Source organism: Pseudogracilibacillus sp. SO10305 (genome assembly GCF_037072005.1).
GTDB classification, from domain to species: domain Bacteria; phylum Bacillota; class Bacilli; order Bacillales; family Amphibacillaceae; genus Pseudogracilibacillus; species Pseudogracilibacillus intestinigallinarum.
This window is the reverse complement of sequence record NZ_JAXHDE010000002.1, coordinates 115,344-173,014: the sequence shown is the minus strand read 5'-3', so window position 1 is coordinate 173,014 and position 57,671 is coordinate 115,344. Positions and strand designations below refer to the sequence as shown.

Genomic DNA, 57,671 nt, shown 5'->3' with positions numbered 1-57,671 from the left:
ATCAGTCGTTATGACAGAGGAGGGTAAACCGGTCGGTACAGTACAAAATGACGATGCGATTATTTTCTTCAATTTTAGGCCAGACCGTGCGATTCAATTATCACAAGCATTTGCAAACGATGATTTTACTGCATTTGACATCGGTGGGACATTAGAAAATATTGCCTTTGTACAAATGACGGAATTCAGCGATACTATTCAAGGAACAGTAGCATTTGAAACGGTGAACTTAACGAACACTATCGGGGAAGTATTAGCGAAAAATAATCTTCGTCAATTGCGAATTGCCGAAACAGAAAAATATCCACATGTTACATATTTCATGAGCGGTGGACGTGAAGAAACTTTTACAGGTGAAAAACGCATATTAATTGATTCGCCAAAAGTTGCAACATATGATTTACAGCCGGAAATGAGTGCATATGAAGTGACAGATGCACTATTACAAGAAATCGATGAAGGGGAGATTGAAGCGATTATTTTAAACTTTGCAAACCCTGATATGGTCGGACATTCTGGCATGTTAGAACCGACGATTAAATCGATTGAAGTGGTCGATGAATGTTTAGGAAAAATCGTGGATAAAATTACGGAACTCGGTGGCGCAGCAATTATTACAGCGGATCACGGTAATGCAGATGAAGTAACGACGGATGCAGGAGAGCCAATGACGGCACATACAACAAATCCTGTACCTGTAATCGTGACAAAGGATGGCATTACATTACGTGACGGTGGTATTTTAGCAGATCTTGCACCGACGATGTTAGATCTTTTGCAAGTGGAACAACCAGTAGAAATGACAGGAAAATCATTGCTGGAAAAATAATGCTTATGTCCATTAAGCCGTGTATAGAAATTTTAAAAAGCTTCGTGTATGTGACGGTATGTATCCACATGACAGAAGAAAAAGTACACAGAAATTTGGACTTGATCACATAATAAGATACTTTTGAAGGAGAGAAAAGTTATGCCATTTATTACAGATGTTTACGCAAGAGAAGTGTTAGACTCAAGAGGAAATCCAACAGTCGAAGTAGAAGTGTTAACCGAATCAGGTGCATTTGGAGCAGCATTAGTGCCGAGCGGTGCATCAACTGGGGAATATGAAGCAGTTGAATTACGTGATGGTGATAAAGACCGCTACTTAGGTAAAGGTGTTTTAAAGGCAGTTGAAAATGTAAATGAAAAAATTGGTCCGGAATTAATCGGGATTGACGTAACTCGCCAAAATATTATTGATGCAATTATGATTGAATTAGATGATACGCCGAATAAGAGCAATCTAGGTGCGAATGCAATTTTGGGTGTATCAATGGCAGCGGCACATGCAGCAGCTTCCTATTTACAAATTCCTTTATACAATTATTTAGGTGGATTCAACGCAAATGTTTTACCAGTTCCAATGATGAACATTTTAAACGGTGGCGAACACGCAGACAATAACGTAGACATTCAAGAATTTATGGTAATGCCTGTTTCAGCACCTACATTTAAAGAAGCATTACGTGTTGGAGCAGAAATTTTCCACGCATTAAAAGCAGTTTTACAAGATAAAGGATTAAACACCGCTGTAGGGGACGAAGGTGGATTTGCACCAAACTTATCTTCGAATGAGGAAGCATTAGAAACAATTGCACAGGCGATTGAGCGTGCAGGATATAAAGTTGGGGAAGAAGTTCAGCTAGCGATGGATGTTGCATCTTCAGAATTTTACAAAGATGGTAAATACCATTTTGAAGGAGAAGGTGTTGTACGTACATCAGAGGAAATGGTTGATTGGTATGAAGAGTTAGTAGAAAAATACCCAATTATTTCTATTGAAGATGGTTTAGATGAAAACGACTGGGAAGGTCATAAATTATTAACAGACCGTATCGGTGACCGTGTTCAATTAGTAGGAGACGATTTATTCGTTACAAACACGGAAAAATTAGCGAAAGGGATCGAGCAAGGCGTTGGAAACTCTATCTTAATTAAAGTGAACCAAATCGGTACATTAACAGAAACATTCGAAGCAATTGAAATGGCAAAACGTGCAGGATATACAGCAGTTATTTCACACCGTTCAGGTGAAACAGAAGATGCGACGATTGCAGATATTGCGGTTGCAACAAATGCTGGTCAAATTAAAACAGGTGCACCATCTCGTACAGATCGTGTAGCAAAATACAATCAATTATTACGTATTGAAGATGAATTATCAGGTATTGGTGAGTATGCAGGATGGGATGCATTTTATAATGTGAAGTAAAATAACGGGAAAAGACATGGTCTAAATGGCCATGTCTTTTTTACTGTATACGATCGTTTGAAATACAATTGTAATATAGTGACAATCTTTCTGTTATCTCTCTATGTTATAATCGGTTAAGTAAATCAAGAAGAAAGCGATAATATTTAAGCATAACAAAGGAGCGGAATTTCTTGAAGAAACTAACTATTTACTTGCTCGCAGTAGTATTACTAGTGAGTGGACTGTTCACGATACCTTTAGAGGCGAATGCAAGTAAAAAAGAATTAAATGACGTTCAAGATGAGCGTAAAGAGGTAAAAGAAGAATTATCTAAAAAAGAATCTGAGCTTGTAGAAGTGCTAGATGACATAGCAGCATTACATAAAGAAGTAGCAGGTATTGAACAAAAAATAACTGCAAGTGAAGCAGAAATAGCTGAGAAAAACGATAAAATTATCGAGTATGAAGCGGAATTTGTTCAACTAGCTGAAAAAGTTGAAAAAATTAATAAACGAATCGATAAACGCCAAGAAATTTTAAAAGATCGTATCATTGCTTACCAAGAAAACGGTGGCGACATTAGCTATTTAGAAGTTTTATTTAATGCTAAAGACTTCAATGAATTCATTAGTCGTGTCAATTCTGTATCAACGATTACAAACGCAGATAAGCAACTAATAGAAGAACATGAAGCAGATCGTCAAGAAGTGGAAGACATTCAAGAGGAAATTACAGACAAAATAGATAAGCAAGAAGCTTTAGTTGATGAATTAGAAGAGCAAAAAGCAGAAGTTGTTGCACAGAAGGACGAATTAAAAAGCTCTGAAAAATCGTTAAAAGATAAAGAAACTACATTAGAGAAAGAGAAACAAAAATTAGGTAGTGAAGATAGTAAATTAGCAAGCATTGAACAACAATATCGTGATGAAATTGAAGCGGAAAAAGCGAAAGCGGCTAAAGAGCAAAAAGCAGAAGAAACAAAAGTTGCGACAGCTGCTAAAAAAGAGAAGGCACCAGCTTCATCAGATACACCGAAGCAAGCTGCTACAAGTGAAACACCGAAAAAACCATCTAGTAATCAAGGTAAGAAAGAGCCAGAACCGTCTACTGGAAAGTCATTTACAGTAGAGGCGACTGCATATGGCCCTGACTGTTCAGGATGTTCTGGTGTTTCAGCTACTGGAATGGATTTAAAACAAAAACCTACACCAAAAGTAATTGCGGTTGATCCAAGTGTTATTCCACTAGGATCAAAAGTTTGGGTAGAAGGTTATGGAACTGCGATTGCTGCTGATACAGGTGGCGCAATCAAAGGGAAGAAAATCGATGTTCTCTACCCGTCGGAGAAGTCTGCATATAGTTGGGGAAGAAGAACGGTTCGTGTGAAAATTTTAAATTAATTAAGTAAAGAACTTGAGACGTACTTTTATTAAGTCTCAAGTTCTTTTTTTGTACATTTATCTCATATTTAAAACAGATGACGATAAGAGAAACGAATATCAGGCAATTATGATATACTATAGATGTAATTAAATATTGGAGCTTTAGGTGCAATATTGGAAAGTATATTATCCTTTATTGCTTAAAAGGGAAGATCGGTGTAATTCCGACGCTGTCCCGCAACTGTGATACGGAGCAACTCACGAATACCACTGCTTTTTATAAAAATAAAAAGTGGGAAGGTGTGAGAAGCGATGAAGTGAAGCCAGGAGACCTGCCTAATAATGCTCAACAAATTTCCTACGGAGGATAGGAGGTGTGTGGAACGGTTCAAACATAGGGAAATTCCTATGCTTCTTTTGGATTGCTTTTTACAACAACCTGCATCTTCGCAAGGTTGTTTTTTTACGTGAAGGAGGGAAAGGGAATGAAAGGAACTGTCAGCTATTATGTAGAAGCATTACAAACAAATGTGATGAATCGTTTAGTTGAAAATGAAACAACATCTTTACAAGCTACGTATGAACAATTATGGAATGAAATTGAATTAGCTGAGGAAAATTTACAAGCTACGTATAAAGAAAATTTAACGAAAGCATATACAATTGTTCGAAATGCGATGACATTTGTCGAACGCGATGAAGTAATTGTATAATATGAACAGAAATTAAGGAGGTGGTGGGCTTCACCACCTTTTTTTATGTATTTGAATACCCCTGTTACTGCTGGGGGTTCTAAGTAGCCTGATGATTTTGATCGCCTTGTAAATTTATAGTACAAATAATATGGAAAGTAGGTAGTTGCAAGAATGTGAGTTGAAGTTGCAAGAATACGGGTCGGAGTTGCAAGAATGCAGGTCGAAGTTGCAAGAATACGGGTCGAAGTTGCAAGAATATGGGTAGAAGTTGCAAGAATATGGGTAGAAGTTGCAAGAATGTGAGTAGAAGTTGCAAGAATGTGAGTTGAAGTTGCAAGAATGTGAGTAGAAGTTGCAAGAATACGGGTCGAAGTTGCAAGAAAGCAGGTCGAAGTTGCAAGAAAGCAGGTCGAAGTTGCAAGAATACGGGTCGAAGTTGCAAGAAAGCAGGACGAAGTTGCAAGAATACGGGTCGAAGTTGCAAGAATATGGGTCGGAGTTGCAAGAAAGCAGGCCGAAGTTGCAAGAAAACATGCCAAAGTTGCAAGAATCTAACCCGAAGCTACAAGAACCCAACCCCAAACCGTAAGGACCCAACCATAAAGCTCAATCCTCTCCCCAACAAAATGGAAAAAGGAAGTTTTCGCGTAGAAAATATTTTTGGACAAAGTAGGAAAAACAAACATCAAATCCAAGAATATATAGGAATTCAGTTAAAAGATAATGATATAAGCGATCAACTACATTTACGGGATAATGAAATAAAAGAGCAATAAGCGAATCTTAAAGAATCTGTTCGTGGATATGTGGTGCAGAAGGGAGAACGTTCAATGAGACTTTTAGGCTGAGGCCTGTCATAAAGGCTTTCGGTCTCAGGGCAAACCACCATTTCACACTATTAGCTTCGGTAATATATGTCCATCCTAGTCTGTTAGCGAAAAAGGACTTAGACGTATTCCTTAGAAGAAAGTATTCTACAACAAACTATCAGATCATTTTTTAACTAGTACTTTAAAATAATCGCCCTTTTCTGACAATTCACATTTCATGTACGGTATAATGAAGAAAAGGAGGCGGAGATGATGCAATATGATGTCATTGTTATTGGTGCAGGACTAGCAGGACTCGTTACAACGACAGAACTTGCAGCAAAAGGAAAGAAAGTATTACTACTAGATCAAGAAGGCCCCCAATCATTAGGAGGTCAAGCTTGGTGGTCTTTCGGTGGACTTTTTTTAGTCGATTCTCCTGAACAACGTCGTATGGGGATAAAAGATTCACATGAACTAGCGTGGCAAGATTGGCTCGGCACGGCGGGTTATGATCGCTTAGAAACAGAGGACAAATATGGATTTAAATGGGCGAAACGCTATGTGCATTTTGCAAAAGAGGAAAAACGATCATGGCTTCATGAAAAAGGAGTTCGCTTTTTTCCTGTCGTTGGGTGGGCTGAGCGAGGTGGCTATTTAGCTGAAGGACACGGAAACTCTGTACCAAGATTTCATATTACTTGGGGAACAGGCCCAGGACTTGTCCAACCTTTCGTATCTCTTTTACATAAACAGATGGATGAAAATCTCGTTACATATAAACCAAGGCACCAAGTTGATCAGCTCATTGAAAGGGAACATAAAATTACAACAGTACAAGGGTCCGTTTTAGAAAACGATCATGCTGAAAGAGGGAGGGAAACGACACGTAAAACGATTGGTGAATTTTCATATGAAGCAGCAGCTATTGTAATTGCTAGTGGTGGAATTGGAGCGAATTTCGAAGCGATTCGAAAAAATTGGCCGCAATCATTAGGTAATGCCCCTAAAAATATGATATCAGGAGTACCAAAACATGTCGATGGCCGAATGCTTTCTATCACGGAGCAAGCTGGTGGGAAAATTGTAAACCGAGATCGTATGTGGCATTATACGGAAGGGATTAGAAACTGGGCACCAATCTGGGAAAATCATGGCATCCGAATCCTTCCAGGACCATCTTCTTTATGGTTGGATGCAGAAGGGAATCGTTTTAAAGCGCCAAATTTTCCGGGATTTGACACACTTGGAACATTAAAAGCTATTATGGATACAGGGTATGATTATTCATGGTTTATTTTAACGAAAGATATTATTGAAAAGGAATTTGCTTTATCTGGTAGTGAACAAAATCCTGATTTAACTGGAAAGAGCATTGCGAAAGTGTTGCAACGAATATTGCCAGGCCCACCAACACCGGTTCAAAATTTTATTGATTATGGGGAAGACTTCATTGTTGCAGATTCTATAGAAAACTTAGTTATTAGCATGAATAAACTAATTGGACATAAAAAACTATCCATACAAAAGGTGCGCGCACAAGTAGAAGCAAGAGACCGAGCATTAATGAACAATTTTACGAAAGACTTACAAATTGTTGCAATGCACGGTGCACGTCATTATATTGGGGATAAGTTAATCCGAACGGCAAAACCACACCGCTTACTTGACCAAAAACATGGTCCTCTTATAGCGGTAAAGCTAAATATTTTAAGTCGGAAAACATTAGGTGGATTGCAAACAGATATAGAAGGAAAAGTGCTCCAAAAAAATGGAGTTCCTTTTGATAACGTCTATGCGGCGGGAGAAGTAGCAGGTTTTGGTGGTGGTGGATTACATGGATATCGCTCTTTAGAGGGGACATTTTTAGGGGGATGTTTATTTACAGGAAAAACAGTCGCGGAATCGATTGCAAAAAATGATCACTAAACGGATGGAGATGAAATAAAACTTGCTAAACAGTCTGACTCTATGCTAAAGTTAACTTAGATATATTTGGACGTAAAAGAGAGGATGTTCAAGTTGGCAACAGTAATCAACATAATTTTACTAATCGATGCAATTATTATGATTGTTTTTATCGTGTTACAATCTGGAACAAGCGCAGGATTATCAGGCGCGATTTCAGGTGGAGCAGAGCAATTATTCGGAAAACAAAAAGCACGTGGAATTGATTTAGTATTACATAGAGGAACAGTCATTACAGCGGTATTGTTTTTCGTTTTAGCATTTATTAGCGCATATGTTATATAAAAAACTCCCTTATTACATCGATGTGATAAGGGTTTTTATCTTTATTGGCAATGTTGAAAGGAGATTTCATTTAACGTGAAAATTAAAGCACCAGCACCATTTACATTCGAAGCAGGAAATAGAGCAGTATTATTATTACACGGATTTACTGGAAATTCAGCCGATGTTCGTATGTTAGGGCGTTATTTACAAAAGCAGGGGTATACATGTCACGCACCAATTTATCGTGGACATGGTGTTGAACCGGAAAATTTATTAGAAGCAACGCCAGCACAATGGTGGGAAGATATTCAAAATGCATATGAACATTTACGAAGTTTAGGGTATGAAGAAATAGCTGTTGCAGGATTATCGATGGGTGGAGTACTTGGGATTAAATTAGCGACAGAGTACAAAGTAACTGGTCTTATTACGATGTGTTCTCCAATGTTTTTTGATAATGAACATCAATTAACAGATGGTTTTCGAATGTTTGCTAAGCAGTATAAACAATTTGAAAAAAAGAACCGTGAAACGATTGCAGCTGAAGTGAAAGATATGATGGACCAGTCAGAACCAATGTTTACACGTATTAAAGATTTTGTAAAAGAAGTACATGGCATCGTCGACTTAATTTATACGCCAACAATGGTCGTCCAAGCGAGAAAAGACGAAATGATTAACCCAAAAAGTGCAAATTATATTTATGATACAGTGGAAACAGATCAAAAACAGATTAAATGGTACGAAGAATCGGGACATGTCATTACGATGGACAAAGAGAAAGAGCAATTACATGAAGATATTTACACGTTTTTAGAGAGCTTAAATTGGGAACAATAGAAGTAGGATTGTTTCCAATTTAAATGAGGTGAAGAAATGGACGGACAACTAAAAGAAGAAATTTTACAATATTTTAAGGAAAGTGGAACAAAACCATTATCAGTCCAAGAATTAGAAGAAATTTTCAGTATGCAAGATGTAGAAGATTTTAAAACATTAGTGAAAACATTAAACGAATTAGAACTAGAAGGTTCGCTTATTCGTACACGAAAAAATCGTTTCGGTTTACCGGCGAAGATGAATTTAATTGCCGGGAAAATTGAAATGAATCGAAAAGGATTCGCTTTTTTAATTCCTGACGATGAAAATGAAAAAGATGTTTATATTCATGCATCTGATTTAAATTCTGCTATGCATCAAGATAAGGTCATTGTACGTATCGAGAAAAAAAGCAATAAAGAATCTCGTGCAGAAGGAGTCGTGATTCGTATATTAGAACGGGCAGCGACGAAGGTTGTCGGGACATTTGAAGACGGTCATTCCTTTGGTTTTGTCATTCCAGATGATACACGAATTTTAAACGATATTTTCATTTCAAAAAATGATACATTAGGTGCAGTGACAGGGCATAAGGTAATTGTTGAAATTACGAAGTATCCTGAAGGAAGAAAAAGTGCGGAGGGGGAAGTTGTAGAAATACTCGGCCATAAAAATGATCCAGGAATTGATATTTTATCGATTATCCATAAACATGGCTTAAAAATTGATTTCCCTGATAAAGTGTTAGACCAAGTTGCCGCAATTCCAGATAAAGTGTTAGAAAGTGATTTAGAAGGACGTCGCGACTTACGACATAAAGAAATTGTGACGATAGATGGAGCAGATGCGAAAGATTTAGACGATGCAATTAGTGTCGAACAGTTAGATAACGGTAATTTTAAACTAGGAGTTTATATTGCTGATGTGTCTTATTATGTAGAAGAATATACTGCACTTGATAAAGAAGCAAGTGAACGAGGAACGAGTGTTTATCTAGTAGACCGAGTGATTCCGATGATTCCACATCGGTTGTCTAATGGAATTTGCTCTTTAAATAGGGGACAAGATCGTCTCGTTTTAGCATGTGAAATGGAAATAGATGGCAAAGGTACAGTCATTACACATGAAATTTTTGAAGCGGTTATTAACACGACAGAACGAATGACGTATGAAAATGTCAATAAAATTTTAGTCGATGAAGATGAAGCAATCATCGAAGAGTTTGCTCCGCTCGTGCCACATTTTGAAACGATGCAAACGTTGGCGGAAATTTTATTTTATAAACGTAAAAAGCGTGGAGCTATCGATTTTGATTTTAAAGAAGCGAAAGTACTCGTTGATGAAGAAGGTACAGCAGTAGATGTCGTTATTCGAGAACGATCAGTTGGGGAACGTTTAATTGAGGAATTTATGTTATGTGCAAACGAAACTGTTGCAGAACATTTCCATTGGTTAGACGTACCATTTATCCATCGAATTCATGAGCAACCAGATGAAGGGAAATTAGAGCATTTCTTCGAGTTTTTAGGTGGTTTAGGTTATGTTGTAAAAGGAACTGCAAATGAAATTCACCCATTAGAATTACAAAAAGTGTTAGATCGCGTGGAAGGTGAGCCGGAAGAACTCGTTATTTCAAAATTAATGTTACGATCGATGAAACAAGCGAAGTATGATCCACATAGTATCGGACACTTTGGTTTATCGACGGACTTTTATACACATTTTACATCACCGATTAGACGTTACCCAGATTTAATTGTTCATCGATTAATCCGTGCATATCTTATCCAAGGTAAAATGGACCATGACACAATTAAGAAATGGAAAGAAAGTTTACCAGATATTGCTAAACACACTTCAGCAATGGAACGTGTGGCAGTGGAAACAGAACGCGATGTGGACGATTTGAAGAAGGCGGAATATATGTTAGACAAAATTGGCGAACAATTTACAGGTATTATTAGTTCGGTAACAAGTTTTGGATTATTTGTTGAGTTAGAAAATACTGTAGAAGGACTTGTCCATGTTAGTTATATGACTGATGACTACTATCATTATTCTGATCGACATCATGCACTGATCGGAGAAATGACGAAAAAAGTGTATAAAATCGGTCAAGAAGTAGAAATAAAAGTGTCTGATGTAAATATGGATGAACATGCAGTAGACTTTTTATTAGTGTAAAAGTTGATAGGGGGAAATAAAATGGCAAAACAGCATGATAAACCACTTGCACAAAATAGAAAAGCTGGCCATGATTATTTTATCGAAGAAACATATGAAGCGGGAATTGTTTTACAAGGAACAGAAATTAAATCGATTCGTGCAGGGCGTGTGAGTTTAAATGATGCTCATATTCGTATTATGAATGGGGAAGCATTTATTATTAATATGAATGTGGCAACATATGAGCAAGGAAATCGATTTAACCATGATCCAACAAGATCACGTAAATTACTATTGCATCGTAGTGAAATCGATAAATTATTCGGTCTCGTCCAGCAAAAAGGATATGCAATTGTGCCGTTAAAATTGTATATAAAAAATGGTTTTGCAAAACTATTAATTGGACTTGGGCGTGGTAAGAAACAATATGACAAACGTGAAGATATGAAACAGAAACAGATGAAACGTGATATTGATCGAGCAATAAAAGAACGATACCAGTAATTGGTCGTTTGCAGTTCATTGCAAAATTAATGTATTATGCTATAATAAGGAGTACACAATAAGTGTAGTGAGCTTCAACACTTACCGAAGCGATACCCTTTTATCGGGGGCGTTTTGGATTCGACAGGGGTAGGTTGAGCTTAAGCTGCGCGTCGAGGTTACGACTCGTCAACGTTACAAGCCTTTAACTGGCAAAGAAGAAAATTTCGCTTTAGCTGCTTAATTGCACCTAAAGGACTCTAGACGTTATCTCCCGTGTAACGATCCGGAGTCTCAAATTCAGCGGGATAAACGTTCACCCTCCGTCTGCGGGTAGGGCGTTGAAACCAATCAGACTAGCTGTTAGGACGCCTGTTAGTAGGCATAATAACAAGCGAATCTTAAATATACTAACTACACGTGTAGACGCTTAAGTGTCATTACTTTTGGACGCGAGTTCGACTCTCGCCGCCTCCATACTGTAATAAAATGGAGTTATAGAAGACGCCAAAATCCTTTTATCAGAAGGGTTTTGGCGTTATTTTTTTATTTAAGTTATATATTCGCAAGTTCATGGAAAAAAGTGCTTCCACCTGCGGAATTACTTGATATATTCGCAAGTTCATGGAAAAAAGTGCTCCCACTTGCGGAATTACTTGATATATTCGCAAGTTCATGGAAAAAAGTGCTTCCACCTGCGGAATTACTTGATATATTCGCAAGTTCATGGAAAAAGGTGCTTCCACTTGCGGAATTACTTGATATATTCGCAAGTTCATGGAAAAAAGTGCTTCCACTTGCGGAATTACTTGATATAATTGCAAGTTCATGGAAAAAAGTGCTCCCAATTGCGAAAATAAGTCATATATCCGTAAATCATATTTTATTTTGAATGGTATGTTTATCTACACCGTTATAGAAGGAAATTTTCAGTTTGCCTGATTTTATCGTGCTGACAGAAGCAACCGTGGGCACTGATTGGAGCTCAAACGTAGTATTTTCTTATTGTTACGTGGACGACAATTAGTTCTTCATACGACATAGAAAAGCACTTGCTTTGATTGATATCTTTATCTTATCAGAAGACACTTGATTTTTCTTTGTATTTTTTGATTAATTATTTACTACACAAAAGAGAAATCATTCATAAAAGCGGAAGAAACTATCTAATGTAGAAGCTTTTACATATGAATTTACTCGGGAATTTTTACAATCCACTACAGAAGTAATGGAAGGATATTACCCATTTCAATCAAAAACAGGAAAATATATGAAGAAGTTTTAAAAAGAGGCTTGGATTTGAAGGGGAATTTGAAAAAATAGAAAAAGAAAATAAAAGCGGATCATGATATTTATAAAGTATTAAATGAGCAGGTGGATGAAGGAAAACATCAAACCGTAAAAATAACGTATAAAGATTCTTTAGTCTTAAAAACGAAGTAAAATTCCAAATTATAACAGTTATGTAACAGATGGAATAAAAGAAAATTATATATAGCTTTGTTAAATGTTGAATTGTCGATGTTTTTAAAGTGTAATTTTAAAATAATGGATAAAAATGCTTTTTCCTATTGTATTTCCGAGTTAATCTGTTATATAATAGATTCAAATAATTGTTTCTATACTATGACAGGAGGAAAGAGAAATGATTGATTATGTAGCAGTAGGGAAGATTAAGGTAGCAGAGGATTTGTATAATTTTGTAAACAGAGAAGCATTACCAGGTACAGGTCTTGATGTAGAACAGTTTTGGCAAGACTTCGAGCAAATTTTCGTTGATTTCACTCCGAGAAACAGAGAACTATTAGAAAATCGTCAACAATTACAAGATCAAATTGATGCTTGGCATAAAGAAAATAAAGAATTTGATGCAAGTGCATATAAAACATTTTTAGAAGAAATTGGATACTTAGAAAAAGACGTTGACGACTTTAATATTAACGTAGAAAATGTCGATGATGAAATTGCGACAATGGCTGGACCTCAATTAGTAGTTCCGATTAACAATCCACGTTATGCGATTAACGCAGCGAATGCCCGCTGGGGTTCTTTGTATGATGCATTATATGGAACAGATATTATAAGTGAGGAAAATGGTGCGGAGAAAACAGCTGGATATAATCCAGTTCGTGGAGATAAGGTTATTGAAAGAAGTAGAGAATTTTTAAATGAAAATACACCACTGGCATCAGGTTGTCATAAAGCTGCGACGAAGTATGAAGTGGAAAATGGAACTTTAAAAGTAACATTAGAAAACGGTGACACAACAACATTACAAGATCAAACGCAATTCATTGGGTATCAAGGGGATGCTTCGGAGCCATCGTCAATTTTATTACAAAATAATGGATTACATATCGATATTCAAATCGATGGTACACACCCTGTTGGGAAAACAGATAAAGCGAATGTGAAAGATGTTGTATTAGAATCAGCATTAACGAGCATTATGGACTGTGAAGACTCCGTAACAGCTGTTGATGCAGAAGATAAAATCGATGTATACCGAAATTGGTTAGGGTTAATTCGTGGAGATTTAACAGCTACATTCCAACGTGGAGATAAAACGGTTACACGTACATTCAATGAAGACCGTGTGTATACAGGAGCTAATGGCGATGATGTTGTGCTACCTGGACGTGTATTGATGCTCGTTCGTAATGTAGGACACTTAATGGAGAACGATGCTGTACTAAATGAGGATGGTACAGTTTGTTATGAAGGAATTTTAGATGGAATTATTACAAGTTTAATCGCAAAACATGAATTAATTGGAAATGCAAAATATACAAACTCGAAAAAAGGTTCCGTATATATTGTAAAACCGAAAATGCATGGTTCTGAAGAGGTTGCATTTACAAATGATTTATTTGCACGCATTGAAGACGCAATTCAAGTAGAACGTAATACATTAAAAGTTGGAGTAATGGATGAAGAACGTCGCACGAGTTTAAATTTAAAGAACTGTATCCATGCAGTAAAAGAACGTGCAATTTTTATCAATACAGGATTTTTAGATCGTACGGGGGATGAAATCCATACATCTATGGAAATCGGTCCGATGTTACGTAAACAAGATATGAAAAATGCTACTTGGTTAAGCTCGTATGAGAAAAATAACGTACAAGTAGGTTTAGCTGCAGGGTTCCAAAACAATGCACAAATTGGTAAAGGTATGTGGGCAATGCCTGATATGATGAACGATATGTTAGATCAGAAAATTGGGCACGTAAAAGCGGGAGCAAACACTGCTTGGGTTCCTTCTCCAACGGCAGCAACATTGCACGCACTTCACTATCATGAAGTAAATGTAAAAGATGTTCAAGATAATTTGTTACATGCTGGGACATCAGGAAACTATAATGATGAAATTTTACAAATTCCTGTTGAAGCAAATCCAACATGGACACCAGAAGAAATTCAATCTGAATTAGACAATAATATTCAGACGATGTTAGGGTATGTTGTTCGTTGGGTAGAACAAGGTGTTGGCTGTTCAAAGGTACCTGATATTAATGATGTTGGCTTAATGGAAGACCGTGCAACATTACGTATATCAAGTCAAATGGTAGCAAACTGGTTGCACCACGGAATCACAACGAAAGAACAAGTGTTAGAAACGTTACAAAGAATGGCGGCTGTAGTAGATGAACAAAATGCTGGCGATGGATTATACCGCAATATGGCACCGAATTTTGATGAATCTATTGCATTCCAAGCAGCATGTGATTTATGTTTTGAAGGAACGAAACAACCGAATGGATACACGGAGCCGATTTTACAGCGTCGTCGTATCGAATTTAAAGAAAAAATTGGCGTTACACACGCTTAATAGAAAGAGGAATCTGGTTAAATCCAGGTTCCTTTTTTTGGTTTATAGAGTTGAATTCATAACAAAATACTGCTTATATAACAGTCTGTTCTATATCAAGATGAAGGGTTTATGAATAAAACAGACGAATAGAATGGAAAATATGGGGAAAATTAACATTAACTAAGCCCTGTTCAACAACAGATTATATAAATAAATAAAAAATATAATTGACTAAAAATACTTAAATATCAACACATTTGGAGGTTTGTTTATACTATAAATAAAAAAATTCTAAAAACTTTTATAAAAACCCTTGCATTTATTTTAATATGTACTATACTGTATTATAACAGATACAAACAAAGATGATCTGTTATACAAATGGAGGTGCAATAACAATGAAAAAAATTGAAAAAATCGCTTGCCCAGAGTGTGGAACAAGAGTCGTAGAAGCTAGTCTTACACTAGAGTGTGATTATTGCCTATCAAAAGTATCAGAGTAAATGTTTGTAGTGTAGTATAACAAAGTCGTTAGTAACATAGTTTTATAGAAAATCTATGAAACTTTTCATATAACAAAAAAAGATTATAGAAGGTAAATTCAAGGAGGAAAAAGAACATGTACAAAGAGAGAGCAGAGCAATTACAAAAAGATTGGGATACGAATCCACGTTGGAAAGGAATTAAGCGTCCATATAGTGCAGAGGATGTTATTCGATTAAGAGGATCATTAGATATTCAGCATACATTAGCTGAGCGTGGTTCTAAAAAATTATGGGATCTAATTAATACAGAGGATTACGTTAACTCATTAGGAGCTTTAACAGGAAACCAGGCAGTACAACAAGTTAAAGCTGGATTAAAAGCTATTTACTTAAGTGGGTGGCAAGTAGCGGCAGATGCAAACCAAGCTGGTGAAATGTACCCAGACCAAAGTTTATATCCAGTAAACAGTGTACCACAAGTTGTACGTCGTATTAATAACGCATTACAACGTGCAGACCAAGTTGAGTATTCTGAAGGAAATGTAACAAATGATTACTTTGCTCCAATCGTTGCAGATGCGGAAGCAGGATTTGGTGGACATTTAAACGTTTTCGAATTAATGAAATCAATGATTGAAGCTGGAGCTTCTGGGGTACACTTTGAAGACCAATTAGCTTCAGAGAAGAAATGTGGACACTTAGGTGGAAAAGTTTTAATTCCTACACAAACAGCAATCAAGAACTTAATCTCAGCACGTTTTGCTGCTGACGTAATGGGAACACCAACTGTAATCATGGCTCGTACAGATGCGAACGCTGCTGATTTAATTACAAGTGATGTAGACGAGTATGATCACCAATTCTTAACTGGTGAAAGAACAGTTGAAGGGTTTTACCGTACGAAAGCTGGCTTAGATCAAGCGATTGCTCGTGGACTTGCGTACGCACCATATGCTGATTTAATCTGGTGTGAAACAGCTGAACCAGATTTAGATGAGGCACGTCGTTTTGCAGAAGCAATCCATGCAGAATATCCGGATCAATTACTTGCTTATAATTGTTCTCCATCGTTTAACTGGTCAATCCATATGTCTGAAGAGGAAATGGATAACTTCCAGAAAGAAATTGCGAAAATGGGTTATAAATACCAGTTCGTAACATTAGCTGGATTCCACACGTTAAACTACAGCATGTTCGAATTAGCAGAACAGTACAAAGATAAAGGTATGGGAGCATACTCACGTCTAGTACAAAGTCCAGAATTTGCTGCGGAAGAAAAAGGGTACACTGCAACACGTCACCAGCGTGAAGTTGGAACAGGTTACTTTGATGAAGTAGCACAAGTAATTGCGAGCGGTGAATCATCAACAGTTGCTTTAGCTGGATCAACAGAAGCAGAGCAGTTTTAATAAACAGGATACAAAACTATCTTAGGCGGTTGCTTAAGATAGTTTTTTGTTTTTTCTTGTAATATAACAAAAATCATGTAAACTAAACAATTGTGAATATATATCATTTTTTTATAAATTGTTTAGCATTTTTCAAAAAAAGACAAGATTTGAAACATAATTGTAATATTACTACAATATTGTTGTCATTTTAAAATGTTATACTTGTAAACAGTTGAGTGAGAAAATAAAGAGAAAATTTACATATAATACTAATTTTAGGGAAGCGGGGAATTTTAAGTTGAAGAAAACTTTATTAACTTTAAGTACAGTAGCAGTTGTATCATTAGGTGGGGTAATTATAGGAAGTGATGCAGTTGGTGCTGAACCTTCTTTAGATGAGATTAATCAAAAACAAGATAAAGTTGATTCAAAACTTTCTAAAACAGAGAAAAAACTAGCAGAAACATTAAACAAAATGAAGGGTATTAATGAAGAAGTTGCTAGAATTGAAACAGCTATTAAAGCAAACGAAAAAGAACAGAAGAAAGTTAAAGAAGCAATTAATACATTAAACAGTGAAGTAGATACAATCAATGATAGAATTGAAGAACGTAACGAAATTTTAAAAGAGCGTTTAGCATCATATCAAGCGAATGGTGGAAACGTTCAGTTTATGGAAGTGTTATTAGGTTCTAAAGATCCAATTGAGTTTTTAAGCCGTGTAGATGCTGTAACAACAATTACAAATTCAGATATTGAGTTAATTGAAGCAAACGAGAAAGATAAAGAAAAAGTAGAAGAAAAAATTGACGAACAAAACGACTTAAAAGTAGAACTTGAAGGAATCGCTTCTACAATGGAAGAACAGAAAGAAGAAGAGAATAAAAAGGTTGCACAATTAAAAACAGAAAAAGATAAGTATGAAACAGAAAAATCTAAATTAACATCTGAAAGTTCAGAGTTAAAAGAGTTAGAGGCACGTGTATTAGCAGAATTAGCTGCACCAGCAGAAGAAGTAGTTGAAACATCAACAAATGAATCGAATGCTTCTACAGTAAGTACATCGAATTCTAATGGATCAAATAATAGTGAAGCAGCTACAAGCACTTCATCTGATACTCCTAAAAAGGAAAAGAAAGCTAAGGCACCAGCATATACTGGAGCAGGTGGATCAGCAATCTCAGCTGGAAAACAGTTTATCGGTCGTTCATCTTATGTATTTGGAGCGAAAAATCCATCAGCTGGACAATTTGACTGTTCTGGTTTCGTATCTTGGGCATATGAGCAAGAAGGAATTTCTTTACCGAGAAGTACAGCAGGTATGAGAAGTGTTGGTTCAAAAGTAGATTATAGCAACGCAAAACCTGGAGATTTAGTATTCTTTGATACGTACAAAACAGATGGACATGTTGGAATTTACTTAGGTGGAGGACAGTTCATCGGATCACAGTCTGGTAGAGGGGTAGAAATCGTAAGCATGAACAACTCTTACTGGAGTGGCGTATTCAGCGGTCACGTAAGAAGAGTTAAATAATTAAATATTATAATGAAAAGCTAGTATGAAATAGATGGATGACGACTCTATTTCATGCTAGTTTTATTTTGTTTGTATATACATAAAATGGAGTATGAGCATCATTTGTATGTAACTTTTTGTCACTAGTAGGTTGATTGCCTTGGACAAGCCGAAATTACATATTATTTGTAGGAGCCTATTTGTACTTCGTGCAATGTAACAGTTATTACATAATTTGAAATAATTGTATAGTCACATAAGCATAAGTTACTAAAATAGTAATATGTGCTTATTTTTTGTTTGAAATTTGATAATAAACTGTAATGAGAATCACATTCGTATGAAATGTTAGATTGTTATAATATGCTTTGGGGACAAAAAGAGGAAGGGAGTAAGATGCATTGAAGTATATAAAGTTATTTTTAGCGGTAGCAATTTTATTTGCTGGAACTGTATTATATCCAACAAATGACATTGCAGCTGAAAAGATAGAAGATATTCAAAAAGATAGAGAGAATATAAAGAAAGACTTAAAGAAAGCGAATAAAGAAATCAAAAAATTAGTGAAAGAAATAAAGGAACTTAATATAGAGATCAAAGAGTATAAAGAAACATTGAAACAAAATGAAAAGGCAATGAAAGAAACAAAAAAAGAGATAAAGAAAGTAGAAGAGGAAATTGAAAAATTAGAAGAGGAAATCGAAAAACGTTTTGACATTTTAAAAGAACGTGCAAAATCGATCCAATCAAATGGTGGCGACATTCAATATATCGAAATCTTATTTGGTGCAGAAGATTTTAATGATTTTATTAGTCGAGCAAGTGCAGTTAATACGATTGCTGAGTCAGATGCAAGTTTAATTGAAGACTTAGAAAAAGATAAAGCAAAAGTTGAGAAAAAGCTTGCACAACTGGAAGATTTAGAACAAGAGTTAAAACAAATTAAGCAAAATACAGAAATGCAAAAAGAGTTAACGGAGGAAAAGAAGGAAAAAATAAAGAAAAAAGAAGCGAAGTTTAAAGCTAAAACGAAAAAATTAAAATTAGAAGATAAAGAATTGGCATTACTAGAGGCAGAAAAAGAAGCTGAAAATATAGGGACATCTTTTTCTGTTGATACTGCTAATAGTAACTCAACTTTGGGTTGGCCGACTGATGGTGGATACATTTCCAGTCACGTTGGAGAGCGTTGGGGTGCAATGCATAAAGGTATTGATATTGCTCGAACAGATCGAAGTACATCACCTCCAATTTATGCAGCCGAAGCTGGTACAGTAGAATCAGCTGGGATGAATTCTGGTGGTTATGGAAACATGGTAATTGTAGATCATGGTAATGGTTTAAAAACATTGTATGCACATATGTCGAAAATTACTGTGAAATCAGGTCAAAAAGTAAAGCGTGGAGAACAAATTGGTGTCATGGGTACGACAGGTGATTCGACTGGTATTCACTTACATTTTGAAGTACATAATAATGGCAACATTACAAATCCAACTACATTTTTGCGATAATATAGAAAAATGGTGTGAAGAAGGATATTCCTTTTTCACACTTTTTTATGTTCTTTTGACATTTACTTCCTCTACATAGTTATAAAGATGCTTTTAAATTCAGAAAAGTTGTACTATGATATAAGATGGGTATTGATTATACCTACATAAAAAACTTCATATATCATTTTGATGTTGCATATGCAACTTAATAAGGAATCAGGTGAAAATCCTGAACGGTCCGGCCACTGTTATGGGGAGCAATCTTTTGAATCCACTGGATAAATTTCCGGGAAGGAAAAGACAATTGCAATGATCCTAAGTCAGGAGACTTGTCAAGATGAGTATTATTTCGAACCTTCCGGGACTAAGGGGAAATATTCATTCATATATATTATACCTATGTATGTATACATACGTGTATTTATGATAAATATTCATGCTATAACCTTGAACAGGACCGGATTGTTCAAGGTTATTTTGTGTGGGAAATTATAAAGGAAGGACAAGGTATAATGGGAAAACAGTTGTTTAAAAAGTTTTTTGCAATTTTGGCAGCGCTTTTACTTGTAGTATCTTCGTTTCCACAACTAAGTTCAGCGAGTGAAAAAGACGAAGAAAAAACGTTAGTAGATGTTGTAAATCAAGGGATTTATGATCCGAATAATGATTACTTACATTTAGATGTGCGATTTTGGGAAGATGAAAAGCCGGAGGTCGGCTTCTATATTAACCATGCAAACTTATATAATTATAATGTTGTAGATGCTCCTATTTTCGGAACATCAAATGGTGAATGGACAGTAATGGGTTTACTAAGAGGACTAGATGGCGGTTACTATTACAATGATGAATTAACACAGGAATATTTCGATGGATACATAAATCGAGTAGAGGAGTATGTAGAAAGAAAGAGTGGCAACCTGGACCGTAATAAATCCACAGAATGGTCAAGGTCTATTTTAGCACTAAGTGCTCTCGGTTATGATATTACAAATGTAGCTGGTTATGACTATATAGAAAAATTATCTGAATCATATCCATTCTCATACAGACAAGGAATTAATGGTCCAATTTGGGAAATTATCGCTTTAAACACAGGACCTTATGAACTTTATGAAGATACAACAAATGAAAATGTAAACACGATTGGTAAAATGATCGATTACATTTTAGATAGAGAAATAGAACAATCTGATGGAACAATCGGTGGATGGGCATTAATGGGGAAACAACCTGATGCAGATATTACTGGAATGGCATTACAATCATTAGCTCCATACTACAAGGATAAGGCATTATTTGAGCAAACTGATTCTACTTATAAGTTTGAAGAATTTGCTAAAGCGGTAGAACGGGCAATTGTTGTATTAGGTGATATGCAGTTAGATAATGGTGGATTTGCTGCTTTTGGTAATGTCAACGTAGAGAGTACTGTGCAAGTAGTTGTAGCATTAACTGCTTTAGGAATGGATCCTATTTCAACAGTAGATTTACCGTATCTTGGAAAACAAGTAAATTTTGTTACTGATGGCGGTAAACATGACGGTGTTACTACGAATAATATGGTTGATAAATTACTAACATTTTGGGCGCCAGGAACTACACCAGAAAAAGAATCATATAGAGATAATACAGAAGAGACGATATACAATATTTCAGGTGGATTTAGACATGTAACATCCGGAAATGATGGTGGTGGAGGTTCTGGCTACGGTGTTAACGGAATGGCTACAGACCAATCGATTTATGGATTAATCGCTTATGAACGTTTTGTTAAAGGAAAAAATGATTTATATGACATGTCTGACATGGTAAATGGCGAATATAAAGATATGTTGGTGGCAAAAGAGCAAACTGTAACGTTTGAGGAAGAAGGAAATAGTTCAATAGAAAGCGGGAAACGTTATGGATTAGTAGAAATTCCAGAAGGACAAGATGTAAAAGGAAAATCTTTTACTGAGTGGAACAGTAAACAAGATGGTTCAGGTACTATTTATGAAGCTGGGGAATTATTAGTTGTTCCTGAAAAAGATGTGACATTACACGCTCAATATGAAAATGAAGTTTATTCTATCACGTATGAGTTAAATGATGCTTCATTTATATCAGATGAAATTGTAACAGATTATACAATTGATGATGATGTAATTTTACCAAAAGAAGAAGATATTTTAAAAGAGGGTTATACATTTGAAGGATGGTTTACTAATGCATCATTTGAAGGAGAAAAAGTAACTCAAATTACTAAAGGTTCTACGGAAGATAAAACATTTTATGCGAAGTGGACAGAAGCGGTAAATGAAGATGAAATAGCAGGATTAGAAGTACAAGAAATGATCGGAAATTTACCTGCCACTATTGATGTAACATTAGACCATAAAGAAGCTATTGAACAGGCACGTTTAAAATTTGATAGTTTATCTGAAAATGCAAAATTATATGTTTCTAATGTTTCAAAATTAGAATCATTAGAGACAAGAATCGTTCAATTAGAAGAAGAAGTAGTAGTAGATAATTTAAAAGTTGAATTAGAAACAAAAATGAATGAAATATTACAAACAAATTTAAAGACAATTACCAACGACTCTGCTAGATCATTAGGAAGTTTGTTTGGACAAGCGGAAATGGTTTTACGCGAACTAAACATAAAAGAATTTAGAAGTGTAAGAACGATATCAACATTAGATTCATCGAATGCGACAATTGATAATCTAAAGGAAATGATTAATCAATTGGAAGTTGCATTGGGTAAAATTGAATATAGGGATGAAACAGAGACAGAAGAAGTAGTTATTTCTCATGCCATCTTTGAAGAAGCTCGATTAAGTGGATATAAGGAAGAATTATTTACAGTAGAGCAACAAGAAATCATTACCGAAACATTAGAACAATTAAATAGCATTATTGAAGATGAATCTATTACGCAAGATGAAGTTGATATGATTGTAGAAGATGTTCAAGAGAAAATTGAAAGTGTACAAGAAGAACAAGAAGAAATTAATAAAGAGAAGTTGGAAAGAGAGATTGAACGAGCAGAAGAAATAAACCTTGATGACAAAACTCCTTCAAGTGTTATGAACTTTGAGAATGCATTAACTGAAGCAAAAGCAGCATTAGAAAATCAGAATGCAACTCAGGAGGAAGTCGATGAAGCGGCAAATGCTTTATTGAACGCAATTTCTGAATTAAAGCAAAGAGCATTAAAAGATGAATTACAAGAAAAGATTGCAGAAGCAGATAACATTGATTTATCGAATAAAACAGAAGAATCTGTTAATTCATTTGAGGATGCGTTAGAACATGCGAAAACTGTACTCGAAGATGAAGAGATAACTCAAGATGAAGTTGATGCTACATTAAGAGATCTTCAATTAAAAATCGATCAATTAAAAGAAGAACCGACAGAAGAAATGGTACAAAAGGAAGAATTACAAAATGCAGTAAATGATGCATCATCAGTTGATCTATCTAATAAGACTAAGCAAACTGTAGAAAAGTTTAAAGAGGCATTAAACAACGCTAAAACAGTTGTAGAAAATGATCAAGCAACACAAGAAGAAGTAAATGAAGCCCTAGCTTTATTAAAACAGTCAATTAAAGATTTAAAGGATAAAGAAACTTCAAATTCTGAGCAAGGTGGAAAACAACCGAGTAAACCAGAAACAAAGCCTGAGAAATCTGAAACTGAAGAGAATCCAGGGGATGAGGATATAAAAGAAGATGCTTCACCTACCGTCATTGAACCTAGTGAATCGAAGTCTGAGCAGGCACAAGAAGATGAAGTGGAAAAAGACAATAAAGAGCACTTACCTAACACAGCGACAACAATGTATACAATATTATTTATTGGATTTATCTTACTTGTAACAGGAATCGCTCTATTTGTAAGTAGAAGGATTGTTCAGAGCAAATAGTAGTTACATGTTTCCAGAAGTAGATCTACTTCTGGAAACATATTTATATTATGAAAAAATGAGATGAAAAAGGAGCTACTTTAATGAATAAAAGAAAACATATTTTAATGAATTTAATGGTAATTCTTTTTATTGTTTCCATTTTCCAAATTAAAATTGGTCCAGTATACGCTAATGATGTACCAAAAGAGAAAATTACCAATGAAACTATATCTATAGAAACAAACATAGAGGATAACTTAGTAACGAAATTAGATAAGCTTACATTTGATGTCTGGGTTCGAGACGTTAATGATGAAAAAATTGACATAGATTATATTTCCGTGACAAATAATGGGAAGAATATACCGATTAATTGGAATGATGATGAAAAGACAAGTTACACAACAGACCTTGTTATAGGTAAGAATAATATTAATATTGAAGTAAACTATTCTAATACGAAAATAAATAAGAATTATGTCATTATGAAAGAGGAAGCAGAAGATGGAGATGTTATTGGGAATATAATATTTTCGATGGATGCATTTACAATTGGCCTAGGTTACATAGTGGAACCGATAAAAGTTGATCTTATCAAAGGAGAACGTGCTTCAGAGTTATTAGTGAGAATTTTGGAAAGTAATGGATTTGACTATGACTTTACAGGTACTATCAATCAATCGTTTTATTTAGCAGCTATTGCAGCAGCAGAAAATGAAATTTATACAGTAGAACCTGAAATTCCTGAAGCATTAAAAGAGGCATTGGAAGGAAATTATAATGAAAATAATTACGATGAAAACTACTTAGGAGAGTTTGATTTTAATTCACTATCGGGTTGGATGTACTCGGTTAATAATATATTTCCCAATGTTGGATATGCAGATTATTATTTAAAAGATGGCGATGTGATTAGAACACAGTTCACACTTGCATTAGGTTCTGATATTGGTGGTGGATGGGGCAATAACTTCTTTGAATTAGTAAATAAAGATGCTTTAACATCAGCTATTGCAGAAATTAATACTTTCCATCGTGATGAATATTTACAGTATGAGGATATTGAAAAAGCCTATAATCATAGTTTAACGATATTGCAAAAAGTAAATGCATCTCAAGTTGAAATTGATGATGCTCTACTTGATTTAGAAAATGCTGTGAATGTTATAGAAAATAGTGGGAATCTAAATTAAATTAATCAAGGACACCTAAATCCCATGAGTTTTTGTGAGCAAATAGAAAGGTAAATGTAATCTTTTATATACCGAATAATTGAAGAAAAAATATAACTAATTAAGTATATTTTAAAATTATTAAATGATTATGAGTTAGTTACTCATCTTGAATGATAAGGGAAAAAACAGTAGTTAATATGTAGCTGCATTATATTCGTTATTCTTTCTAATTAAATAAGAGATAGAAGAAGTTCTATAGATAAAACGAAGAATAAGTATAACGCTGATACCAAATGACAATTTTTATAATGTTTATTTGTGCGATTTTCATTTTTGGGGTAAGGATATATTCTACTTGCACATGTAGAAAGAAAATCGAGTGTAACTGTTAAATATTGTTTGGGACAAGATTAACATATGAATACTAGTTTTGTCTCAAACTTATCTGTACTGAATCATTTATTGAATAAAGAGTGGGAAGAATACCTACTTTTTATTGAATGAATGAGCAAAGGATGAATGAAATGAAGATAAATAAAACAGTGTGGAAAAGGATTTCTATCGTATCGTTACTTTTATTATTTATTTTTACAATTATTTATAGTTGGAAAGACCAGCCGGTCGCATTACCTGAAAATCCAATTGGAGAAGCTATCGACAGTTCGAAAGTTCCCTTAGAAGGTGAGTATAAGGAACTTCTAGATGAACTTGAAAATGAACAAGAAGATAACGAATCAGAAGAAGATAAGGATGATAACGAGAAAGAAGAAAAAGAACAGGAAGATGGACCAGAAGAAAAAGATGAAGAAAAAGAAGAAGGAAATAAAGATGAATTAACAGAGGATTTAAATGATCAGATAGAACGAAAAAGTGGTGAAACATCTGAAGAATCAAACGAAAAAAGTAAAGATAGTAATGCATATAAAGATGCGGATGGTAACCGGGTTGATAAAGAGTCACCGAATATTTCTTTAGATAGTGAAACAAACGACAATAGTGAAGAAAATGAATATTTTACAACGACAATTAAAGATGGAGAAACTGTCACGGAAAGTAATTATGAGTTTCGCGTAATTCATAAAGAAAATGATTATAAAGTGAAAAAAACAGAGGTTTTATTAAATGGAAAAGTCGTTGAAAAATTCAATGGAAAAGTAACATTAGATGAAGACGAAAACATTATTGGTGTAAAAGTAACGTATGAGGATAAAAATAAAAATACATTTACTGTAACAAAAACTTATACTGTTTATTTTGTTTCGGATGAAATTATTATTATAACAAATTTAGACGATGGAAAAGTGGTACAAAATGAAAATTTCTCTTTTAATGCCGAGGCTTTGTTAGGTGACGAGACAATACCACTATATATTACTCATAACGGAAATGAGTTAGATGTAGCAGAAGACAATCAATATAATGTTGTATTACAAGAAGGAGAAAATGAGTTTGTTTTATTGGCTGAAGCTAGAGGAAAAAAAGCTAAGTCTACTTATTCAATTGTATTTGAAAAGAAAGAGGAAGAAATAATCATCGAAACAGATGTAGAAAATGAAACAGTAGCAGATCCTACTTATTCATTTTATGCAGTTGCAAAAGCAGATGAAAATCAAATTGATTTAAAAGCAACGTTGAACGGTGACACGATACATGATGATGGCGGAGGAAATTACTCTGTTACATTAAATGAAGGAGAAAATAAAATCTACTTCGAGGCATCTCATAATGGAAATACTGCAAAAGCATCGTACACAGTTATATATACAAAGCCTGATGGTGGAAAAGAAGATGAAGATGTTGAGCAAACGATTAAATTACGTATAAATGATCTAGCAGATGGACAAACATTAAAAAATTCTGTACATACATTTAATGTAGAAGCGATAAATGACGATGGTAGTAGATTGACAGGACAAGATGTTTCTATTTCTGCATCTAATAATGGTGAGTCTATTTCTCCTAACTGGGTTAATGATGCTCATGTATCTTTTACAATGAATGTGCAAGATGGAGCTAATAATATAACAGTAACTGCAAAAGATCAGAACGGTAATATTGGTACAATGAATATGACTGTACAAGGTGAGATAGCTGGAGAAGGTGAGCCAATAGGACATGTGACATTAAGTCTTGAAGCAACAACTATTGGTTTAGGATATCTTATTCCTCCAACACAGGTTGAATTATATGCAAATGAACGTGGTTCAGAAACAATCGATCGTGTTTTTGAAGAATATGGTATTACTTACGAATATACAGGGACTCATGAAAATGGATTTTATTTATCACATTTATCAATGCCTGGACTTTATGATACAAAGCCAAAAGTTCCGGAAGATTTAGCTGAATTAGTAAGGGATATTGCCGACAGATTTGATGAAGAGGATCATAGTTCAGATTCATTAGGAGAATTTGATTTTACAAATGGTTCAGGTTGGATGTATAGCGTAAACTCTACATATCCAAATGTTGGATTTGCGGACTATTATTTTAAAGAAGGAGATGTAATTCGCATTCGATATACTCTCGCTTTAGGAGCAGATATCGGTGGTGGAATGCCAGGCATGGATTTCGGAAAAGAGTGGTAATCAATGAAATGGAAAAATAAAGGAAATTTATATGTAATTGCAATAATTATTACAATGCTATTTTTTCAAAGTTTCTTTTTGTATGAAAAAATAGAAGCGAACGAAAAACGAAATTATATTAATACAATTGAAGAAATATTTCAATGGAAGCGGCATTCTCTTGAAATAAGTGAAGCTGAGCCACTTTTAGATAACAAACTATTAAACAATGCTGGAGATACGACAGGGGATTGGTTTCCTGTCGGTCTTGGGAGAATTGGTTATCCAGATAATTATGAATCATATTTAGCTGTTATTAATAGTGTCGTGTCAGAAAGATATGAATCACCTCATAAATTAAGTGAGTCAAAGGCAACGGAATGGCATCGGATCTCTCTTGCAATATTGGCGATGGGTGGTGATCCCACAAGGATTGGACTAGATAAAAATAATAAACCAATCGATTTAATTGCAGACGGAACATACAATCGTGAAAAAGATAATAGTTTAGGTGAACAAGGAATCAATGCGTGGATATGGGCGCTGATTACATTAGACTCGATGAGATACAAAATACCGGAGGATGCAGAAACAACACGTGAAGATATTATATTAGAAATCTTGCAACAACAATTAAATGATGGCGGATTTTCTTTGAGTGAAGAAACAGCGGATCCAGATATGACGGGAATGGCTATCACTGCACTTGCTCCATATTACAATAGTGAGGAAACATTCACATATGAACGTAAAAGTACCGGAAAGAAAGTAGAGCGAACGGTTCGCGAAGTGGTAGATGAAGCATTGAATATATTGTCAGAAATGCAATTAGCCAATGGCGCCTACGAATCGATGGAAATGGAGAATACAGAGAGTATCGTTCAAGTAATTGTAGCACTAACAAGCTTAGGCATTGATATATTTTCAGACGAACGTTTTATTAAAAACGGACATACGATGTACGATGCATTAATGAATTTCCAGATGAGTGATGGCGGTTTTGTTCATTCTAATGAATTAGATGAGGAAAATCCATCTGCACAACCAGGAAAGTCAAATACTATGGCTACAGACCAAGCATTATATGCATTAGTTGCCTTATATCGTTTTGAACATGGTTACCGTTCGTTATATGATTTCCGTCCAGAATTAAATGATAAAGAGAAAAATAAAATAGACGAATTAAATAAAATGATTATGGAAGTAGATGATGATAAGGAAGCTATTTTATCATTGTTTGAACTGTTCAAAGATATACCGGTAGAAGAAAGAGTATATGTTACAAATTATAATTTACTCGCAAAAAAAATGGAATCATTGCAAATTGAAAATGATGCTAAGTCAATTGTTGAAAATATTGGTGTAAATGATAATGGAGCGGGAACAATTATACCAATTTTCACAGAATCGGATGCAATGAACCATGAAATTACTGAAGAAGATTTACAATTCATAGAAGAATTAGCTAGTATAGATTCAACTGAGTATGCTATTGATATTGTAACATTATTACGTAAATTAGAGGCAGCAGAAAAAAACTATGAAAATGAAATTAAAAAGGTAAAAGAAGTTAAAGTGAAGATTAATAATTTGCAAGAAAAAATCGATCATTTAAATCAATCTATTGTTGACACTTTGTATCCGATAGAACAATTGCAAATAAAGGATGAAGAGAAAGTAAATGAAATACAAATAAGTTATGAAGCGTTAAATGAATATGATAAGAAGAAAATTGTCAATTCTGAGGACATTGATCAAGCAGTAACAAAAATTAAAACGATGAAACGCAACAAGGTTATGACGGTTGTGTTTGGAGCCATTTTTGTCTTGAGTATTGTACTTTTCATATATCGAAGAAAAAAACGTGTGCGAGAAAAGAAGTTAACTCATTATATGAATGATTGAGTGAGGCGAAAACATGAGGAAAGATTTAATATTAATAGCTTTTATTATATTAATCGGAGTTATTTTATTTAAAGGAACGAACATTCAATCGGTAGAAGAATACTATTTAACGAATATTGATGACATTACTGAAGATAGCGAAACAATCACGATAAGTATTCGGGCAGATGCAGCATTGGATAGTTGGGATAAATTAAAAGAAAATCTTCGAAATGAACAGTATGTGCCGAGTGATGGCGTTATTTTAGAAGAAACAGAATATGTGTTGAGACCGAAAGATACAGTTTTTGATGTGTTGTTACGAACTGTAAGACATAATCAAATTCAAATGGAATATCAAGGAATGGATGAAAATGTATATAACAGTGTTTATATTCAAGGTATCAACCATTTATATGAATTTTCCTGTGGACCATTAAGTGGTTGGGTATATGAAGTAAATGGTACCTTTCCAGATTATGGTGTAAGTAGATATGTATTAGAAGATGGTGATAAAATTACTTTCCATTACACTTGTGATTTAGGACGTGATATAGAAAAGGAAGGGGAAAATGAATGAGAAATTTTGCATCATTTCATCCATTAATTTTATTTTTATATTATGTATTCATTGTATTTGTAACAGTGTTTATGATGCATCCAATTATTTTATTATTATCACTAATTGGGAGTATTTCTTTCTTTTTTATGTTAGCGAAACCAAAACAGTTTTGGAAAGATATTGGGTTTTATTCGATTGTATTTTTATTCATTGTCATTACAAATCCAATTTTTGTACATAAAGGCGAAACAATTTTATTTTTTTACAATGACCATCCGATTACAATGGAGGCTATTTTATATGGTGTTGTTATTGGAATGATGTTGGTATCCATTATTTTTTGGAGTAAAGCCTATAGCTTAATCATGACTTCAGATAAATTCGTCTATTTATTTGGAAAAATAATGCCGAAATTATCACTCGTTTTGGCGATGGCATTGAAATTTATTCCTTTATTTAAATCACAAATAAAAAAAGTGAATGCAACACAAAAAACATTAGGTTTATATACGAGTGAAAGCATAACAGATAAGATATTTAGCGGTATCCGCACGTTTAATAGCATATTAACTTGGTCTTTAGAAAATGCTGTTTTGCAAGCAGATGCAATGAAAGCTCGTGGATATGGATTAGCTGGAAGAACTAATTTCTCAATATTCACAGTAAAAAAACGGGATATATTTTTATTATGTTTGATGATTCTATTATTTTGTTGGACGATTTATGAATATACATTAGGCTCATTTGAATTTTATTATTATCCAAAGTTTGATTCTATTTCGGTATCAGCATATACGTTGAAACAACAAGGAGCAATATTTTTGTTAACGATGTTTCCATTTATTTTTGAAGTGAAGGAGCATATACAGTGGAAATTTTTACAATCGAAAATGTCAACTTCACCTATCCAGATACAAACGAAAAAGTTGTAAATGATGTATATTTTTCGGTAGATGAGGGAGAATTTGTTACCGTTTTTGGAGCATCTGGTTCGGGAAAAACGACATTGTTAAAACTTTTAAAACAGGAGTTAACACCCCATGGGGATCTGGAGGGGACGATTCTTTATTGTGGAAGAAATTTATCAGATATAGATAGACATACACAAGCATCTGAAATCGGGTATGTGATGCAACATCCTGATCATCAAATTGTGACAGATAAAGTATGGCACGAATTGGCTTTTGGGCTAGAAAATATTGGTGTCGAGTCAACGGAAATTAGAAGACGTGTTGGAGAAATGGCGAACTTTTTTGGTATCCATCATTGGTTTCATAAAGAAACAGAACAATTGTCAGGTGGTCAAAAACAACTATTAAATTTAGCAAGTATCATGGTGATGCAGCCTAAGGTGCTTTTATTAGATGAACCAACATCCCAATTGGATCCTATAGCCTCGGCAGAATTTATTCATATGTTGGAAAAAATTAATCGTGATTTAGGGACGACAATTATAATGATTGAGCATGATCTAGAAGAGGTGTTTCCGATAGCGGATCGTGTGTTATTAATGGATGCTGGACAAATTGTGTTGAATGATGCACCAAGTCATATAGGAAACCTTTTACATATGTATGATCCGAATCATCCAATGAAAGAAGCATTGCCAACTGTAGTGAAAATTTTTCATCAGTTACATTTTGAAGGTGACTATCCTTTAACGGTAAGGGAAGGAAAAGTCGTTTTAAGAAAACATTATAAAAATGGATTAAAAACATTAAAGAGAAATGAAAAAACAAAGAGAGAAAAAGAATTAATTATATCAATGAAAGATGTATGGTTTCGATATGAAAAAGATTTGCCAGATATTTTAGCAGGTGTCGAATTGGATGTATATAAAGGAGAAATTATTTCAGTTTTAGGAGGAAATGGTTCAGGAAAAACAACATTATTAAATGTAATGGCAGGATTATATCGGCCATATCATGGAAAAATTTTTATTGCAGATACATTACTTAAAAAGTACAAACAAAAAGAACTGTATAAAAATTTACTTGCGGTTTTACCACAAGATCCACAAACAGTTTTTATTAAATCTATCGTACGAGAAGATTATAAAGAGATCGGAAAGGTGATGGGATACTCTGAAGGGGAAATAGAGGAAAAGACAACACAAGTTTTAAAGAAATTAGGTGTAAGTCATTTAATAGATCGTCATCCATACGATGTTAGCGGTGGAGAACAACAAAAGCTCGCAATAGGAAAAATATTGTTATTAGATCCGAAAATAATTATTTTAGATGAACCGACAAAAGGAATAGATGCCTTTTCTAAACTATTATTGAAGGATATTTTATTACAATTACAGGCTGAAGGAATGACAATACTGTTAGTAACACATGATATTGAGTTTGCAGCTCTTGTGTCAGATCGATGTGGGTTATTTTTCGATCGTGAAATTATCGCATTAGAAGAGCCCACGTCATTTTTTACAAAAAACAATTTTTACACAACGATGGCAAATCGATTATCCCGACATCATTATAATAATGCGATTACGAGCAATGATGTCATTCAACTATGTCGTCTCAATGGTGAGAGGAAAGTTTATGAAAAATTATAAAAAATATATTCATTATGTTATTGTTCTGTTGTTTATACCTTTAATTATATATGCTGGAGTAAATGTTTTTTCAGATAGAAGTCATTTGTTTATAGCAACAGCAATTACAATTCTTGCCGTCATTTCGATGCTCTTAACATTTGAAAAGAATGAATCAAGTACAAGAAAACTTGTTGTTATCGCAGTGTTAATTGCAATTACAGTTGTCGGTAGATTTTTATTTGCGGCTTTACCTGGTTTTAAGCCTGTAACGGCGATTGTCGTTATATCAGCAATGTTTTTTGGTGCAGAAGCGGGATTTTTAGCTGGTTCACTATCTGCATTTATTTCGAATATTTATTTTGGTCAAGGACCATGGACACCATTTCAAATGTTTTCATGGGGATTTATCGGGTTTATTGCAGGAATTCCATATATAAGCGCAAAATTACGTCAAAGCAAGATTTATTTAACGTTATATGGTCTATTTGCAGGTGTTATTTATTCGTTGTTGATGGATATTTGGACTGTTATGTCAATGGATGGATATTTTAATGTTGAACGTTATATTGCAGCTATCGGATTATCGTTACCATTTATGGCTGTGTATGCAATTTCGAACGTAATCTTTTTATGGTTAACCATAAAGCCAATAGGTGAAAAGTTAGAAAGATTAAAGAAGAAATACAACATATAGAGAATAGGGGTTTTCATTATGGAAGATAAAGTGTCACTTATTTTACAAGAAGTTGGAAAGGTAGTAAAAGGGAAAGAACAGCAACTAAAGAAAGTTTTGATGACAATTTTAGCAGAAGGACATATTTTGTTAGAAGATGTGCCAGGAGTTGGAAAAACAACGATTGCCTTAGCGTTTAGCAAAGTATTAGGAACAGATTTTAACCGAATTCAATTTACACCTGATGTTGTACCGTCAGATATTATTGGATTTACGTTATACGATAGAGCACAAGAAAAATTTGTGTTTCAAGAAGGCGCGATTATGAGCAATTTAATTTTGGCTGATGAGATTAACCGTACATCGAGTCGAACACAAGCTGCTTTATTAGAAGCAATGGAAGAAAAGAAAGTAACAATTGACGGAAAAACGTACCAGCTTCCAAAACCGTTTAATGTTATTGCGACTCAAAACCCATTAGGTTCGTTTGGGACACAAGCATTGCCACAATCTCAACTTGATCGATTCATGATGAAGATTAGTATCGGCTATCCTGATTTTGACAGCCAAGTTGCTATATTAAGAGATCGTCAAACAACAAATCCATTAGAGGATATACAAGGTGTTGTATCTCGCCGGGAACTCTTACAAATGATAGAAGAGGTAAAACAGGTACATGTAGCAGAAGAGATTTTATTTTATATTACTTATTTAATAGAGGCAACGAGAAACCATAAACATGTCGTGCAAGGAGTCAGTCCCCGAGGTGCTCTTTCGTTAAGTAAAGTGGCTAAGGCGAGAGCATATGTAGATGGGCGTACTTTTGTAACACCAGAAGATGTCATTGATTTGTTTATGGAGACATGTAAACATCGTATTGTAATGGATCAAAAAGCTCAGTTAACGTATGAACAAGATATAGATATGTTACAGGAAATTTTGCAATCGGTAAAAACACCAGACCTGATTTCACATGAGATGGGCAAATAAAAATGAAACAGCGTATATTACTATCAAGAATTGTGTTTATTATATTATGGATAACTGTGGTATTTTTCTATGTTTTTTCATCTTCTTATACAGCATTATTTTTATTTTATTTTTTCATCTGTTTAACGATTGTTACTTGTATATATGGTATTTTAATAAAAGATAAAGTAGAAATTGATATAATGTCCCAAGCAATTGCCAAAAAACGTACGAATAGTAGTATGACAATACAACTGAAAAATAAATCATTTTTGCCATTACCATATATCTGTTGTACATTATTAATTCAAAATAAGTTAACAAATGAAATAACAAAAGAGGAATTTACAACATCATTATTCAGTTATGCAACCAAAAACATTTCCTTTCAAATTTATAGTGAACATTGTGGGAAAATAGATATAAAGGTCAAGAATATACGTGTACAAGATTTATTTCGTTTATTTAAACGTAATACAACTCCAAATGCTAGAACGGAAATAGCATATATGCCTACAGTTGTTGAGGGAAATGTAGATGGTGTATATGCAACGAAGGAAATGGCTGAAGCTGCTATATTTTTTTCTGAACGAAAAGGGGATGTACAGGAAGAGATGATTGCATTGAAAGAGTATGTTCCTGGTGATCATGTAAAACAAATTCATTGGAAATTATCATCTAAGTTGGATGAATTAATGATAAAAGAGTTAGCGGATGTTCGAGAAGAACGAATTGTACTATTGTTAGAAACTTCTTTAAATATGGAAGATTCAGGAGAACAAATAAATACAATCGATCAAATGATGGATACTTTTGCTTCATTGTTACAGTATTTTGTAGAGGAAGAAAAACAAATATATGTCGGTTGGTATGATGAAGGAATTAAACAATTGCAAATGGAACTGATGTATGGAAAGGATGCAATGGGTCGTATAATTCGAGAAACGTTAAGTGTTCCTAGAGGAGATTTTAAAGCAACATCGTATGAGGCGTATATTCAAAAAGAACATGAAAGTGTAATAGTTTATCATGTAACAACTAAATATAATAAACAATCTATTAAAGAAAACATCCAAACAAATTATATTCCAATTATAGCGGAAGATTGGTTAGAACAATCCAAACAAAGTATGAATAAAGGAGCGGTATAAATGAGTGAGCAACAATCAAAAAATATACAACTCATTCATACAGCTAATCATATGGATGAGAAGTTTCCATATCAGATATTTATAATACAACAGCTCCTATTTATTGCTAGTTTATTATATGTTATCCAAACATTTCAACTTACAACAAATTTTCTTATAGCGTTTATTGTAAGCGAAATATGTATATTATTTATATATATACCATTTAAAAACACTGTTCTAAAGCGATGGATCTCAATTGGTTCCTCTATATTAAGTATTGTTGTCTTTATTGTGTTACATCGTTTCATAATGAATGGTTTATTCATTATATATGAACAGATTGCACATGAATTAACGTTACATACTGGAAAGATATTCCGTCCAATGGAAGTAGGATTAGATGGGAATAGCGCCATCTTTGCGACACAAATATTTTCAGTGTATGCAATGCTCGGTATCAGTTTATTTTGTTATATAGTTGTTAAAATACGGTCGAAATGGTTACTATATTTGATTTTATTAAGTGCTATGTTAGCAAATATAACGATAGACTTATCACCTAATAAGTGGGTAGAGACAACTTTTTATTCAGTTTTATGTATCGTATTTATCGTTTTTTCGATGGCGAAACAGGCGAAGGTAAAAGAAGTCGCTTTATTATTTGTATTGGGTGCTTTATTGGCCTGTATTACATTTTTGTCGGTGCAGAGCATACATCCAGAAGTATCGTATGAAAAACCGGCATTTGTGCAACTGATAGAACAAAAAGGAGTAACGAAATGGGAAGAAATTCGTTATGAGAAGGAGAGGACGAATAATTTTCCTACTGGTAATTTTACACAACTCCAACCGTTAAAAATAAATGAGGAAGTAGCTTTAGAAATCATAATGTCAAACCCATCTTCCCAATATTTACGTGGATTTGTCGGTGCAACATATACTAATAAAAAATGGGAGTCCTTAGATCCATCAATATATGATGAGTCATTTGATATGCTATTTTGGTTAAATGAAGATGGTTTTCATCCTTTAACACAATTACATACAATTTCGAATATGTTAGTGGAAACAGACGAAGGAAATAATGTCACTGTTCAAAATAAACATGCTAATAGTAAATATATGTATACTCCGTATGAAATAAAAAGTGCGCCAAAGGAAATTTATGATACATTACAAGAATTGGAACAAAGCTTTTTAACGAAGTCATTTTTTGGTGAGCGGAATTATACGTATCATGCAAGTGATGTGTCTTTAACAAAATATCCATCTTTAGCAAATTCATTATATGAGAATCGTGATATGGAGGAAGTACAAAACTATTTATTATATGAAAGTTATTATAATGATTTTGTATATGATGCTTACACGACGCTTCCAGAAACAACTGAAATGTTATTGGAAACACATATAGGAACAGTGAATCAAGAGGACGAAAAAGAACATGTTCCATATGAATGGGCCATCCACAAAATTACGAGTTATTTAAAAGAAAATATTGAATATGATGAAGATGTGCAATCATTCCCGATGGATAAGGATTTTTTAATGTATTTATTGGAAAATGAGCGAAAAGGATATGCTCCTCATTTTGCTACTGCAGCAACTACTATGTTCCGTTATTTTGGTATACCTGCTAGATATGTAGAAGGGTATATTATTCCACCTGAGTTAGTGAATGATGTGGATCCGTATGAAAAAATACAAGTAGATGGATCACATGCACATGCGTGGACAGAAATCTACATAGATGAAATTGGTTGGATTCCTATTGAAACAACTCCCGGATTTGAAGATAAAATGGAAAAAATAGATTTATCAGATTATCCATCTGGTATTTCTAATACAGATTTGGAAAGTATGTATGAAGAACCTGAGGATAGCTTTAATGAGGCAAAACAACAAATAGAAGATGATTCACAATTAGATGATATGAATAATGAACCAACAGAAAAGTTACATTGGATTATTTGGATCGTTATTCTTGTATCAATCATCCTTTTATTATGTCTTGTTACATATGTTGTTTATACAATGTATCGTCGAAGAAAATTGAAACAATTTATTGCGACTTTCGAAACAGGTGATGTGAAAACTGTCATACCACAAATTTTTGTTAACGTTGTCCAACTTTTAAAATATGACCAGGTAAATATAGAAAATGGTTCAATTGAAACGTATTTACCTTTGATTGAATCTATCTATGGTAATGAATATCTTCAATATTTTGAACGAGCTTGGAATCTACATCAATTAGCAATATATAGTAAAGAACAGCTGGGTGAACAAGCAAGAAGTGAGATGATTCATTTTTATGAACAATCACGAAAAAATATTATGGAATCGAAAGGTTTATTTACAAAGTTGAAGATTAAATTTATCGATGTTAAATCTTTATAAGTTGAGCATATATTTTGAACGGATGGAAAATGTTTACTATGCTTAAAGTTGTATGGTAGAGAAAAGGAGCATGGAAGATGACAGTTCAAACAAAACGAAAAGCAGCATATGCAATTGATGAAGCATATATTAATCGTTGGTCGCCACGTGCGTTTTCAACGAAAGAAGTAGAAGAAGAAAAGTTAAATGCAATTTTTGAAGCGGCGAGATGGGCACCATCTGCGGCAAACTGGCAACCGTGGAATTATATCGTTGCTCGTAAGGAAGAAGATCGTGCAACATTTTTATCTTTCATTAATGAAAATAATGTTGAATGGTGTAAGCGAGCACCAGTACTCGTGTTAGCTATTTCCAAAAAGACTCGCAATGAAGAGGGCGATCCAAATCCGTGGCATGCATTTGATGCTGGAACAGCTTGGGGATACCTTAGCTTAGAAGCATATCGACAAGGATTAATTACACATGGTATGGGTGGATTTGACAAGGAAAAAGCACGAGAATTACTAGAAGTCCCAGCCGAATATGATATTAATGCGGTTGTTGCAGTTGGTTATCATGACCCAACTACATTATTGTCTGAGCGTAATCAGCAACGCGAAGTCCCATCAGATAGAAAGCCTATCGAATCTTTCGTATTTGAAGGGAAATTTGCATAAAAGTATGAATGACTATGTTTATCCTAGAGATGAACATAGTCATTTTTATTTTGTATTTTGGTTTGTGTTTGGGGAGAGTTCTATTGTCCATGAAAATAGGGAAGATTAGAAATTCAGGGACGCAAGCCCGCTCTACCGTCCTCGAAATCACGAAAAACCAAATCTCAAGGACGCTGGGTCGTTCTACCGTCCTCGAAATCGGGAAAAATCAAAACTCAAGGACGCTGGGCGAGTCTACCGTCCTTGAAATCGGGGAAGATTAGAATTTCAAGGACGCTGGGTCGTTCTACCGTCCTCGAAATCGGAAAAAATGAAATCTCAAGGACGCTGGGTCGTTCTATCGTCCTCGAAATCGCGAAAAATCAAATCTCAGGGACGCAAGCCCGCTCTACCGTCCTCGAAATCACGAAAAATCAAATCTCAAGGACGCAAGCCCACGCCATACTACCATCACCGACAAAGCTCAAAGGAATTTTTCCAGTTCAACCCCTCACACTACTACAAAAAACTGAAAACACCAATTTCATCCACAACTGCGTACAACCGAACTTCCCTTGCAATGATGAAACTATCCAAGCCCCGTTATGTATCAGCATGACTCCCGCGAAAGCTCCATCTAGTCCCCTTATCCATAAAGAACTCCAAATACTTTTAAGCACTTGACATACACGAACTGCAAATAGTTTCATACGTTATAGCGATGGAAGTTTAGAGCTTGGAGGGATGAGACTGACAAAGCGAATCATAACGTTTCTTGGTGGAGATAAAAGAAGTGTGTATTTAGCGGAAATGTTTAAGCAAGATAATTATGATGTGACGACTTTCGGGTTTGACGAAGAAGTTCAACATTGTAAGCGCGCAGAAAATTTACAAGCGGCGATGGATGGTGTACCAATTTTAATTGGGCCATTACCGTTTGCGAACAAAGTGGGTAATTTAAATGCGCCATTATGTAACGAAAAAATAGCGATAGATCATATCATCAATGAAATGAAGAATGATCAAATTTTATTTGGTGGGCATATTGAAAAAAAGTGGATGGAAAAAGCATCTAAAGCAAATGTTCAAATAGTTGATTATTTCCATGATGAAGCACTTCAAGTGAAAAATGCAATCCCGACAGCGGAGGGGACGATACAACTCGTCATGGAAAAATTACCGACGACGATTCATGGAGCAAACATCATTGTGCTTGGATTTGGTCGAATTGGAAAAGTGCTTGCACATTTATTTCGGCAAATGGGGGCAAATGTATCGGTTGGAGCGAGAAAATCTGCAGATTTTGCCTGGATCACTCAGGCTGGTTACCGACCAATTCATATAAGCGAGATGGCAACAATTTTTCAAGAGATGGATGTGATCGTTAATACGATTCCAGTGCAAATTATTGGAATGTCGAAGTTGGTCAATATAAGAAAGGATGCATTGCTTATTGATGTGGCTTCACATCCCGGTGGTATTGATTTAGAAGCGGCAAAAACGTTACATGTTACACCGTTACAAGCGTTAGGTTTACCTGGGAAAGTTGCACCGAAAAGTGCTGCGAAATATATGAAAGAAACAATTGAAAATGCAATGAAAAAGCTGGAGGGTTAAAATGGGGAAGTTAAGAGTAGGGTTTGCGCTGACAGGATCATTTTGTAATTTTGAAGTCGTATTAAATGAATTAGAAAAATTAGCGGAAAACGATCATATCGAACTTTTTCCGATTATGTCAGAAGCCTCGAGCAGTTTTGATACGAGATTTGGGAAGGCGAAAGATTGGCGAAAGCGAATGAAAGAGATTACTGGAAATGACATTATTGAAACGATTGTAGAGGCAGAATTAGTTGGTCCGAAAATGAATTTTGATACAATCATCGTTGCACCTTGTACAGGAAATACGTTGGCAAAATTAGCGAATGCCATTACAGATACGACAGTGACGATGGCATGCAAAGCACAGTTAAGAAATATTAAACCGATTGTTTTAGCGATTGCAACCAATGATGGATTGAGTGCGAACGGTAAAAACATTGGTACATTATTAAATGCGAAAAATGTTTATTTTGTCCCGTTTGGGCAAGATGATATAGAAGGAAAGCCAAATTCATTAGTGGCTCATTTTCATCTTATAGAGGAAACGATGGATGCGGCATTAAAAGGAAAGCAATTTCAACCATTGTTAGTATAAAATAAAGGTTGGGTATTCATCCCAACCTTTATTTTTTGATGACGTAAGTTGTATCATCACATTTTCCTTCTGTTTGTTTGGTGAAAATGAATGTCCATGGCATAGAGTGGTGTGCCGGAATGACAATAGGCACAGTAAAATAGTCTGCGTATGTAACAGTATCATGTACATATTTCATATAAATATTTTTTAATTCCATGGACGCCTTTTCATTGTTATGAATGAGCGTCGTAACGAGGAGATCGCCATGATGATTGACCGCTTCCCATAAAAATGTAAATGAAATTCCTGCATCAATTTGCAAATTAGAAAAAACATCACAAATTTTATCATGGTCCTGTTTACTAATCGTTCTTTCCCAAGCATCTTCAAAAAACAATTTTTGCATCGTGTTTATCTTCCTTTCTAAGCGATATAAATGAAATAAACGATTCCGAGTGAAACGATGAAAGAGCTTAGGACATAAATAAAAGCAAGTCCATATTGATCATTCAAAATAAATTCCATCGTTTCCTTACCGAATGTGGAAAATGTTGTGTATGCACCACAAAAGCCAATGGTAAGTATGTAAAATAACGCATTTGTAAGCTCCATTTGTAATAAAAATCCGAACAATACTGCACCAGTAATATTGGCAATCCATGTTCCGATGGGGGATGAATTCGATATGTTTGCAAGAAACAACCGTGCGATACTACCGAAAAATCCTCCAATACTAACATATAACATTGGAAGTAACATTATGACTCGCCTCTTTCTTTCGTCATTTTTGTAGCGGCAATGATGCCGAGAAGACTTGCGAGTAGTCCAAACAAAACCGTTCCAATTATATAAAGGATGGCAATGTTCATCTCTGAAAAGGATAATTCGATTGCTTCTACAATGATCGTCGAAAAAGTCGTATATGAACCGATAAGTCCAGTAGTAAGAGCGGTAAAAGTCGTTTTAGAAAAAGCATTCTTTATCGCTGGTGAAAATGTAATAAACGTTAAAATGAATGCACCAGTAATGTTAACAAAAAATGTGGCAAGAGGCAAAGACCCGAATGATTCAAATAGGATAAAAGAAGAGAGGAGGAAGCGGAGGCTCGCTCCAATCATTCCTCCTATTCCAACTGCAATATATAGTCGCATTTTAAGCACTCTGGCATGTCGGGCATAAGCCGTATACTTCAAACTTATGGCCATCAATTTTATATGCTCCTAAAATACGCTCTACCTCATCCATCGGGCATAAATGAATTTTCTTCGCCTTGCCACAAGCATTACAAATGAAGTGGTGATGGTGCGTCGTTCCACAATTCATGCGGAAATGTTTTTCCCCTTTTAATTCTGTCGATTCTAACACACCTAAATCATCGTATAAATGTAAATTACGATAGACAGTATCAAAACTTATTCCAGGAAATGTTGCTTCCATATACGTATATAATTCCTTTGCGGTGAAGTATTTATCCTCTTTTGCAAAAAAATGTAAAATATGTTCTCGACGATTCGTCATTTTAAATCCATGTTTTTGTAATGTTTGAATAGCTTCTTTCACATTCATACTGTTCGACTCCTTTTACGAAGTGTATTCATACTTAAAGCGATAAGCAAGATTAGAATAGAAACGACAACAATTGTCCCACCTGGTGGGATATTTAAATAGTAACCTGAAATAAGTCCTGTAATGACGGCAATTTCAGCAAAAATAATCGAATAAAAGATTAACTGTTTAAAGCTTACAGCAAAACGCATCGCACTCGCAACTGGAAGTGTCATTAAAGCTGAAACGAGTAATACACCAACAATCCGAATCGAGGCTGCAATGACGAGCGCTGTTAAAATAATGAATAAAAAATGAATCCTTTTTGCGTGAATACCTGAAACGGTCGCATGTTCTTCATCAAAAGATAATGTGACAAGTTCTTTATAAAATAAAATAATTAAAACAATCACAAAAATGGCTATACCGACAATCGTGTAAAAATCAAGTCGGCTAACTGCAGAAACAGATCCGAATAAAAAGTTAAATAAATCTGTATTAAATCCATTTGCTAATGAAATGAAAATAACACTCAACCCAACTCCACCACTTAATATGATTGGTATACCTATTTCTTGGTATGCCGTATAAACGGAGCGTAATTTTTCAATTAAAATGGCACCGATAATGGAAAAGCCCATCCCACTATAGACGGCATTGATTGGCAGTAAAAATTGTTTCTCCATATATAATCCGAATGCAATTCCTGCTAATGTAACATGGGAAAGTGCATCTGCTAGTAAAGAAAGACGGCGGACGACTAGAAACGTACCGAGCAATGGAGCGATAATGCCGATAATAATCCCTGTTAAAAATGTATGACGTAAAAAATCAAATTGTAGTATGTCTTGTATCATAAGAACCTCCATTATTCATGGTCATGGACGACGATTTGTACTGGATGTCCATAAATTGCTGATAATTGTTCAGGGGAGAGAGCAGAGTATTCTGCAGATTTCCCGTGAAAGTGTAATGTTTTATTTAAACAAACGATATTTGTCGCGTGTTCGGTCATTGCCCCAGTATCATGTGTGACGAGTAATAAGGTTAAATTATTTTCTATATTTAATTTGTGTAGTAAGTCATAAAACCGTGCCACGTTTTGGTGATCGACGCCGACAGTCGGTTCGTCTAATATAAGTAATTCAGGTTCATTCACGAGTGCGCGGGCAATGAAGACTCGTTGTTGTTGTCCACCAGATAAGTTGCCGATATTTTGATATGTGTATGCTCCCATATCAACTGCATCAATGGCAGCTAAAATTTTCTCTTTTTCTTTTTTACGGAAAAATTTAAAATACCCGATTTTTGCTGTTAAGCCCATTGCGACGACTTCATATACTGTCGCAGGAAAGCCTTTGTTAAATGTGTTTGCTTTTTGCGAAACAAAACCGATCCGATTCCAATCGTGAAAATGATCGATTGGTTGATCGAGTAAAAATACTTTACCAGTATCTGGTTTCAATAATCCTAAAATAATTTTAATAAGTGTTGTTTTTCCCCCACCGTTTGGACCGACAAGTCCCATGAAGTCGCCACGTTTAATTTCTAAATTTACATTTTCTAATACAGGCTTCGCTTCATATTGATAGCTAATGTTTTCCAAACGGATGACTGTGTCTGACAAAGCAATACCTCCTTATATAGTTCATTTTCTAGTATGTGTTATTTTGTAATTTCATCTAATACTTGTAAGTTTTCTTGCATTATGGACATATAATCTCGCTCCATATTGAGATCGTCTTCTGTTAATGTTTCTAAGTTATGAATGTATACATCTTTCGCATCTAAATTTTCTTGAATAATCGATGCAACATGATTAGAACTATTTTTTTCAAAGACGATATAACGTAAATTAAGTTCGTTTGCTTTCTTCACTAGCGCAACGAGTTCGCGTTGGGAAGGTTCATCACTTGATGAAATACCACTAATCGCAAGTTGCTCGATACCGTAACGTTCTTCCCAATATCCGTATGCAGCATGTGTGACGATCATTTGTTTTTCTGTTTTTTCTTTTAATGTGTTCGTAAATTGGGCATCAAGTGCTTCTAAGTCTTCTTTATATTGTAAAAAATTCTCTTCAAAAATTGCTTCATGCTCTGGATACAATGCGCTTAAATGGCTTTTAATCCTTTCTCCCATGTCGATCATTCGGAGTGGATCAAACCAAATATGTGGATCTAAATTATGGTGATGTCCGTGATCATGATGGTCATGCTCATGGGCTTCATCAGCTTCACGGAAGATGGAATCATCTTCGCCGATTTCAAGGAAGTTTGTGTCTTCTAGTTGTAAAGCCTCTTCTGTTCGTTCTGCAAAACTTTCCATGCCTGCCCCGACATAAATGAATAAGTCGCTTCGAGCGATATGCGTTAATTGCCTCGTTGTCGGTTCATATGTATGGGCATCTACTCCTGGTGGGTATAAAGATTCGACGGTTGCAAGATCTCCAGTGATTTGTTCTGTTGCATATTGCACAGGATAAATAGATGTATAAATAGTTAAAGCTGTTTCTTTTTTAGGTGCCTCATTGGAGCAGCCGAATAGAAACAAGCTAGCCATTATGGATAGTACGATTTTTTTCAAGAGATAATCCTCCTTTTACTATCGTTCATTGTATCGTAATGATTACGATTTGTAAATAGGAATGATTACGATTTGAATTTTTTTATATTGAACGGGTGAAAGAGAGAAGCGTATTATGATTTAATTTATTATTTAATCAATCGATGTAAAATAAAAGGGCATGCAGACTTGATGGTTACACAAATAACATAAGATAATACGAGCATAGGTAGAGCGGTTTTACATGTGATAGATTTAGCTGACATTGAAAAAGTCGTGAAGAAAAATAATCTTGCATATAAATGGGTACCAAAGGGCGAACAACACGTGGTAGCCCTGCGTTACGAGTCCAAGATGTGTCACGGTTATCGTTAGAATTATATGCGGAAATGGATGAAGTGGAAAGTTTATTACAATGTTACGACTTACAAAAAGGTTCTCGTGTACAACGTATCGAACGCGTTTTTCTTATATTTACGTGATCCAGATGGGCACCGTATCGAGTTTTATTTCGGAGATTATTTCACAGGTGACGGAGATTTCGAACCGAAACGTTGGAGTGTACATGACAAAACACGTCAAACATTCTGGGGTCATGAAGCGCCAGATAGTTGGTTTGATGAAGCATCTCCATTCATCCACGTATTAACGGGAGAAGTCATCGAAAAAGAAAAAGCGAAATTAACATTATATAAGCCAGATTTTACGCTATAATGATTTGAAAAACTAGTAGAGGAAAATTCCTGTACTAGTTTTTTTATTTTATAGTTTACATAGGATAGGGGGGTATAGTATAATGGATGTAAAGGAGGGAACGGTATGGAAGAAAAGAAACGTGTAGAAGCGAGAGAGAATGACGAAAAAAAGAAAGTAATTACAAGATTAAAACGAATCGAAGGACAAGTACGGGGGATTCAAAAGATGATTGAGGAAGACCGTTATTGTGTAGATGTCATTATTCAAATTAACGCCATCAATGCAGCTCTCAAACAAGTCGGGTTTTCGTTGTTAGAAGATCATGCGAATCATTGTGTCATTCATGCGCTTGAATCAGGAGATGGAGAAGCTTCAGTTCAGGAATTAATCAATGTGGTAAAACAATTTTCAAAATAAGGAAGTTGGAAGGGAGATTAAGATGGCACAGAAAGAATTATCACTCCATATTACAGGAATGACTTGTGCGGCATGTTCCAGTCGTGTGGAAAAGGTATTGAACAAAATGGATGCAGTCGAAGCACAAGTAAATTTAGCGACAGAATCGGCGAAAGTACAATATGATCAAGGTACAGTGACACCAGAAGACATTATCGGGAAAATTGAGAAAATTGGTTATGGTGTCGAAGTGGAAAAAGAAGAGTTCGATATTACAGGAATGACTTGTGCAACTTGTTCTAGTCGAATTGAAAAAGTATTAAACAAAATGCCTGGGGTGGAAACGGCAACAGTGAATTTAGCAACCGAATCCGCATCAGTTTCATTTTATGCTGGAATGGTAGATGAAGCAGATATTATTGGAAAGGTAGCTAATCTTGGATATAGTGCGACAGTTAAACAGTCGAAAGAAGACCAGCGCTCGAAGAAAGAGCAAGAACTACAAAAGAAAAAGCGTATATTAATTATGTCGGCCATTTTATCTGTTCCATTATTAATTACGATGTTAGATCATTTATTTGGTATGACATTGCCAGAGATTTTTATGAATCCGTGGTTCCAGTTTGCGCTCGCGACACCCGTTCAATTTATTATCGGGTGGCAGTTTTATGTTAGTTCATATAAAAATTTAAAAACACGTAATGCGAATATGGATGTACTTGTCGCATTAGGTACGAGTGCGGCCTATTTTTACAGTTTATATGAAGCGATTAAAACGATTGGGACATCTTATGAACCACATTTATATTTCGAAACGAGTGCGATTTTAATTACGTTAATTTTATTCGGTAAATATTTAGAGGCACGAGCAAAAGGGAAAACGACGGAAGCTATTTCGAAGTTATTACAGTTGCAAGCAAAAGAAGCACGTGTACTACGAGATGGTGTCGAGACGATGGTTCCTTTAGAAGAAGTGGTCGTATCGGATATTCTAGTCATTAAACCGGGTGAAAAGGTGCCTGTCGATGGGGTTGTTTTAAAAGGAACGACTGCTGTCGATGAATCGATGTTAACGGGAGAATCAATCCCAGTGGAGAAACAAGTTGGGGCCGATATGATTGGTGCGACGATAAATGTGAATGGAACCATTGAAATGGAAGCGACAAAGGTCGGAAAAGATACTGCATTAGCTTCGATTGTAAAAGCAGTAGAAGATGCACAAGGGGATAAAGCACCAATTCAACGTATGGCAGACATTATTTCAGGTTATTTCGTACCGATTGTTGTTGGAATTGCCGTTATCACTTTTATCATTTGGATTATGTTCGTTTCACCAGGGGAATTTGAGTCGGCATTAACCGCGGCGATTGCTGTCTTAGTTATCGCGTGTCCATGTGCATTAGGGTTAGCGACACCGACATCGATTATGGTCGGTACTGGTAAAGGTGCCGAAAATGGTATTTTATTTAAAGGTGGCGAACATTTAGAACGGACACATGAATTAACGACGATCGTATTTGATAAAACTGGTACGATTACAAAAGGGACGCCAGAATTAACAGATTTTACTGGTGATGATAGAGTGTTACAACTTGTCGCAAGCGCTGAAAAAGGTTCAGAGCACCCGCTTGCGACGGCGATTGTGTCTTATGCTGAAGTAAGAGATGTCGCACTTTTAGAGACAGATCATTTTGCTGCAATTGCAGGTCACGGAATTGAAGCGACATTCGGTGAAGATGACGTATTAGTTGGAACGAGAAAATTAATGTACGATCGTGGAATTGATGTTGCACATGTAGAAGATGATATGCAACAATTGGAACTAGATGGAAAAACAGCAATGCTTATTGCGGTAAATGGCGAGTTTTCTGGAATTGTTGCCGTAGCTGATACGGTGAAAGAAACGGCGAAAGAAGCGATGGCAATTTTACATGAACAAGGATTGGAACTTGTCATGTTAACAGGAGATAATGAGCGAACAGCAAATGCAATTGCTCGTCAAGTCGGCATTGATCGTGTCATTGCGGAAGTTTTACCAGAAGAAAAAGCGGAGAAAATCAAACAGTTGCAAGCAGAAGGAAAAAATGTTGCAATGGTAGGTGATGGGGTAAATGATGCCCCGGCACTTGCAATAGCAGACACTGGGATTGCGATTGGAACAGGGACAGAAGTAGCCATTGAAGCTGCAGACATTACCATTTTAGGTGGAGAATTATTGCTTATTCCAAAAGCGATTCGATTAAGTGCAGAAACTATTAAAAATATTAAACAAAATTTATTTTGGGCGTTCGGATATAATACTGTTGGTATCCCGATTGCAGCGTTCGGATTGCTTGCTCCTTGGATTGCTGGGGCGGCTATGGCATTTAGTTCTGTTAGTGTTGTATTAAACTCTTTACGTTTAAAGAGAATAAAAGTATAAATGTTATAAAGGAGAGTGGAAAAAATGGCAGTAACATTAAAAGTAGAAGGTATGAGTTGTGGACATTGCGAAAAAGCGGTAAAAGGTGCGTTAGGTAACGTAAAAGGTGTGGAAGATGTGCAAGTTGATTTAGCGGCGAAAACAGTAAAAGTGAAATATGATGAAGAAAATATTACTATTCCTCAATTAGCTGAAGTGATTGAAGATCAAGGATATGACGTGGTCGAGTAAAAATATTGCATGCGATGAATACTCTTTGCGTGATAGATGTGATAAAGTGTTTTAGTTTTGACACATAAATCAAAGCGGAAAATGAAGCGATTTATAAGGAAGTAACTTAGTTTGATTGTTGAGTAAAACAGTCAGGATGACACAGTGATGCGAATATGCGTCACTGTGTCATTTTTTGTAATATATACATAATAGAAGCGATAAAGTGGGATGCGGATGCGACGAAGCGGGAAATAGATGCGATGAAGCAAGAAACAGATGCAATGAAGCGAGAATGAGATGCAATGAAGTGGGAAATAGATGCAATGAAGCGGGATGCGGATGCAATGAAGCGGCAAACAGATGCAATGAAGCAGGAAATAGATGCAATGAAGCGGGAAATAGATGCAATGAAGCGGGAAATAGATGCAATGAAGCAGGAAATAGATGCAATGAAGCGGGAAATAGATGCGATGAAGCAAGAAACAGATGCAATGAAGTGAAAAATAGATGCGATGAAGCAGCAAACAGATGCAATGAAGCAGGAAACAGATGCAATGAAACAAGAAATAGATGCAATGAAGCGGGAAATAGATGTGATGAAGCGGTAAACAGATGCAACGAACGGCCGAACGGAAGCAATGAAGCGACAAAACAAATGCAACAAAGCGCCAGGCACAGGCATTGATTCTATAAACAAATGCAGTTTCATACATGTCATTTAACGAATAAATTAGAAGAAAATTTTCATAAAAGTTTTAATTGCTAAAATGTTCGTTCCAATCGTAAAATTTCATTGCCAAGGTGCATTAAATGCGAACGTGAGTGGTAATTTAGAGTCTATCCAACGATGGAAACGCTCTTATCGGAATGATATAATAAATGGCAGATAGGAGTGGGTAAAAATGATTTCAGAAATGAAGCAAACGACCTTTCCACGTATCGATGATGCGAAATGGCGTGAAGTTGCCGAAACATCGTTACGAGGATTACCATTTGAAAAACTAATTACAAAAACATTAGAAGATATTGACATTGAACCATTATATACAAAGGAAGCGTTCGAACGACAATATGCAGACAAACATGATGCAATGTTGAAAACGATTCGAAAAGGGATCGGCTCCCAGAACTGGACGATTGCTCAACGTTCGTATGCAAAAGATGGTGCAAAATTTTTAGAAGATTCCATAGTCGCCATTGAAAAAGGGAACGAAGCAATTGTTTATGACGGAGCACATGGGGTCGTTTGGACAGACGATCAACTGAAGAAATTAGCAACGCTCATGACGAAATATCCAATTTATGCATTCCAGGTACATAGTAATGACGATTTTTTATCCGTTTTCAATAATATTAACGAATCTGACCGTGCCCTTGTTCGAGGTGCTGTAACAGGATATGACATTGATTTGCCTAATGGTTATGACAATGTTCGTACAGTTGTAGCAGATTTAGTCGAAGATCATGACCGTGGAGCAGATATTGTTACGGAATTAGCGCTTACGTTAGCGATTGCGACAGAACAATTAGAGGAATATGATTCTTTTACTGCATTTGCGAATGATTTCATCGTGCGATATGCCATCGATACGAATTTCTTTATGGAAATGGCGAAACTTCGTGCATTCCGTTTATTATGGCAAACATTAGCAGAAGCATATGGGGAGAAAGAAGCACCGAATGCAATGATCTATACAGAAACATCTTTACGTACATATTCAAAACTGGATATTTATGTAAATTTACTTCGTGCAGGAAATGAAGCGTTTTCGGCTGTACTTGGTGGAGCGGATGTTGTGACGGTCCATCCACATGATGTATTGTCAGCGATTACACCACAGTCCGAACGAATTGCTCGTAATGTACAGCTCGTTATTAAAGAAGAAACGTTTGTTCATTATGTGTTAGATCCTGCTGGTGGTTCGTATTATATTGATTCGTTAACAGACCAGTTAGTGGAAAGAGCTTGGCAAGCATTTTTAGAGATAGAGGAAAAAGGTGGCTATTTAGCATATGTAAATAGTGATGCTTATAATGAAAAAATTGCTTCCTTACATGAAAAGCGACTGACGTTATTAAGCACACATAAAGCGTCATTAATTGGAACGAATATATATGCAGACTTAGAAAATGTGATAGAAGATGATCAGCCGACATTAGTCGTGGAAAATCGCCTAGCAGAACCTTATGAAAACTTCCGAAACTACTTTAAGGAAAATCAACTAAATGTTGTTTTATTAAATTTCGGTATGTTAAAAGATTACAAACCTCGTGCAGATTTTGCGAAAGGATTTTTAGCTGCAGGTGGTATTGAAGTTAGTGCTGAACCAGCGTTTAATACAGCAGAAGAAGGGGCGAAATGGGCGAAGGAGAATTCATTTGATTATGCGATAATTTGTGCGTCTGCAAAGGAAACAGAGACATTTGTCGATGGCTTTGTAGAGCATTTCCCGGGTAATAAAAAAATCGATGTTGCAGGAAAATGTGCACCTGAGCTTGCAGAAAAATGGCAAGCGAAGGGAATCCATGGGTATATATATAAAGGACAAGATCAATTAGAAAAATTTCAACTTTTACAAAGTTTTGTAGAAAAGGAGGGGCGTTAAATGATAAAGCCGAACTTTACAAATGTCCAACCGAAATTAACGGCAGATATGGAAAAAGTGGAACAAGAGGTAGCCGTTGAAACGAACGAAGGTATATCTGTGAAAAATGTGTATCGTAAGGAAGATGTGCAGCATCTGGAGCATTTACATGATTATGCGGGAGTGGCCCCGAATACGCGTGGACCATATCCGACAATGTATGTAACACGTCCTTGGACTGTAAGGCAATATGCAGGTTTCTCGACAGCGGAGGAGAGTAACGCATTTTATCGTCGTAACTTAGCGATGGGACAAAAAGGACTGTCGGTTGCGTTTGACCTTGCCACACACCGTGGTTATGACTCCAATCATGAGCGAGTCCATGGGGATGTTGGAAAAGCAGGGGTGGCAATTGACTCTGTAGAAGATATGAAAATTTTATTCGACGGCATTCCATTAGATGAAATGTCTGTATCGATGACGATGAATGGTGCGGTATTACCAGTTATGGCATTTTATATTATCGCAGCGGAGGAACAAGGAGTACCACCTGAAAAATTAGCGGGAACGATTCAAAATGATATTTTGAAAGAATATATGGTTCGTAACACTTATATTTTCCCACCTGAAATGTCGATGAAAATTATCGCGGACATTTTTGAATATACGTCAAAATTCATGCCGAAGTTCAACTCGATTTCTATTTCGGGGTATCATATGCAAGAGGCGGGAGCGACGGCAGATATCGAGTTAGCATATACATTAGCAGATGGGCTAGAATATGTACGAACAGGATTGAAGGCTGGTATCGATGTAGATTCATTTGCTCCAAGATTATCGTTTTTCTGGGCAATTGGAAAAAACTATTTTATGGAAGTTGCGAAGATGCGTGCTGCACGTCGTATGTGGGCACAAATGATGCAAACATTTAATCCAAAAAATGCCAAATCACTTGCGTTACGTACACATTCACAAACATCTGGTTGGAGTTTAACAGAGCAAGATCCATTCAATAATGTGACACGTACATTAATCGAGGCGAATGCTGCAGCGATGGGACATACACAAAGTTTACATACGAATGCATTGGATGAGGCGATTGCCCTTCCGACAGATTTCTCAGCGAGAATTGCACGTAATACACAATTGTTCTTACAAGAAGAAACGATGATGACGAATGTGGCAGACCCTTGGGGTGGTTCGTATTATGTGGAAAAATTAACAGATGAGTTAATGGAAAAAGCTTGGGATTTAATTGAAGAAATTGAGGAGTTAGGTGGTATGGCTAAGGCGATTGATACTGGCCTACCAAAATTAAAAATAGAAGAAGCAGCGGCGAAGCGACAAGCACAAATTGACTCTCAAACAGAAGCGATTATCGGCATGAACAAATATCAATTAGAAGAAGAGGAACCGATTGATATTTTAGATATTGATAATACAGTTGTACGTGAAAAACAGATTGAACGGATTGAAACGATGAAAGCAAATCGAGATGAACAAGAAGTTCAACGTTTATTACAAGAGTTGACAGAAGCAGGACGTACAGGTGAGAAGAATTTACTTGCATGTGCGGTAGATTGTGCGCGAGCTCGAGCGACTATCGGAGAGATATCAGATGCAATTGAAGCTGTATCCGGACGACATAAGGCGGTGATTCAATCGGTGAGCGGTGTATATAGTTCAAATTTTGATAACCAAGAGGAAATCGAAGAAATGCAACGAATGACAGAGGAATTTCTAGAAAATGAAGGAAGAAGACCGCGTATTTTAGTTGCAAAAATGGGACAAGACGGGCATGACCGTGGAGCAAAAGTAGTTGCATCTTCTTATGCAGACTTAGGATTTGATGTTGATATCGGGCCACTTTTCCAAACACCTGCGGAAACAGCGGCACAAGCTGTTGAAAATGACGTACATGTCATCGGTGTAAGTTCGTTAGCAGCAGGACATAAAACATTAGTACCTCAATTGAAGGCAGAGTTAGAAAAACTAGGTCGTGACGATATTTTAATTATCGTTGGTGGAGTTATTCCAGCCCAAGATTATGAAGCATTGTATGAAAGCGGAGCAGTAGCGATTTTTGGACCTGGTACAGTTATTCCAGTAGCATCGCAAATTATATTGGAAGAAATTTACAAAAAGCTTGGATACGAGGAAGTGGAAGAATGAACCACAAAAAAAACGAAGACAAGTCGCAGGAAAAAGATAGTGCATTGCATGTCATGGGGGGCATCCATAGCTCCCATGACGGCATGAAACGAAAAAAACGTCGTCGTTTTGTAAAAAAAGAAACATCTGTCAATATCGATTCGTTATTTCATTCGATTGCTGCTGGTTCCAGAAATGATTTAGCACGTGGGATTACACTAATTGAAAGTATGAAACGAAGTGACCATGATCTAGCACAAAATTTGCTCCAAAAGGCATTACCATATACGGGAGAAAGTGTTCGTATTGGTGTCAGTGGCGTACCTGGTGCCGGAAAAAGTACGTTCATTGAAACGTTTGGGCTGATGCTAGCAGATAAGGGACATAAAGTTGCTGTTCTTGCGATTGATCCGAGCTCTGCTGTTTCCGGTGGAAGTATTTTAGGGGATAAAACACGTATGGAAAAACTGACGAATCATCCGAATGCATTTATCCGTCCATCTCCAACATCTGGTACGCTTGGGGGCGTTCATCGGAAAACACGTGAGACGATGCTTTTATGTGAGGCAGCAGGTTTTGACATTATTTTAATCGAAACAGTTGGTGTTGGTCAAAGTGAAATTGCCGTGCGAAATATGGTCGATTTTTTTGCAATGGTCGCCATTACTGGTGCGGGGGATGATCTACAAGGAATGAAAAAAGGGATCATGGAAATTACAGATCTCATTATCGTTCATAAAGCAGACGGAGATAATGTACGCCGTGCGAAACGAACGGCTCGTGAATTTAAGCAAATTTTACATTATTTACAACCAGCAACACCTGGGTGGTTATCGACTGCACTACCTGTCTCCTCTTATGAAAAAACAGGACATGAAGAAGTGTGGGAAACAATCCATGATTTCCGAGAAAAAGTGATGGAAACTGGTTATTGGGATGATCGGCGTAAAAATCAAGTGAAAAATTGGTTTCATGATATGATTTATGAAGAACTTGTCGAACAGTTTTTCCGTCGTGATGGAGTAAAAGAAAAGGTAGCACAGTTAGAAGCAAAAATTTTAGCGGATGAACTACCGGTGACAAAAGCGATGGAGCTATTGTTTCAAGAGGAACAGTAAGAAAGCGTCGGGAAATACCGATAACGAAATATAGCACGAACGACAAATGGCGGCAGTAGAATTCTACTGCCGCTATTTTCACTTTATAAAACGGTGCTGTAGATGAAGCGAGGTAACAAAATTACCTTACTCTTTCGTTATTTCGTCTTTACAATGTTGAAACTTTCCCTATGAAACATGTAAAATAAAGGAAAGGATAGGAATGGAGGGGTATATGATGGAGGAAAATCGATCGACATGGAAACATGTGACACTTTATTATTATATAACGATCATTGTTGCGATCACGCTCATATTCGGATTTGCCCCAGTTGACGATTCGATTGATGGTCCGATCACAATCATTCTTACATTGTATTTACTTGGATTTCCGATAGTTTTACGTTATACATATCGCTACGCATTACATATATTTTTGTTCATGCTAGCATTTATAACTGGATTTTACGGTTTCTATCATTTATCTGTTGATAACCATTCATTGTCAAATGCCTTATATTTTACGTTCCGCCTTTATTTAATTGATTTTGCAGATGTATTTACGGTCGATGGAACGAGCCCGACGCAATATCCCCTATTACTAGAAATTGCTCGTTGGTCTGCTGCATCTTACACGATATCGACAGTTTTCATTGCAATGTACCGAACATTAGAAATGAGGATATTACTTTTTCGTGTACAACGATTGGGGAAACATCATATTATTTTTGGCTATCATGAAAAAAGTCATTTACTAATAGAGGATTTACGAAATCATCGGGAGACGGTCGTCGTCATTGACGAAAGTTTCTCCACAGATGCTATACAACGACTAGAAGAAATGGGCGTAATCGTCTTACAAACGGCAATCCATGACCAAACGATTTTTTCAAAAAGTGCCATCCATAAAGCAAAGTCGGTCATATTGTTTGAAGAAAAAGATGAAGATAGTTTATATACATTAATGGAATTAGAAAATGTTGTAGAACGTCAACAGAAGCCGATGCGATTACAAAAATTAATTATCCATTTAGAAAACGTACGTTATCAAAAGGAATTAACGTCATTTATCGAAAATATGGAAGGATTTTCATTCCATGTCGAAATGATCAATGTATACAATATGCTATCCGTTAAATTTTGGCAAGAGCATGAGCATCTATTTACGAAATCAGAACGATTAGATCTATTAGTTGTCGGTAACGGAAAAATCGGAACAGAAATGGTCGCGGAGGCTGAAAAAATGTATGAAAAAGTTCATGCATCTGTCCCGTTATCGCTAACTGTGTTAGGAGATTTTCCTACAAAAGCGTATATTGGCAACCAGAAACATATCCCATTTCATGCCGAAACAGATGAACTTGTTACAGTAATTGAAAACGATGAAAAAGATTTCACGCATATTTTTATTTGTTTAGAAGAAGATTATGTCGATTTAATGGAAGGCATCGACTTATCGGAAATCTTTCCGGAAACACCTATTTTTATGAATTTTTCGGATAAAATGATTGACCATACATTTAAAATTGTCACGACAGAAAGTGAAAAAACGTTGTACAGCATGGGGACGTTGAAGGATGTATTAACGAAAGAAATACTAAAGTTATAGAAAAACTAGAAGCAATGAGAAAACTCATGATACTTCTAGTTTTTTGTGTTTAAAAAGCGCCAGAATAAACCGATGCTAAATAGATGAAATTTTCAAAAAATAAGTATAATGAAACGTATGCATAAATATAAGAGCGATGTATATCATATTTTTTTGCATTCATTCATATCATAAAGGAGAACACAGCATGAAAAAAAAGTTAGGGATCGTTTTAACACTTATTACTGCTTTATTGCTTGCAGCATGTAGTGGGAATGGTGGGAATCATTCTAAAAATAGTGGTGATGCAAAAGGGGCAACAGTCGAACTAGATTTATCGAATGTTTGGTCACCTGGACACCACGTGGAAGAATATATTCAAAGTTTCATTGAACAAGTAGATAAGGCAACGGACGGTGAAGTGATGATAACCTCGTATCCAGGATCTACACTTGCCGCATCAGATGATCAAGTAGATGCAGTGATGACTGGCGCAGTGGACCTTGCAGTTAGTGTACATAGTTATACACCGAATGAATTTCCACTATCATCTGTGATGAAATTACCACAAATGGCAGAAAATGCACATGAAGGATCAAGTATTTTATATGATTTAATGGAAGAGTTCGATGAATTTGATGAGGAATACGATGGCATGGTGCCACTATGGGTGTTCACTTCAGATCCGGGACAAATTTTTACGACAGATAAACCAGTAAAAAGTGTCGAAGATTTAAAAGGGATGAAAATTCGCTCTCCATCAGCAATGACGAATAAATGGTTAGAAGCATTAGGTGCGACACCTGTTTCCATGCCGATGGATGAAAGTTTTGAAGCGTTGGAACGTGGTGTAGTAGATGGAACGATTGCACCTTGGGAAGCGGTAGATGCGTGGAGTTTAGGGGAAGTTGTCAATTACGCAACCGTTGGAAACTTCTACTTAACGACATTTTATGCGGTAATGAATGAAGACGTTTGGAATGATTTAGGCGAGGAAACGCAAGAACAATTACAAACGATACTCGATAAGGAATTATCGTTAAAAGCTGGTGATTCCTATGATACAGTTGGTAATGCAGCTCAAGAGGCAGCAGAAGAAAACGGTATGGAAATATATGAATTAGATGAAAAGGAATTAGAAGAATGGGCAACATATATTAATCCAACGATAGAAGATTGGATTGCAGATATGAATGACCGTGGCTTACCAGGTCAAGAAATATACGATCGCGCAAAAGCATTACAAGCGGAGCAAAAGTAACGTCGTGCGAATATGTACATGACGATTATGCAATCGGGTAGCAGAATATAACCATTTTATGTAAGTGGAAACCAATTGCTATGAATTTATCCCGCTGTGTGAACATATTTTGCGTTCATTTTTTATAAAACTGAAAAAACTTCATGAAAAGATTAGTCATCAAGAATAAGCGCTAAAAGCGTATGTATTCGACAAAATAGTACACAATATGTTGTACATTTTGCTGAAGATGGCTAATCTTTTTAAAAATTTCTGAATGTAACCGTTGCCAAAATGAAAAATATCGTTTATAGTAATAATTAGTATAATTTTTTTATTTTCCCACTGCATGAATGAGGATTCATTCAAGCGCTAACGCGAAGCGAAGAAAAAGCTCGTGTTTTGTCGCATAAAAAATAAATGACGCTTCATTCAATATGTGGCTATATAAAAAAGAACAAACAAAGATGTAAGGAGGATTACAATATGACACATCGTATTAAAAGGGCTGCAGTATTAGGTTCTGGTGTGATGGGGTCGGCGATCGCAGCACATTTAGCGAACAATGGAATCCCAACAATCATGCTTGATATTGTACCGAGAGATGTCACAGAAGATGAAAAGAAAAAAGGATTAACGTTAGAAGATAAGGCGGTAAGAAACCGAATTGCACAAGCAGGGAAACAGGCGTTATTAAAACAAAAACCATCACCAATTACATCAAAGAAAAGTTTGGACTTAATTACAGTAGGTAACTTAGAAGATGATTTAGAAAAATTAGCAGACGTTGATTGGATTGTCGAAGTTGTCGTTGAAAACTTAAATATTAAAAAGCAAGTATACGCAAATATCGACAAAGTTAGAAAAGAAGGAACGATTGTATCGTCAAATACATCCGGAATTTCCGTGGAAGCGATGATTGAAGATTGTTCAGAAGATATGAAAAAGCATTTCTTAGGAACGCATTTCTTCAACCCACCACGTTACTTAAAATTATTAGAAATTATTCCGACACAACATACAGATGAAGA

At 35.6% G+C, this 57,671-nt stretch carries 49 protein-coding genes, 1 other RNA gene and 2 riboswitches (2 of these 52 cut by a window edge); of the genes, 43 read left to right on the top strand and 7 right to left on the bottom strand.

The features are described 5' to 3' along the window. The 31 genes from gpmI to SPD45_RS03275 form a co-directional block, all read left to right on the top strand. Positions 1 to 829, top strand: partial view of a 2,3-bisphosphoglycerate-independent phosphoglycerate mutase gene (gpmI, locus tag SPD45_RS03425; protein ID WP_336266266.1) — the 3' portion only. It extends 704 nt beyond the left edge of the window; only the last 829 of its 1,533 coding nucleotides appear in the window; its start codon lies off the left edge, out of view; its stop codon occupies positions 827 to 829. 141 nt (positions 830 to 970) lie between these two features. After that, complete coding sequence (gene eno, locus SPD45_RS03420) at positions 971 to 2,254, top strand: phosphopyruvate hydratase (protein WP_336266263.1); 1,284 nt, start codon at positions 971 to 973, stop codon at positions 2,252 to 2,254. Positions 2,255 to 2,427: 173 nt separating this feature from the next. Further along, complete coding sequence (locus SPD45_RS03415; protein ID WP_336266260.1) at positions 2,428 to 3,636, top strand: PcsB-like coiled-coil domain-containing protein; 1,209 nt, start codon at positions 2,428 to 2,430, stop codon at positions 3,634 to 3,636. A gap of 129 nt (positions 3,637 to 3,765) precedes the next feature. Beyond that, positions 3,766 to 3,972, top strand: a riboswitch (cobalamin riboswitch). A gap of 131 nt (positions 3,973 to 4,103) precedes the next feature. Further along, positions 4,104 to 4,331, top strand: a complete 228-nt coding sequence (locus tag SPD45_RS03410; RefSeq protein ID WP_336266258.1) for a hypothetical protein — start codon at positions 4,104 to 4,106, stop codon at positions 4,329 to 4,331. 334 nt (positions 4,332 to 4,665) lie between these two features. Beyond that, complete coding sequence (locus tag SPD45_RS03405; protein ID WP_336266256.1) at positions 4,666 to 4,902, top strand: hypothetical protein; 237 nt, start codon at positions 4,666 to 4,668, stop codon at positions 4,900 to 4,902. Positions 4,903 to 5,395: 493 nt separating this feature from the next. Beyond that, a complete protein-coding gene (locus SPD45_RS03400) occupies positions 5,396 to 7,051 on the top strand; it encodes an FAD-binding dehydrogenase (protein ID WP_336266255.1) in 1,656 nt (551 codons plus the stop codon). Between the two features lie 84 nt (positions 7,052 to 7,135). Continuing rightward, positions 7,136 to 7,375 (top strand): preprotein translocase subunit SecG, encoded by a 240-nt coding sequence (gene secG / locus SPD45_RS03395; RefSeq protein ID WP_442961980.1) that lies wholly within the window; start codon positions 7,136 to 7,138, stop codon positions 7,373 to 7,375. A 75-nt stretch (positions 7,376 to 7,450) separates the two neighbouring features. Further along, positions 7,451 to 8,197 carry an alpha/beta hydrolase gene (locus SPD45_RS03390; RefSeq protein ID WP_336266252.1) on the top strand — a complete coding sequence of 249 codons (747 nt, stop codon included), beginning with the start codon at positions 7,451 to 7,453 and terminating at the stop codon, positions 8,195 to 8,197. Between the two features lie 36 nt (positions 8,198 to 8,233). Further along, on the top strand, positions 8,234 to 10,360 hold the full coding sequence (rnr, locus tag SPD45_RS03385; protein ID WP_336266250.1) for a ribonuclease R: 2,127 nt from the start codon (positions 8,234 to 8,236) through the stop codon (positions 10,358 to 10,360). 21 nt (positions 10,361 to 10,381) lie between these two features. Continuing rightward, the gene (smpB, locus tag SPD45_RS03380; RefSeq protein WP_336266249.1) at positions 10,382 to 10,846 is read left to right on the top strand and encodes an SsrA-binding protein SmpB; all 465 of its coding nucleotides are present in this window, start codon (positions 10,382 to 10,384) and stop codon (positions 10,844 to 10,846) included. A 105-nt stretch (positions 10,847 to 10,951) separates the two neighbouring features. Then, positions 10,952 to 11,305: a transfer-messenger RNA gene (gene ssrA / locus SPD45_RS03375) on the top strand. 52 nt (positions 11,306 to 11,357) lie between these two features. After that, positions 11,358 to 11,717 carry a hypothetical protein gene (locus SPD45_RS03370; RefSeq protein WP_336266248.1) on the top strand — a complete coding sequence of 120 codons (360 nt, stop codon included), beginning with the start codon at positions 11,358 to 11,360 and terminating at the stop codon, positions 11,715 to 11,717. A gap of 753 nt (positions 11,718 to 12,470) precedes the next feature. Beyond that, complete coding sequence (locus SPD45_RS03365) at positions 12,471 to 14,657, top strand: malate synthase G (RefSeq protein ID WP_336266247.1); 2,187 nt, start codon at positions 12,471 to 12,473, stop codon at positions 14,655 to 14,657. A gap of 601 nt (positions 14,658 to 15,258) precedes the next feature. Beyond that, entirely contained in the window at positions 15,259 to 16,533 is a 1,275-nt protein-coding gene (gene aceA, locus SPD45_RS03360) for an isocitrate lyase (RefSeq protein ID WP_336266246.1), read from the top strand. 280 nt (positions 16,534 to 16,813) lie between these two features. Then, entirely contained in the window at positions 16,814 to 18,049 is a 1,236-nt protein-coding gene (locus SPD45_RS03355; RefSeq protein WP_336266245.1) for a C40 family peptidase, read from the top strand. Between the two features lie 383 nt (positions 18,050 to 18,432). Beyond that, positions 18,433 to 19,545, top strand: a complete 1,113-nt coding sequence (locus SPD45_RS03350; protein ID WP_336266244.1) for a murein hydrolase activator EnvC family protein — start codon at positions 18,433 to 18,435, stop codon at positions 19,543 to 19,545. Between the two features lie 152 nt (positions 19,546 to 19,697). Then, positions 19,698 to 19,878, top strand: a riboswitch (cobalamin riboswitch). 161 nt (positions 19,879 to 20,039) lie between these two features. Further along, positions 20,040 to 23,441 carry an InlB B-repeat-containing protein gene (locus SPD45_RS03345; RefSeq protein ID WP_336266243.1) on the top strand — a complete coding sequence of 1,134 codons (3,402 nt, stop codon included), beginning with the start codon at positions 20,040 to 20,042 and terminating at the stop codon, positions 23,439 to 23,441. An 83-nt stretch (positions 23,442 to 23,524) separates the two neighbouring features. Then, on the top strand, positions 23,525 to 24,616 hold the full coding sequence (locus SPD45_RS03340) for a DUF4430 domain-containing protein (RefSeq protein WP_336266242.1): 1,092 nt from the start codon (positions 23,525 to 23,527) through the stop codon (positions 24,614 to 24,616). Between the two features lie 506 nt (positions 24,617 to 25,122). After that, positions 25,123 to 27,186, top strand: a complete 2,064-nt coding sequence (locus tag SPD45_RS03335) for a DUF4430 domain-containing protein (protein ID WP_336266241.1) — start codon at positions 25,123 to 25,125, stop codon at positions 27,184 to 27,186. 3 nt (positions 27,187 to 27,189) lie between these two features. Further along, positions 27,190 to 29,070: a prenyltransferase/squalene oxidase repeat-containing protein gene (locus SPD45_RS03330; RefSeq protein WP_336266240.1), complete on the top strand. Its 1,881-nt coding sequence runs from the start codon at positions 27,190 to 27,192 to the stop codon at positions 29,068 to 29,070. A 13-nt stretch (positions 29,071 to 29,083) separates the two neighbouring features. Beyond that, a complete protein-coding gene (locus tag SPD45_RS03325; protein ID WP_336266239.1) occupies positions 29,084 to 29,629 on the top strand; it encodes a DUF4430 domain-containing protein in 546 nt (181 codons plus the stop codon). Then, positions 29,626 to 30,543 (top strand): energy-coupling factor transporter transmembrane component T, encoded by a 918-nt coding sequence (locus SPD45_RS03320; protein WP_336266238.1) that lies wholly within the window; start codon positions 29,626 to 29,628, stop codon positions 30,541 to 30,543. The genes SPD45_RS03325 and SPD45_RS03320 overlap by 4 nt, the downstream gene beginning before the upstream one ends. Next, complete coding sequence (locus SPD45_RS03315) at positions 30,480 to 32,174, top strand: ABC transporter ATP-binding protein (RefSeq protein ID WP_336266237.1); 1,695 nt, start codon at positions 30,480 to 30,482, stop codon at positions 32,172 to 32,174. The genes SPD45_RS03320 and SPD45_RS03315 overlap by 64 nt, the downstream gene beginning before the upstream one ends. Next, positions 32,161 to 32,850: an ECF transporter S component gene (locus tag SPD45_RS03310; RefSeq protein ID WP_336266236.1), complete on the top strand. Its 690-nt coding sequence runs from the start codon at positions 32,161 to 32,163 to the stop codon at positions 32,848 to 32,850. The genes SPD45_RS03315 and SPD45_RS03310 overlap by 14 nt, the downstream gene beginning before the upstream one ends. 18 nt (positions 32,851 to 32,868) lie before the next feature. After that, positions 32,869 to 33,819 (top strand): AAA family ATPase, encoded by a 951-nt coding sequence (locus SPD45_RS03305; RefSeq protein ID WP_336266235.1) that lies wholly within the window; start codon positions 32,869 to 32,871, stop codon positions 33,817 to 33,819. Positions 33,820 to 33,821: 2 nt separating this feature from the next. After that, on the top strand, positions 33,822 to 34,949 hold the full coding sequence (locus tag SPD45_RS03300) for a DUF58 domain-containing protein (protein WP_336266234.1): 1,128 nt from the start codon (positions 33,822 to 33,824) through the stop codon (positions 34,947 to 34,949). Next, positions 34,950 to 37,331: a transglutaminase-like domain-containing protein gene (locus tag SPD45_RS03295; protein ID WP_336266233.1), complete on the top strand. Its 2,382-nt coding sequence runs from the start codon at positions 34,950 to 34,952 to the stop codon at positions 37,329 to 37,331. It abuts the gene before it with no gap. 77 nt (positions 37,332 to 37,408) lie between these two features. Beyond that, on the top strand, positions 37,409 to 37,987 hold the full coding sequence (locus tag SPD45_RS03290) for a nitroreductase family protein (RefSeq protein ID WP_336266232.1): 579 nt from the start codon (positions 37,409 to 37,411) through the stop codon (positions 37,985 to 37,987). An 83-nt stretch (positions 37,988 to 38,070) separates the two neighbouring features. Then, positions 38,071 to 38,250 (top strand): hypothetical protein, encoded by a 180-nt coding sequence (locus SPD45_RS03285; RefSeq protein WP_336266231.1) that lies wholly within the window; start codon positions 38,071 to 38,073, stop codon positions 38,248 to 38,250. 460 nt (positions 38,251 to 38,710) lie between these two features. Next, entirely contained in the window at positions 38,711 to 39,583 is an 873-nt protein-coding gene (gene dpsA / locus SPD45_RS03280) for a dipicolinate synthase subunit DpsA (protein ID WP_336266229.1), read from the top strand. 1 nt (position 39,584) lies between these two features. Next, a complete protein-coding gene (locus SPD45_RS03275) occupies positions 39,585 to 40,160 on the top strand; it encodes a dipicolinate synthase subunit B (protein ID WP_336266227.1) in 576 nt (191 codons plus the stop codon). A gap of 28 nt (positions 40,161 to 40,188) precedes the next feature. Here SPD45_RS03275 and SPD45_RS03270 read toward each other — a convergent pair whose 3' ends face one another. The 7 genes from SPD45_RS03270 to SPD45_RS03240 are packed head-to-tail and all read right to left on the bottom strand — an operon-like array spanning position 40,189 to position 44,273. Further along, positions 40,189 to 40,548: an SLAP domain-containing protein gene (locus tag SPD45_RS03270; RefSeq protein ID WP_336266226.1), complete on the bottom strand. Its 360-nt coding sequence runs from the start codon at positions 40,546 to 40,548 to the stop codon at positions 40,189 to 40,191. Between the two features lie 17 nt (positions 40,549 to 40,565). Beyond that, positions 40,566 to 40,901: a fluoride efflux transporter FluC gene (locus SPD45_RS03265; protein ID WP_336266225.1), complete on the bottom strand. Its 336-nt coding sequence runs from the start codon at positions 40,899 to 40,901 to the stop codon at positions 40,566 to 40,568. Continuing rightward, positions 40,901 to 41,293: a fluoride efflux transporter FluC gene (locus SPD45_RS03260; protein WP_336266224.1), complete on the bottom strand. Its 393-nt coding sequence runs from the start codon at positions 41,291 to 41,293 to the stop codon at positions 40,901 to 40,903. The genes SPD45_RS03265 and SPD45_RS03260 overlap by 1 nt, the downstream gene beginning before the upstream one ends. A gap of 1 nt (position 41,294) precedes the next feature. Continuing rightward, positions 41,295 to 41,708, bottom strand: coding sequence for a Fur family transcriptional regulator (locus SPD45_RS03255; protein ID WP_336266223.1), 414 nt, complete (start codon positions 41,706 to 41,708; stop codon positions 41,295 to 41,297). After that, positions 41,705 to 42,544 carry a metal ABC transporter permease gene (locus SPD45_RS03250; protein WP_336266221.1) on the bottom strand — a complete coding sequence of 280 codons (840 nt, stop codon included), beginning with the start codon at positions 42,542 to 42,544 and terminating at the stop codon, positions 41,705 to 41,707. Before SPD45_RS03250 ends, SPD45_RS03255 begins: the two co-directional genes overlap by 4 nt. An 11-nt stretch (positions 42,545 to 42,555) precedes the next feature. After that, a complete protein-coding gene (locus SPD45_RS03245; RefSeq protein WP_336266220.1) occupies positions 42,556 to 43,314 on the bottom strand; it encodes a metal ABC transporter ATP-binding protein in 759 nt (252 codons plus the stop codon). 38 nt (positions 43,315 to 43,352) lie between these two features. Next, a complete protein-coding gene (locus tag SPD45_RS03240) occupies positions 43,353 to 44,273 on the bottom strand; it encodes a metal ABC transporter solute-binding protein, Zn/Mn family (protein ID WP_336266219.1) in 921 nt (306 codons plus the stop codon). 372 nt (positions 44,274 to 44,645) lie between these two features. Between SPD45_RS03240 and SPD45_RS03235 the strand changes: the two genes are divergently transcribed. From SPD45_RS03235 to SPD45_RS03180, 12 genes are all read left to right on the top strand, one after another. Then, positions 44,646 to 44,966 (top strand): hypothetical protein, encoded by a 321-nt coding sequence (locus SPD45_RS03235; RefSeq protein ID WP_336266218.1) that lies wholly within the window; start codon positions 44,646 to 44,648, stop codon positions 44,964 to 44,966. A 105-nt stretch (positions 44,967 to 45,071) separates the two neighbouring features. Further along, a complete protein-coding gene (locus SPD45_RS03230) occupies positions 45,072 to 45,365 on the top strand; it encodes a metal-sensitive transcriptional regulator (RefSeq protein ID WP_336266216.1) in 294 nt (97 codons plus the stop codon). Between the two features lie 22 nt (positions 45,366 to 45,387). Further along, positions 45,388 to 47,766 carry a heavy metal translocating P-type ATPase gene (locus SPD45_RS03225; RefSeq protein ID WP_336266215.1) on the top strand — a complete coding sequence of 793 codons (2,379 nt, stop codon included), beginning with the start codon at positions 45,388 to 45,390 and terminating at the stop codon, positions 47,764 to 47,766. A 24-nt stretch (positions 47,767 to 47,790) separates the two neighbouring features. Next, positions 47,791 to 47,997 (top strand): copper chaperone CopZ, encoded by a 207-nt coding sequence (gene copZ, locus SPD45_RS03220; RefSeq protein WP_336266214.1) that lies wholly within the window; start codon positions 47,791 to 47,793, stop codon positions 47,995 to 47,997. A gap of 155 nt (positions 47,998 to 48,152) precedes the next feature. Next, a complete protein-coding gene (locus SPD45_RS03215) occupies positions 48,153 to 48,275 on the top strand; it encodes a hypothetical protein (protein WP_336266211.1) in 123 nt (40 codons plus the stop codon). A gap of 6 nt (positions 48,276 to 48,281) precedes the next feature. Next, positions 48,282 to 48,479, top strand: a complete 198-nt coding sequence (locus SPD45_RS03210; RefSeq protein ID WP_336266210.1) for a hypothetical protein — start codon at positions 48,282 to 48,284, stop codon at positions 48,477 to 48,479. Between the two features lie 402 nt (positions 48,480 to 48,881). Continuing rightward, on the top strand, positions 48,882 to 50,585 hold the full coding sequence (locus SPD45_RS03205; RefSeq protein ID WP_336266208.1) for a methylmalonyl-CoA mutase family protein: 1,704 nt from the start codon (positions 48,882 to 48,884) through the stop codon (positions 50,583 to 50,585). Beyond that, positions 50,586 to 52,736 carry a methylmalonyl-CoA mutase gene (gene scpA / locus SPD45_RS03200; protein ID WP_336266207.1) on the top strand — a complete coding sequence of 717 codons (2,151 nt, stop codon included), beginning with the start codon at positions 50,586 to 50,588 and terminating at the stop codon, positions 52,734 to 52,736. Further along, on the top strand, positions 52,733 to 53,833 hold the full coding sequence (gene meaB / locus SPD45_RS03195) for a methylmalonyl Co-A mutase-associated GTPase MeaB (RefSeq protein ID WP_336266206.1): 1,101 nt from the start codon (positions 52,733 to 52,735) through the stop codon (positions 53,831 to 53,833). Before scpA ends, meaB begins: the two co-directional genes overlap by 4 nt. Positions 53,834 to 54,050: 217 nt before the next feature. Then, complete coding sequence (locus SPD45_RS03190; RefSeq protein WP_336266205.1) at positions 54,051 to 55,421, top strand: NAD-binding protein; 1,371 nt, start codon at positions 54,051 to 54,053, stop codon at positions 55,419 to 55,421. Positions 55,422 to 55,608: 187 nt separating this feature from the next. Further along, positions 55,609 to 56,661: a TRAP transporter substrate-binding protein gene (locus tag SPD45_RS03185; RefSeq protein WP_336266204.1), complete on the top strand. Its 1,053-nt coding sequence runs from the start codon at positions 55,609 to 55,611 to the stop codon at positions 56,659 to 56,661. Between the two features lie 465 nt (positions 56,662 to 57,126). Further along, on the top strand, positions 57,127 to 57,671 hold the 5' end (the start) of the coding sequence (locus SPD45_RS03180) for a 3-hydroxyacyl-CoA dehydrogenase/enoyl-CoA hydratase family protein (protein ID WP_336266202.1). The gene runs 1,855 nt beyond the window's last position; only the first 545 of its 2,400 coding nucleotides appear in the window; it begins with the start codon at positions 57,127 to 57,129; its stop codon lies beyond the right edge, outside the window.

What these genes read in the sequence shown, in the direction of transcription:
- smpB (WP_336266249.1), top strand. Translation starts at nt 10,382, where the DNA reads ATGGCAAAACAGCATGATAAACCACTTGCACAAAATAGAAAAGCTGGC.
- SPD45_RS03365 (WP_336266247.1), top strand. Translation starts at nt 12,471, where the DNA reads ATGATTGATTATGTAGCAGTAGGGAAGATTAAGGTAGCAGAGGATTTG.
- SPD45_RS03265 (WP_336266225.1), bottom strand. Translation starts at nt 40,901, where the DNA reads ATGTTACTTCCAATGTTATATGTTAGTATTGGAGGATTTTTCGGTAGT.
- SPD45_RS03255 (WP_336266223.1), bottom strand. Translation starts at nt 41,708, where the DNA reads ATGAATGTGAAAGAAGCTATTCAAACATTACAAAAACATGGATTTAAA.
- SPD45_RS03260 (WP_336266224.1), bottom strand. Translation starts at nt 41,293, where the DNA reads ATGCGACTATATATTGCAGTTGGAATAGGAGGAATGATTGGAGCGAGC.
- eno (WP_336266263.1), top strand. Translation starts at nt 971, where the DNA reads ATGCCATTTATTACAGATGTTTACGCAAGAGAAGTGTTAGACTCAAGA.
- SPD45_RS03290 (WP_336266232.1), top strand. Translation starts at nt 37,409, where the DNA reads ATGACAGTTCAAACAAAACGAAAAGCAGCATATGCAATTGATGAAGCA.
- SPD45_RS03185 (WP_336266204.1), top strand. Translation starts at nt 55,609, where the DNA reads ATGAAAAAAAAGTTAGGGATCGTTTTAACACTTATTACTGCTTTATTG.
- SPD45_RS03340 (WP_336266242.1), top strand. Translation starts at nt 23,525, where the DNA reads ATGAATAAAAGAAAACATATTTTAATGAATTTAATGGTAATTCTTTTT.
- SPD45_RS03305 (WP_336266235.1), top strand. Translation starts at nt 32,869, where the DNA reads ATGGAAGATAAAGTGTCACTTATTTTACAAGAAGTTGGAAAGGTAGTA.
- SPD45_RS03345 (WP_336266243.1), top strand. Translation starts at nt 20,040, where the DNA reads ATGGGAAAACAGTTGTTTAAAAAGTTTTTTGCAATTTTGGCAGCGCTT.
- SPD45_RS03210 (WP_336266210.1), top strand. Translation starts at nt 48,282, where the DNA reads ATGAAGTGGGAAATAGATGCAATGAAGCGGGATGCGGATGCAATGAAG.
- meaB (WP_336266206.1), top strand. Translation starts at nt 52,733, where the DNA reads ATGAACCACAAAAAAAACGAAGACAAGTCGCAGGAAAAAGATAGTGCA.
- SPD45_RS03310 (WP_336266236.1), top strand. Translation starts at nt 32,161, where the DNA reads ATGAAAAATTATAAAAAATATATTCATTATGTTATTGTTCTGTTGTTT.
- scpA (WP_336266207.1), top strand. Translation starts at nt 50,586, where the DNA reads ATGATAAAGCCGAACTTTACAAATGTCCAACCGAAATTAACGGCAGAT.
- copZ (WP_336266214.1), top strand. Translation starts at nt 47,791, where the DNA reads ATGGCAGTAACATTAAAAGTAGAAGGTATGAGTTGTGGACATTGCGAA.
- SPD45_RS03335 (WP_336266241.1), top strand. Translation starts at nt 25,123, where the DNA reads ATGAAGATAAATAAAACAGTGTGGAAAAGGATTTCTATCGTATCGTTA.
- SPD45_RS03230 (WP_336266216.1), top strand. Translation starts at nt 45,072, where the DNA reads ATGGAAGAAAAGAAACGTGTAGAAGCGAGAGAGAATGACGAAAAAAAG.
- SPD45_RS03215 (WP_336266211.1), top strand. Translation starts at nt 48,153, where the DNA reads ATGCGTCACTGTGTCATTTTTTGTAATATATACATAATAGAAGCGATA.
- SPD45_RS03330 (WP_336266240.1), top strand. Translation starts at nt 27,190, where the DNA reads ATGAAATGGAAAAATAAAGGAAATTTATATGTAATTGCAATAATTATT.
- SPD45_RS03270 (WP_336266226.1), bottom strand. Translation starts at nt 40,548, where the DNA reads ATGCAAAAATTGTTTTTTGAAGATGCTTGGGAAAGAACGATTAGTAAA.
- SPD45_RS03225 (WP_336266215.1), top strand. Translation starts at nt 45,388, where the DNA reads ATGGCACAGAAAGAATTATCACTCCATATTACAGGAATGACTTGTGCG.
- SPD45_RS03400 (WP_336266255.1), top strand. Translation starts at nt 5,396, where the DNA reads ATGCAATATGATGTCATTGTTATTGGTGCAGGACTAGCAGGACTCGTT.
- SPD45_RS03295 (WP_336266233.1), top strand. Translation starts at nt 34,950, where the DNA reads ATGAGTGAGCAACAATCAAAAAATATACAACTCATTCATACAGCTAAT.
- SPD45_RS03205 (WP_336266208.1), top strand. Translation starts at nt 48,882, where the DNA reads ATGATTTCAGAAATGAAGCAAACGACCTTTCCACGTATCGATGATGCG.
- SPD45_RS03250 (WP_336266221.1), bottom strand. Translation starts at nt 42,544, where the DNA reads ATGATACAAGACATACTACAATTTGATTTTTTACGTCATACATTTTTA.
- SPD45_RS03190 (WP_336266205.1), top strand. Translation starts at nt 54,051, where the DNA reads ATGGAGGAAAATCGATCGACATGGAAACATGTGACACTTTATTATTAT.
- SPD45_RS03325 (WP_336266239.1), top strand. Translation starts at nt 29,084, where the DNA reads ATGAGGAAAGATTTAATATTAATAGCTTTTATTATATTAATCGGAGTT.
- SPD45_RS03235 (WP_336266218.1), top strand. Translation starts at nt 44,646, where the DNA reads ATGAAGTGGAAAGTTTATTACAATGTTACGACTTACAAAAAGGTTCTC.
- SPD45_RS03410 (WP_336266258.1), top strand. Translation starts at nt 4,104, where the DNA reads ATGAAAGGAACTGTCAGCTATTATGTAGAAGCATTACAAACAAATGTG.
- SPD45_RS03275 (WP_336266227.1), top strand. Translation starts at nt 39,585, where the DNA reads ATGGGGAAGTTAAGAGTAGGGTTTGCGCTGACAGGATCATTTTGTAAT.
- SPD45_RS03320 (WP_336266238.1), top strand. Translation starts at nt 29,626, where the DNA reads ATGAGAAATTTTGCATCATTTCATCCATTAATTTTATTTTTATATTAT.
- secG (WP_442961980.1), top strand. Translation starts at nt 7,136, where the DNA reads ATGTTCAAGTTGGCAACAGTAATCAACATAATTTTACTAATCGATGCA.
- rnr (WP_336266250.1), top strand. Translation starts at nt 8,234, where the DNA reads ATGGACGGACAACTAAAAGAAGAAATTTTACAATATTTTAAGGAAAGT.
- SPD45_RS03300 (WP_336266234.1), top strand. Translation starts at nt 33,822, where the DNA reads ATGAAACAGCGTATATTACTATCAAGAATTGTGTTTATTATATTATGG.
- aceA (WP_336266246.1), top strand. Translation starts at nt 15,259, where the DNA reads ATGTACAAAGAGAGAGCAGAGCAATTACAAAAAGATTGGGATACGAAT.
- dpsA (WP_336266229.1), top strand. Translation starts at nt 38,711, where the DNA reads ATGAGACTGACAAAGCGAATCATAACGTTTCTTGGTGGAGATAAAAGA.